The following is a 54,714-nucleotide window of genomic DNA, read 5'->3' as shown; positions in this document are numbered from 1 at the left end:
GTCGCGATCGGGAATCTCCGACGAGCACAGCCGGAACACGTCGCCCGTGCACAGCCGCCGCTGGTCGTCCTCCGTGAAGGCATGGCCCGCGCGCGGGCTGGCGACCATCGCCAGCGCAAGCCCTGCCATCGCCACATTCCAATTCCGCATCCTGAACAGATGAGTTCGCATCGCCGTCCCCAATTCGCCCGCTGTTTGTCCGGTTCACCCGCTGCTTTCGCTGATGTCGCGAAGCAGTTGCCGCCGCAGAATCAAATGATGACACGTCGCGGCGCGCCTTCAACAAGCGCTCTCGTTCCTGCACCACAATTTTGCGGCCTGTTGCATCTTCGACTCCTTTTGCGCTGCCGGAACCCGTGAGACGCCGCCAAATTGTCATTAGGCGAACGCAATCCGGCCCAGCCGCGCTCACACTCTCACGGCGTAGTGGCGGCGTCCTGATGGTGCTTCGGACCATCACGTGTCCCGAGTTCAGGTGTGGGAGTCAGGTTCATGGCGTACACGATGGTGGCTGAGCGGGAGCAGCAGACAATCCGCAAGCAGCGCGAAAGCGCCCTCATCGTTCTCGCCAACGCACAGGTGATGGAGGCGGAAGGCTGGCAGGTCGTCATCACCGACGAGGACGGCAACAGCATGCCGCTCGCCGAGTTCGAAGCTGGCATCTCGCAGAAATTTTCGTCCTGGTACAAGGCCAAGCAGCGGCCGGTGGTGCCCACCACCATTCCCGCCCCCAACCTGTTCTCGACGCCGGCCAATGACGACGCCGGGCCGGAGGCCGTCGTGGCCGCCGAACTCGCCGCCGAGCAGGTCGAGACGGCCGAGGTCCAGGAGGCTCCTGTCCAGGAGATCGCCGAGGACGATTTCGAAACGGCCGAGACCGCCAACGCTCCGACGGCCGAGAAGGCCGAGCGCGAGGAGATCGCGCTCGACGCCGCCGAGATGGCCGACTGACGCTGCGGCCGCGCCGCAGCATCAGCGAGAGTCACTCGCCGCCTTCGTAGAACAGCTCCAGCGGCAGCCCGGCCTGGGCCTCGCCGATCCATTCCCGTGCAATGATGTTGGACGGCCCAGCGCGTGCATCGCGGCATGCAGGCGAAGACCATCCCCGGTCGTTTCGCGTGGCGCGGATCGAGCGTGCTTCGGCCTGTCGTCGCTTCCTCGCGCGATCAGCGTGCGCCGGGCGACTAACAAACATGTTCGCCCCGCGGCTCTCGGTCGAACAACGATCATCGGAACGAAGCGACCATCTGCCCGTCGGGCAAATCAAGGCGCATTTCCATCTCGCGGCGTCACCTCCAGGGCCTGAATCGGCAGCAACGGCGGTGCGCGCGGAAACGATTTTCCGCAGGCCCATCAAGCTGATTTGGCCTGTCCAGTCCCGCCGCCAAAAATATTCTGCTTTTCCTAAATCTAATTCAGTGCTTTTGTCGCGCCATCTCCCGCTCGCAGGAGGGGCGGTTCGCGGTCGTCACGGACGTGGAGCGGGAGGAGCGGTGGACGCGATGGCAGCGCAGCGCATCTTTGCGCCGACGAACGCTGACGTCGCGTACGGTCAAGTCGCGTGGTCCTGGCATCCCGACGCTGATGCCCCCACGGTAGCGCGCCCAAAGCGCGTTGTCGTGCACGGTGACCAGAACGCCCGGCGCACCGGGGAGCGCGCGAAGCAGCCGTTAAGATCATCGCGCGGGGAATGCCGGTTGCCCGGCTGAACCTGTGGTGACTGCCGCCTGCTTTTTTTCTGCAGGCGGGCCATGGGTTGCGGCCAGCATCCCGGCATTCCCCGCGCCCTCTGCTGTGCGGAGGGCAAGACGGATGGATCACTCGGGCGCATCAGCGCGGCGAGAACGCGAGGGCGTGCGTGAATGAGACTTCGCAGGACGGTGCTTCAAATCGCTCGGTGTCATTCCGGGGCGCGCGGAGCGCGAGCCTGGAATCCATACGCCGCAGCAGAACTGATGGAGCACGCTGGAGCGACACACCTGGCCGACACGCCCGCTCGTGGTTATGGATGCCGGGCTCGCGCATGCGCGCGCCCCGGCATGACGATGTTGAGAGACCGTGGCGCCACCCACCGCCGTCATGCCCCGCCCCCGGGTCTCGCCTTCGGCGAGCCCGAGGACAGGCTCCGGCGGGACATCCACTACGCCGCGGCCTCTCGATCAATCACGACTGCGGCGGCGTACTGGGTCGCCCGGTCCCGTCTTCGCCCGATGGGCTTCGACGCGGCAACGAGCGCCAGGGCGCGCCGCAGCTTTAGCGGAGGCGGCAAGCCGGGCGATGACACCGAATGTAAAGCAGGCATCAACACGAGCCAGAGGCCGCGGGTGCCCTGGGGGATGATCCAGTCTCACAACAGCTTCGCGCTCACGAACAGCGTTCGCACGGCGTTGGTGGCCTGCACTGTCATGATGGCGTTGTCGGCCGCGGCCTGCAGGGCGGCCATGGCCTGGTCGTGCAGCGACTTGAACTCCATCCACTCGACGGCGTTGAGGCTGGTGAGGAACTGATGGGCCTGCCCGACCGTCGAAATCACGACCGGCTTGCCGTTCACCTTGATGTTGAAGGTAGTACGCAGACGCGTTTCCGAGTTTGCGGGATCAATCATGGGGACCTTCCGGAAGATGCGACGGGCGTCACCGCCGAGGTCGCGCCGAGGCCCAGCAACAAAACGTCACTCGGTCTTTTGCGCGGTCCGCGTCGGGGTGCCAGCCTCGAGCCCGACGACGACAACGAGTCGGTTGAACTCGCCGTCATCATACGCCTTCAGGAAGCGATCGTAATTCTTGATCGAGACGCAGCCGTTCGAATCACCCTCCGGACCCAGCATATAGGGGTGGGTCAGCAATCCGCTCCGGCCGAGCGTCGATCCTTCCACCACGTTCATGCGCAGGGCGCGAACGCCGTGAAACGGTTTTTCGCGCGGCTTCAGGTCATAGGTGGCGGGCGGGGTCGCGCCAACCATGCGCTGATTGACGTGCTCGGGGTCGTCGCGCAGGCTGCCCATGCCGGAATGGGCCTCGAGCCCGATGCCGGACGGCAGATACACCATCTTGGCCTTGATGTCGTACACGGCGGTCTTGTCATAGCCGAGCGCACCGAGATCGATTCCGGATCGGACGATGCCGCTATCCGGACCGAGCGAGGCGAACTTGGTCGGGCTCGGCAACAGGTCGGACAGCTTCTGCAGGATGGAGCGATCGTCGACGCGTCCGACCGCTTCAGGCGCACTGGCCGAAACCAGGCTGGTCGGCAGGTTGGCGACGGACGGGCGCGGGCGCGGCAGCGGCACGCCCGGTGCAGGCATCGTGACGGTATTGCCCTCCGTCAACATCGGCCGCCAATCGCTGTTGCTGGGGTCGCGAGCGCCCGGATCACGCGCTTCCATGCCCTTCACCAGCGCGGCCCGGGCATCGAGCAATTGGCGGTCGATCGCGCCGCGAAGGGCGAAACGGTCGAGCGCGCGAACCGCGTCTTTTTCCGAATAGGCCGTGGCCGAGGCGGAGGCCGGCGCGAAACGTGTTTCGAAGGTCATGGACGGCGCGGCGGCGGCCGGAATCGCCGCGCTCGCAAGCGACGTCTCATCGCTGTTGGCTCCGACCCATGCGGCCGCGCCCGCTGCGACCGCAAGTGCTGCAAGCACGAGTGCGATCGCTTCGGAGCGCCCGAAGCGGCCTTGCGACAACAGAACGTCTACGCTTGCTTCACTGGAAGCCATCACGTCCCCGATATACCCCCCTTTTCGGACCACCCGGGAAAGGTGACCGACCCCAAGGGGTACGATTCGACCCGTCATGACATAGGATGGCAAGAGTGCGGCATAATCTAGACAAACGCCAGTCCGGAGTGATCCGGCGTGAACCGACGCCCAAGCCTCGCACGGGCTGCGCCGCGACCGTCCCAGAAAGCCGATTATATCGATGAATCAGCCGGTTGGAGGAATGTATGAACGCCGAATGGGATGATCTCGGCCGATTTGCCGACGCACAGGATTCGATTTATTCGCGCGTGACCGCCGAACTTGCGGCCGGTGCCAAGCAAAGCCACTGGATGTGGTTCATCTTTCCCCAGGTCGAGGGGCTCGGCAGGTCCGCCATGGCGCAGCGCTACGCGATCCGCTCCCGCGCCGAGGCCGAGGCCTATCTGGCGCATCCCCTGCTCGGCCCGCGACTCGTCGAATGCACCCGACTGGTGCTCGCGGTGCAGGGCAAGTCGCTGCGCGACATTCTGGGTGTTCCGGACGATGCCAAATTCCGCTCCTGCATGACGCTGTTCGATTCGATCAGCCCGAACGGGATCTTCGCGCAGGCGCTCGATCGCTATTGCGACGGTGCGCGCGACCCGGCGACGCTCGCGTTTCTGCAGCACAGCACCGCATGAGCACACGGTTACCGCAGATGCGCATCTCGGCCTCATAGGGCTGACACGGTAATGAACCAACTCTGCCCCGCGGCCGGATTTCGGGTGCCGAGCCCGAACAGGAAACTTGATCGCGCCAAGATTTGCGGGTCCCATCCGCCGCGTTGTTTGTCCCAAGGAGACACACTCATGAAGAAGTTTTTCCTGATTGCCGCGCTCGCGACCTTCGCCGCCGGATCTGCCTTCGCCCAAGACACCTGTGAGACCAAGGCCGTGGGCAAGGACGGCAAGGCGCTCGCCGGCGCCGCCAAGACCTCGTTCATGAAGAAGTGCATGGCCGAGACCTGCGAAACCAAGGCGGTCGGCTCCGACGGCAAGAAGCTCGCCGGCGCGGCCAAGACCAGCTTCATGAAGAAGTGCGAGGCCGGCGGCTGACGCGCTGGCGGCTGACGACACTGGCGCCCCGCCATGATGCTTGGCGGGGCAAGGCCATGCCGGCGGGCTCCATCAGTGCGAAGCGTATCGGCAAGCGACGACGCGGGCGGCGAGCGCCTCGATGTCGAACGGCTTGGTCAGCAGGGCGCAGCACGCCGCCATAGCGCTCGACCCAGCCCTCGGCCGGCACCATCTCGCGGACTTTCTGCCCGATCACGTTCGGATGCCCGCATGCAGGGCGTAGGCCGGATTGGCTTCAACGTGGGCGTAATCGCTCAGCGGGCCCTGCGGACCGTCGAAGAACTCGATGGGCGAGATGGTGGAGAGCTGAGGAGGACCGGCACACTGTTGAACCGAGGGGAACCCGCAGGACACCACTGCATGTCGCCCGCCCTGGCGGGCCCATGCGAGATCAACATGCTCACCGCATCCGCCCTGCTCTGGACCCGTGTCGCCGCCGGCATCTTCGGCTTTCTCGCCCTCAATTCCGGCTACGGACTCTGGCTTCAGCGCAAGAAGACCAGCGGCGGCCGCGCCTGGCCGGTCGTCGAGGGGGAGATCGTGGCCTCGGCGGTGTCTGTCGCGACGACGCATCGGTCGGCAGATGACACCGATGCCAAGCCTGACATCCGCTACCGCTACGAGGTGTCGGGCAAGAGCTACGAAGGTCGCCGCATCCGTTTCGGCAGCCCGAGCCGCGTCACGCGCCTGCAAGCCGACGAGCTCACCGGCAAATATCCGCAAGGCGCGAAGGTCCGCGTTTTTTACGATCCGAAACGCCCCTCGCAATCGGTGCTCGAGCCTACCAATGCCAGCGGGACGGCGGCGCTTGTGGCGCTGTTCGTCGTGCTGTCGGCCGTGACCGCCGTTTTGGTGGCGCATTCGCTCGCCGGCAAGGTGCTCACGACCGAGGCTGGCGTGCCGCTGTTCGCCTTCCTGATGCCGTTCGCCCTGTTCGGCTTCGGAGCCGTCGCACTCGCCTCCTACTGGAAGCTGCGGCAGGAGCGCCTGGCGAGCCGCTCCTGGCCGACTGCGCCGGGACGCATCACGCGCTCCGGCGTGACGATGGAGATCACACGACGTGAGGACGATCGCGGACGAGAAACGGAAGAGGAGCGCTTCCGGGTCACGATCGAATACAGCTACACGGTGGATGGTCGCTCTTTCCACAGCACGCATTGGAATTGGGGCTGGACCGCGCTGCATTCCGACAGGTCGAGCGCTGAAGCCGTCGCCGCCAAATACCCGGTCAACACCGACGTCACCGTCTACTACGATCCGCTACAACCCGAGACGGCCGTGCTCGATCCCACAAACAAGAGCGGCGTCGCGGCGCCGCTCTGGGCCGGCATCTTCCTGATCGCGATCGGCGCGCTGTTCCTGTTCGTCTTCACCCACGTCCAGATGAGCTAGCCGGGGATGATGCGAACAAAGCGCAAGCAGAGCACGAACGACGAGTATGGCCGCGTCGTCAGCTGCGCAGGCCTGGCGCTTCGTGGCCGCTGCGGGCGACATACTCGGTATAGCCGCCGCCATACTGATGGAGACCGTCAGGGGTCAGCTCGAGCACGCGGTTGGAGAGCGCGGCGAGGAAATGACGATCGTGCGAGACGAACAGCATGGTGCCCTCGAAGTTCGACAGGGCCGCGATCAGCATCTCCTTGGTCGCCATGTCCAGATGGTTGGTCGGCTCGTCCAGCACCAGGAAGTTCGGCGGATCGTAGAGCATCTTGGCCATCACGAGCCGCGCCTTCTCGCCCCCCGACAGCACCCGGCATCTTTTCTCGACGTCGTCGCCGGAGAAGCCGAAGCAGCCCGCCAGTGCCCGCAACGAGCCTTGACCGGCTTGCGGGAACGAATGCTCGAGCGACTCGAACACGGTCTCGTCGCCGTCCAGCAGGTCCATCGCATGCTGCGCGAAGTAGCCCATCTTGACGCTGCCGCCGATCGTCACCGAACCGTCATCGGGCTCCGCGCTACCGGCGACGAGCTTCAACAGGGTCGACTTGCCAGCGCCATTGACGCCCATCACGCACCAGCGCTCGCGGCGCCGGATCATGAAGTCCAGCCCGTCGTAGATGCGGCGGCTGCCGTAGCTCTTGGACACGCTCTTCAGCGCTACCACATCCTCGCCCGAGCGCGGCGCGGGCAGAAAGTCGAACGCCACGGTCTGGCGCCGCTTCGGCGGCTCGACCCGCTCGATCTTGTCGAGCTTCTTGACCCGGCTCTGCACCTGCGCCGCGTGCGAGGCCCGCGCCTTGAAACGCTCGATGAACTTGATCTCCTTGGCGAGCATCGCCTGCTGGCGCTCATATTGCGCCTGCTGCTGCTTCTCGTTCAACGCCCGCTGCTGCTCATAGAAATCGTAGTCGCCGGAATAGGTCGTGAGCTGGCCGGCGTCGATCTCGATCACCTTGTTGATGATGCGGTTGATGAATTCGCGGTCGTGCGAGGTCATCAGCAGCGCGCCCTCATAGCCCTTGAGGAAATGCTCCAGCCAGATCAGGCTCTCGAGATCGAGATGGTTGGACGGCTCGTCGAGCAGCATCACGTCGGGACGCATCAGGAGGATGCGCGCCAGCGCGACGCGCATCTTCCAGCCGCCGGACAACAGGCCGACGTCCTTGTCCATCATCTCCTCGGAGAAGCCGAGGCCGGCCAGCGCCTCGCGGGCGCGGCTGTCGAGCGCGTAGCCGTCGAGCTCCTCGAACCGCGCCAGCACCTCGCCATAGCGCGCGATGATGTCGTCCATCTCGTCGGCGCGGTCCGGATCGGCCATGGCGGCCTCGAGCTCCTTGAGCTCGGCGGCGACCGACGACACCGGCCCGGCGCCGTCCATCACCTCCGCCACCGCGCTGCGGCCGGACATCTCACCGACATCCTGGTTGAAATAACCGATCGAGACGCCGCGATCGATCGAGACCTGCCCCTCGTCGGGCTGCTCGCGGCCTGAGATCATCCGGAACAGCGTCGTCTTGCCGGCCCCGTTGGGGCCGACCAAGCCGATCTTTTCACCGCGCTGGAGCGCGGCGGAGGCTTCGATGAAGAGAATCTGGTGGCCGACTTGCTTGCTGACGTTATCGAGGCGGATCATGAGGGCTCAGGCGGTGGACAGGTTGCCGCCGCTCTTAGTCGATGCGCGGCGCCGGTGGAAGGCGCAATTTGGGCGCCCTCCCCGCACCGTCCGCCCCGCGCCGGTCAGCGGCCTGGAGGCCGAAAATCCTGGTTGCCGAACGGTTTGTCGGTCGGGATGCGGATCGCGACGTAGCCCCGATCCATGGTCGCGTGGCAGGCGTTGCATCCCGACGTCAGCTCGGTCACGGCGGAAGCGAAACGCTTGCCATCCTTGGCGGCGATGGCGTCCGAGATCGACTGGATCGGCTGGCCGAGCGTGGTGACATTGTTCACCGGCAGGCCCGAATAGAAGACCGCGGCGTCGGTCAGGCTCTGCCTCAACTGGGCGAGCTCATAGGACGCGAGATCCCAATTCTTGGACTGTCCCGCGAACCAGAGCTTCGCGTGTCTGACCTGAATCAGATTCATGATGTCGCCGAGCCGCGGCAGATATTGTTCTGCACTGGACTGCGACTGCCCTGCAGCCAGGGAGATGGCCGAACAGGCGATCAGAACGCCTGAAACCCACTTGCGATAGCTCATTCCATGCCCCGCTTCCAAACAAACCGCTACGGAAAGACATACCGCTGCGATCGAAACCGGACTTGCGATTGATCAAGGCCGAGTCGGCCTCCGATCGTTCGAGCCCGCCAAACGAATGATCCGCCGAAGCGGCTGCTCCGGCGGATCATCATATCAGCCCCCGGCCCCGGGGTATTGTGGTCGGCGTCTTAGGCTGCGGCTTTCGCGCCGGTCGGAACCATCGCGATCGTCTTCAGGACCTGAGACGCGATCTGGTAGGGGTCGCCCTGGGAGTTCGGACGGCGGTCCTCCAGATAGCCCTTGTAGGCATTGTTCACGAAGGAATGCGGCACCCGGATCGAGGCGCCACGGTCGGCCACACCCCAGCTGAAGGTGTCGATCGAAGCGGTCTCGTGCTTGCCGGTCAGGCGCATGTGGTTGTCCGGACCATACACGGCGATGTGGTCGGCGCGAGCTTCCTTGAAGGCGTCCATCAGCTTCTCGAAATACTCCTTGCCGCCGACTTCGCGCATGTACTTGGTCGAGAAGTTGCAGTGCATGCCCGAGCCGTTCCAGTCGGTGTCGCCGAGCGGCTTGCAGTGGAACTCGATGTCGATGCCATACTTTTCGGTCAGGCGCAGCATCAGGTAGCGGGCCATCCACATCTGGTCAGCAGCCGTGCGCGAGCCCTTGCCGAACACCTGGAATTCCCACTGGCCCTTCGCCACCTCGGCGTTGATGCCTTCGTGGTTGATGCCGGCCGCGAGGCAGAGGTCGAGATGCTCTTCGACGATCTTGCGGGCGACGTCGCCGACGTTCTTGAAGCCGACGCCCGTGTAGTACGGGCCCTGCGGCGCCGGATAGCCGTATTCCGGGAAGCCGAGCGGACGGCCGTCCTTGTAGAAGAAGTACTCCTGCTCGAAGCCGAACCACGCGTCTGGATCGTCCAGGATGGTGGCGCGGGCGTTCGACGGATGCGGGGTCTTGCCGTCCGGCATCATCACTTCGCACATCACCAGCACACCGTTGGTGCGGGCGGCGTCGGGATACACGGCGACCGGCTTCAACACGCAGTCGGAGCTATGGCCTTCGGCCTGCATCGTCGACGAGCCGTCGAAGCCCCAAAGAGGCAGCTGTTCCAGGGTCGGAAAAGAGGAAAATTCCTTGATCTGTGTCTTGCCGCGCAAATTCGGCACCGGCTTGTAGCCGTCGAGCCAGATGTACTCGAGCTTGTATTTCGTCATTGAGCCTCTCTGTCTTATCGAAAGGTGGGAGCCCAGCAATCGAAGGCTCCCCGCTTACCCGGCCACGATCGGCCAGCGCACTCTTAAGCATGGAATGTGCCAAGTCCCGCGACGTCCCGTCGCATGGACGAAGACCGATCGGGGCCGAGCTGCCGGCCGGTTTTGCACGTCAGGGGTGCGGCAAAGCAGCGCGACCGGGATTGCACGGAGCGCATGGCGGAGCGGAGAGCTTGTCGAAAACCCGCTTGATTCCTTGGCATTTGCGGCGACGCGCAAGAGAGGCCGAACAAGCCGTCAGCAGTTACGGGACATTTTCGAAAAGAGTTGGAGCTCTGTCCGCAACCTTTGGTCCAGCCCAAGTGTTGGTCAGATGAACATTGCTGCTGGGGGAGCACATGCAGAAATGCCTGCAAAACGCGCAACATGTGATTTCGTTTTGATCATGTTGCATTCCCTCCGGGCAGCACTGATATCGACGCTGGTAACCACAACGGAACGAGTCGGGCGCAACCTGATGTGTGGCCGATGGAAGGAGAATGAGGAATGGGCACCAATGTGGACGAGGGATCCGCAAGGATCTACCAATTTCCGCGCGGAGGGCGAGCGGGTCTTGCACCTCGCCAATCCGGATCGCCGCCTGAGCGGCCGATCGCGCCGTCGATCCAGCCGACGATCTACAGCGCGAGCTGGTATCATGACGAGGCGATTCAGGAAGCCAAGCCGGTGTGGGACCGCTGATGTCAGACTGTACCGTGACGCCAGCACGCCTTTGCTGAAGGGTCGGACCGACAAGGTTCCGGCCCTTTTTTCTTGCGCCGCTGTCTGCATGTCTCTCGCCGCTGCTGACGGCCGCCGGCGGGCTCGACGTGCCGGGGTCAAACAGGCCGCCGTCGTGACCCGTTTCATGGTCTTCCCTATCCTGTCGAAGGCTACGCATACGCGTCGCGTCGATGAAACGGCGTTTCACATCGAAGCCCGCATCCCCTAGAATGGGTTGATGTCTGCCCATCCGCTCCGCCATCTCGGCCTTCACGGTGCCAGCAATTTCAGAGATCTCGGCGGATATCCCAGCAGGGACGGCCGGCACGTGCGATGGCGGCAGCTGTTTCGGTCGAACCATCTCGGACAGCTGACCGAGCCCGACGTCGCGGTCCTGCGGGAGCTTGGCGTTCGGACGGCGTTCGATTTCCGCGGTCGCAACGAGCGCGCTGCCGGTCTCTGCACCATCGCCGAGATCACCGTGCATTCCGTGCCGATCGAGCCGAGCGTGGTGCCGGCGCTGCGGGCTCTGGCGACACGAGGACAGCTCACAACCGACCATGCCTTGGAGCTGATGCGCGAGTCCTACCGCAACTACGTCCGCAGCTACACGCCGCGCTTCCGCGCGCTATTCCAGCATGTTCTCAATGAGGACGCCCCGTTGGTGATCCATTGCACGGCCGGCAAGGATCGCACCGGTGTGGCCTGCGCGCTGGTCTTGCACGCGCTCGAGGTTCCGGATGACGCCATCTTGGAAGATTACCTGCTCACGAACCAGCTCTATCGTCGCGAGACTGCAGCTCACCCGGATCTTCCCGCTGATGTCGTCCAGACGATCGGGACAGTCCAGGCCTCGTTCCTGGCAGCTGCGTTCGACGCCATGCGTGATGATTTCGGCGACGTCGACACCTACCTGCGCGACGGTCTCGGCATCGACGGCGCGGCACGGAAGACGCTACAGGAGCGCTATCTCACGCTGTGAGCCTGGGCGGCCCGAATACGCTTGAGCGATCAGGCCGCTTCGATATCGGCTGTCTCGGCGGCTTCCATCGCGTCGAGATCGGCAATCACCTCCTCGAATGCGGAAATCGCCTGTTGAACCGCCGCGATCTGCATCAATTCCCAGCCGGTCACCGGACCTGCACGGTTCTGCAAGGCGACCACCAGATCCCGCCGCTGCTCCTTCAGCTGTACCAGCGGCAAACCATGGTCCGGCAGATGTCTCATCATGTCAAAGCTCCAACGCCCCTCAAGCGGCATAGCGACAGGCTAGCGGGCCGCGCTGGCAATCCACTTACGAAAGTCCGGCTAATTTTATCGATCAGGCCAGCGCGCCGGCGCCGTCATGATGGCGCTGGCCAAAACGTCGCTGATCTTCGCGGTGGCGGCTTCGCTCACATGCAAGCGGTCGCCGTGCCCGTCGTCGAGCGCCGACAACGGAATCTGGCCGGCCTCATGCCAGCTCTTCATCAGATTCCAGCGCCTGAAGACATTGACGTCGGCCGCAGACGTGACCTTCTCGATGCGACGCTGAATGTCCTCGGCACGCGCCAGCCTGCTGGGCACCGTCACGATGGCAGCCGTATATTGCAGGTCCATCACGATGGCATCGATGGCCAGCCCCGCCAGCCATCGAAGGCCGACGCGCAGCGCCGCCTCGACGTCATCGGGACTGTAGACCTCGGGCCTGTAGGCGGCGTTGGTGCCGACCTGCCAGATGACGAGCGAGGGCTGCTCCGCAATCACGTCGCATTCGAAACGCGAGAGCTCCTCCGGGGATTCCTGTCCGCCCACACCCCGATTGAGGACGTCGATCAGGCAGCCGAAATTGGTCTTGCGCAGCGACTGCTCGATCCGGGCCGGAAAAGCGACAATTCCGTTGGTGCCGGCGGTGGAAGATGAGCCAAGCGCCACGATCCGGGTCTTGCGCTGCGCATCCAGACTCTGCCTGAACCGTCTGATCGGACGAGGAAAACCGGTGGAAACGTCGGGAAATTCGAGAGAGCCTGTCGCGGTCATGGTCACCTCTGACGAACCACGCTTTCTGATTGCAATTGCATGCCCCGGCCGCCCGGCCATTGCAACTCATCGGCAGGGCCATAGTATAACGAGCGGCGCTGTGGGGCGCGTCAACGGAGACCAGGGACGGAATGAACGGAGCAGTGATTGTCATTACGGGTGCGCAAGGGGCGCTCGGACGCAGCGTGGCCGATCTCGCGCTCGCACGGGGCGCGCATGTGGCCGGGATCGATCATGCCCAGGCCGAAATCCCGGCGAGTGACGACCGCATCGAGCTCGGAGGCGTCGATCTCTCCGACCCCGAGCAGGCAAAGGTCGCGATCGACTCCGTCGCCGCCCACTTCGGCACTCTGGATGCGCTGATCAACATCGCCGGCGCGTTCGCGTTCGAGACGACTGCCGACGGCGACGATTCCGTCTGGGAGACGATGCATGCGCGAAACCTGATGACCGCGCTGCACGCATCGCGCGCGGCGATTCCGCATCTCGTCCGCTCCAGCACGGGCCGCATCGTCAACATCGGCGCCATGGGCGCGCTCCAGGCCAGTGCCGGCATGGGCCCGTATGCGGCCTCCAAGTCGGGAGTGCATCGCCTGACGGAAGCACTCGCGGCCGAATGGAAGGGCAAGATCACCGTCAACGCCGTCCTGCCGTCGACGATCGATACGCCGGCCAACCGCGCCAGCATGCCCAAGGCCGATTTCGACAAATGGGTGACGCCGCAGGAACTCGCGGAGGTCATTCTGTTTCTAGCCAGCGACGCCGCGAGCGGCGTGACCGGCGCGCTGCTACCGGTTGTCGGCCGGGTGTAGCGAAGCCAGCCGTTCACCCCGACTTGGCGCTGACATCACCGGACTCGGCGGGCTAGACTCGCGCGCGCTCTGAGTCGCACACATCGGACGGCCCCTTGGAAACCGCGCTCTACCTTCCCGTCAAACGCTTCCTCGAAAACCTCGGCTTCTCGGTCAAAGGGGAAATCGGCGGTTGCGACGTGGTGGCGCTCAAGGGCGACGACCCGCCGGTGGTCGTCGTCTGCGAGCTGAAGCAGGTCTTCAACCTGGAACTGCTGCTGCAGGCAGTCGATCGGGCCGGTGCCTGTGACGAGGTGTGGGTTGCGGCGAACCTGTCGGCACGCGGCAAGGGCCGCGAAAGCGACTCCCGCTACCGCAATCTGTGCCGCCGGCTCGGCTTCGGCATGCTGGCCGTGACCTCAGCCGGAGACATCGAAGTGCTGGTGCAGCCGCCCACTACGGCGCCGCGCAAGAACCCCAAGAAACGTTCGCGTCTCGTGATCGAGCATCAGCGGCGCAAGGGCGACCCCGTCGCTGGCGGCTCGACCCGTGCTCCCATCATGACGGCCTATCGGCAGCAGGCGCTGGCCTGCGCCTCGGCGCTGTCGGGCGGGCCGAAACGCGTCCGCGACCTCCGAACGGACATTCCGGATGCGCCGAAGATCTTGCAGCGTAACGTCTATGGTTGGTTCGACCGCGCCGAGCGCGGCGTCTACGTCCTCACGAAAGCCGGGCTCGCGGCCTTGCGCCGCTGGCCCCAGGATATCCACATGACGCAGGCAGCGTTGCCCAATCGCGACATGGTGAACGCATAGCTGGGCTGCCCCGCGGAATATATATTGCAATGCAACAATTCTGCTTCTAGGTATCCCGGACGATTCACGAGGCCCCCATGAGCGAAGATTGGAACACCAAGTACGGTCCGCGTCGCGTCAGGCGTGATCCCCCGACACTGGAAGAAGCGATCTTCGCTGCGTCAGGCATCACCGACGACGTGCAGGCTCAGGCCGAGATCGCGTCGGCGCTGATGGGTCTGCCGCTCGAGCAGGTGCTCCCCGAGGTGAAGAAGGCAGTCCGCGTTGCCGCGCGCACCAACACGCGCGTCATCACGGCCGACCAGGGCACGCAGCAGCGTGCCGTCGTGGTCGAGCGCCGCACCGTGCGCCGCTTCAATTTCGACAAGCGCACCGGCACCTGAACGCCGCCCTCCGGGGCGCATCGGCAATGCAATCAAACGAAAAGGCGCGGCAGCGGTGATCGCTGTCGCGCCTTTGTCGTCGCAGCAACGGCTCGGATCAGGCGGCGCGCTTGTCGCCGTACATCCGGGTCACGAGCTTCCAGCAGGCGCGATTGAGGGTGAAGAACGCGCGCGCTGCCGCGATCGGCGCATCGATCACGAGCTTCGCCAGCTCATCCTGGGGCTGCTCGGTCAGATCGATCGTGCCGGTCGATTCGCCGTGACGGAACGCCAGATGCGCACCGAACTTGGCAGCCAGCGCCCGCATCGCATGGTTCTGCGATCCCGTCGTGACGCGGAGCTTGCGATAGCCCTTCCACCGCGCCTCCGAGATCACGCGCTGGAACAGCAGGCTGCCGACCCCGCGACGACGCACGCAAGCCTCCACGCTGAACGCAATCTCCGGAAGCCCGTCCTCGGACTGCTCCGGCGGATGCAGCTCGGCGGCGCCGCGCACCATGCCATTTTCCATGTAGGCGACGACGATCGTGCCATCGGCCGCACAGCGGGCCGCATAGCGTTCGATGAAACTGTCATCGAGGAAGCCGTTGAATCGATCGTGCCGGCTTTCCGCATCGAGCCGCAACAGATGATCGCGCAGCAACGGCAGTTCTTCGTGCTGGCTGAGGGTCCGCACATAGCCGAAGCCCGGCCGGGGACGAAAAGTATCTACCTGTGACACTGCCTGAGACTCCTCTCGAGAGCCCTCGCACACAGACGTCTTTCCCTAGACAGGAGCTATATTGTGCATCGCAACATTCATTGCAAGCCCCGCGCTCTACGGAGAGAACATGCGGCCATGCAAGGATCGCGTGAGTTAACGATTCGTTTGTGTACGAATCATCACAGCACGAGCTGAGTCTGGGTCACGAGTGCGACCAGCCTGCCGTCGTCGGTCTCGATCCGGGTTTGCCACACCTGGGTGCGGCGGCCGCGATGCACGGGCGTGGCGGTTGCCGTCACCACCGTCCCCTCCTTGGCGCCGCCGATGAAGTTGGTCTTGCTCTCGATCGTCGTGGTGCCCTTGGCGTCCTGCGGCAGGTTGATCACGGTTGCGGCCGCGCCGACCGAATCCGCCAGCGCCATGACGGCGCCGCCATGGATGGTGTGATGCAGAGTGCAGAGATCCGGCCGCACCTGCATTTGCGCCACGACGCGATCGGCGCTGGCCTCGGTGAAGGTCACACCCTTCAATTCCGCGAACGGCATCTTCATCGCATTGATCTTGTCGAGTGGCGTCATGCCTTCCCTCCCCCGTTGATCGGACGACCCGTCTTCGCGGGTCAGCGCCGCATCTGGATGCGCCGGGCTTCGAACCCGAAGCAATGACCTGAGAGGTCATTGCTTCGGTCCGATCGTGCCGCCGCTCAGACCTTCTCGATCCCGCACCACTCCGCGATGAACAGCGCCATGGTCTTGGTCACCTGGCGCAGCGAGTCGAGCTCGACATATTCGTTGAAGCCGTGCATGGCGGCGCCGGTCGCGCCGAAGCAGAGGCTGGGGATGTTGTAGTTGAGCCCGTAGAAGCGGGTATCCGTGAGCGCCGTGAAGACGAGATCCTGGACCTCGCCGCCGTAGACGGCGGTGAAGGCCTTGCCGAACGCCGCCTCCGGCTCGGCCGAATTGGTCAACTCGTAGCCTTCGGACAGGAAGCCCGACCACTCGACGACCGGCGGATTGTTGGAGAGAAAACGATGATCACGCGAAGCCGCGGCGACGCAGGCGAGGATCTCGTTCTGGCAATCCTTGACCGACCAGCCCGGCAGGATGGCGATGCGGCAATCGACGTCGCACCAGGCCGGCACGCTCGAGGCCCAGTCGCCGCCTTTGATGATGCCCGGATTGAAGTTGATCGGATGCGTGAGCGTCCTGAAATGACGATCGCTCTTGGCGCGCTCGTTCCAGTCCGCCTCGAGCTTCTCCAGCGCATGGATCAGATGATAGCTCGCCTGGATCGCATTGGCGCCGACGCCGGCCTCGAACACATGCGCCGGAAAGCCGCGCACCTTCAGGCGGAACCAGATCACGCCCACCTGAGAACGCACCATCTTGCCGCTGGTCGGCTCCGGGATGAAGCAGGCATCCGCGCGGTAGCCGCGCTGCAGGGTCGACAGCGCGCCGACGCCGGTGCTCTCCTCCTCGATGACGGATTGGATGTGAATTCGCGCCGTCGGCTTGAAGCCGGCAGCCTTGATGGCATCGAGCGCATAGAGCGCGCCGATGGTACCGGACTTCATGTCGCAGGCGCCGCGGCCATACATCCGACCGTCGCGGATCACCGGCGAGAACGGCGGCGTCTCCCACATGTCGAGCGGACCGGCCGGCACCACGTCGCAATGGCCCTGCAGGATCAGCGATCGCCCGGCCGACGTCGCCGGCCGGTAGGTTCCGACCACGCTGCGTGCTCTCGAGAAGTCGTGCTCGATCGGGCCGTAGCCGCGCATCTCCTTGAGATCGTCGAGATCGATGTGCCAGTCGTCGACCTCGTAGCCGCGCGCGCGCAGGAGATCGCTGAACATGTCCTGGCACGGCCCTTCGGCGCCGCGGGTCGAGGGGATGGCGACGAAGTCGCTCGTGGTCGCAAGCTGCCGGTCGAAGTCGGCATCGACGGCGTCGACGATGCGCTGCGTAATGTCCTGGGTGATCATGCCTGTCGAGGTTCCAATTGCCGATGACTGCAGCAAATCACAATCTCATGCAGAGTTGCACCGGATTCGCCGCTGCTTTCAGAATCGCAAGGCCGCCCGTACATTCGCGCATACGAAAATGACCGCAACATACTTTGGAATTTAACATGTCGGATCACCGCAATATCCTTTATTTCCTCCTCGGCATTCTCAGCGCGGCGATCATCGTGCTCGGCTACAATTTCTATCAGGCCAAGAAGCAGCCGGAGGGTGTCCAGATCAATATCGGGCCAAACGGACTGAAGATCGAAGGAAAGTGATGCGTTCTCAAATCTCCTCGTTCGCGAATGTCGCAGCGCGCCCTCTCGGCGTCCTCGGTGTCCTGCTTTTGGTTGCCGCACCCGCGCAGGCGCAATATGTCGGGCGCGAGCAGGACATCACCGATCTCCGGCTCGGCCAGCGGGTGCTGGTCGATGACGGCACCTGCCCCGCCGGCCAGGTGAAGGAGGTCTCCGGCTCCAAGATGGCTGAAACCGGTATTGTCCGCACCACGAAATGCGTGCCGCGCTTCGGGCCGAAGAAGAAGTAGCTGACCTCGTTCGATGCGGCTCTCGCCGCCGACCTCCGGCGCGTGACCTTCCGCACAGTCCCACAGCCGCGCATCGACGATGCTCCTGCCCGTGGACAAGCGGGGACGCAGCATGTCGATGTCAGCGGTGCAGGATCACGGCTTCTTCGAAGCGGCCGACCGGCCGCAGCCGGTCAAGGCCGATTTCAGCCGTTACGCCCTGCTCGGCTATCTGTCGATCGCGCTGGTGTTCGGCGGCTTCGGCGTGTGGGCGGCCTATGCGCCGCTCGATCGCGCGGCGATCGCACCGGGCACCGTGTCCGTCTCCGGCGATCACAAGGTGGTTCAGCACCGTGAGGGCGGAATCATCAGGGAGATCCTGGCCAAGGAAACTCACGCCGTGCATCGCGGCGACCTGCTGTTTCGGCTGCAGCCGACCGAGGCCCAGGCCAACACCGACCTCCTTCGCAAGCAGATGGACGCGTCGCTGGCCGAGGAGGCGCGCCTGCTCGCCGAGCGCGGAAATGCGCGGATGATCACGTTTCCCGACACGTTGCTCAACCGCCAGAACGTGCCGGAGGCGGCGCTTGCCATCGCCGACCAGCAGCGGCTGTTCGTCGAGCGCCGCAATGGCCTGATCAGCCAGATCAACATCCTCAACTCGCAGATCGCCCAGCAGCAGCAGGAGTTCGCCGGCCGTGACCGCCAGCGCGCCGCGCTCTCCGCGCAGCTCGCGAGCTTCGAGACGCAGATGAACAATGTGCGCCCGGCGGTCGCCGCAGGCTATTATCCGCGCAACAAGTTCCTCGAGCTGGAACGCGAGCGCGCCCGCGTCGAAGGCGATCTCGGCCAGGCGCAGGCCGACGTCGCGCGGCTGACGCAGACGGCCGCGCAGACGCGCCTGCAGATCGATCAGACGCTGCAGAAGTATCTGACCGAAGTCGGCCAGCAGCTCGACGGCACCCGGGCCAAGCTGTCGGACCTGCGCGAGAAGCTGGTCATCGCCGAGGACGTGCTGCGCCGGGTCGACATCCGCGCCGAGCGCGACGGCATCGTCATGAACATGAAAGTCCACACCGTCGGCGCCGTCGTGAAGCCCGGTGATACGCTCGCCGAGATCGTTCCGGTCGGCGAAGGCGTCGACGTGATGGCGCACGTCTCGCCGCGCGACATCGAGAGCGTCGCCATCGGCCAGAGGGCCGAGGTGCGCTTCTCCAATTTCTCCTCGCGCACGACGCCGACGATCTTCGGCAAGGTCTCGAGCGTCTCGGCGGACGCGATGTCGGACGAGGCGACCAAGCAGAGCTACTATTCGGCGCGCGTCGTGATCGACTATTCGACCATCCCGCCCGAGATCGCCGAGAAGATCCTGCCGGGCATGCAGGCCGACGTCATCATCTCCACGGGAGAGCGCACCGTGCTCGAATATCTGGTCGGCCCGCTGCTCAACACGCTCGCCAAGACGTTCCGTGAGAAATGAGCCGAGAACACCTATGCCGACGGCACCGGTGGCGCGCCCGCGACGACAGCAAGGTCGCGCGCACGCCGCACGCCGATGATGTCCAGCTCGCCGCCCTGTTCCGGATCGGCAAGCCTCTCACGTATCGCTCCATCCAGATCAGCAAGGCCGCCTGCTGCCGCCACGCCACCGGACATCGCGAGCTGCCAACCTCTGGTGTCGGCCAATTCAGCTAGAAGCGCCGGCCACTCCGTCCCGAGCCCGAGCACAGCCACCTGCGACGTGCGTCCAAGGGTCAGTTGCCCGACAACGATGTCGCCAAGGTGAGCACCAATCGCCAGCTCGACGGGCCGACCGATCTCCGCGGCGATCTTTTCGTTGACGCGGTCCATGACCACGTCCATGGCGCCGATCGCCTGCAGCGCATCGCGGCAGCCTTGTTCTGCTCCCTGCTCCTCGCCGAAGACGGCGAGCACGCCATTGCCGAGGAAACGATCGATGCGCCCGGAATGGGCTTCGATCGCCCTGCCAATGGCGCCAAAGATCTCGTTCATCATGAACCCGAGGTCGGATGGCAGCCGGTCGCGCGCAATGGCCGCAAGCGGACGGACGCGGACGTGGACCAGGCATACCGCACGGCGCTCGGCGGTAAGGTGGTCGACGAGGGGCGCCCTCTCCGCTTGATCGCCGCCGAGGAGACGCGTGATCGTCAGCGGCGCCGCCGGACGGATCTGGCAGGCCAGGCGCACATTCGCCGGTGCCGCCAAGTCGGCGAGCATGACGCGCTCCGCGTGGCCGGGCGGTGCCAGCGTCTCCGCACCTTCATCAACGCGGACGCGACAAAGACCGCAGCGGGCACGGCCGCCGCAGTCGGATCGCTGCGAAAGATCGTTGCTGCCGATGATCTCCAGCAGCGTCGGACCGACCGCGGCCCGCACCGTCGCACCACCCGTGAAAGCAATGGCGATCTTCGGCGCCGCGAGGGACGCGACGTGACGGAACACGATGAGCGTCACGCCTGCAACGAGCAGCGCGACGACCGCGATCTGCGCCGAAACCTGCAGCAGGGCGATCCACTTTCCGTCGAGTTCGCTCGGCCAATGGGTGACCTGGCGCATCTGCTCGGCCATACCGGGATTGCCGAGCAACGTGGCGACGGCGCGTCCGGACACCACGAACCCCATCAGCGCCGCCATCGGCACCGCGACGGCGAGAACAACCAGCAGCGGCTGGACGAGGCGGTACCAGCTCCGGAATTTCAGCCAATGATGCAGGCCGACGCAGCCGTGGATCCAGACCAGCAGCAGCAGCGCGGTCTGAATCCAGGCCGCCTTGGGCCACAGCAACGCCAGCGCATAGAGGTAGCCATCCTGAACGCCGAACAGCGCATGAGCCATGTGGGTCTCGATGACATGCGGCAGCAACAGCAGCGGGATCGCAAATCCGGTGGCGATCTGAACAAACTCCCACGAGGACAGCCGCCACGTGCCGCGCTGAACCGTCTTGGCGAACGCCAGCACGACATGCGCGAGCAATGCCGCCGACAGCACGATCATTCCCGGCCACGATCGGGTGACGACCAGTCGCCATTCCTGCACCTCGTCCATCGCCTCGAGGCTGAACAGACCCACCGCATGGTTGAAAAAATGCGTCGCGGCGAACGCAAACAGGACGAGGCCGGACATGAGCCGGATGTTCTGGGACGTTACGGCAGGCATGAGCTCACTGTGATTCAGGCAAGCTGCGAAATCTGAGCACGACTGAACCATCCGGTAGCGGCTGCCACCGGCCAACTCAAGCGCCGGCAGATCAGCCTCGAGCTATGTGAGGTCAGTCACGGTCGACGACGGGTGCCCCAGGCGAAGCTCCCCAGCACCATCGCAAGGGGATCCGACATGACGAGCACCACCCGAAGCCCGCTGGGAACCGCGCTCCGCGCCTGCTTTCCCGCGCTCACCGCGACCTTCGTGCTCAGCCTCTTCATCAATGCGAGCATGCTCGCCTCGCCCCTCTATTCCATGCAGGTCTACGACCGCGTCCTCACCAGCCGCAATCTCGGCACGCTGGTCATGCTGACGCTCATCGTCGGTGTCTTCCTGGTGCTGTATGGCGTCCTCGAATTCGCCCGTTCCGGCGTTTTGGCCCGGGCCGGCGTGCAGTTCGAAGGCACGCTGCGCCACCCGCTGTTCGAGACGATGATGAAGGCGGAGCTGTCGCCGCGGCATCGCTTCGGCCAGCAGATCATCCGTGACGCCGAGACCATCCGCGACTGCATCTCCAGCGGCACCGCCGCCATCGCCTGCGATCTGCCGTGGACGCCGGTGTTCGTCGCGCTGTGCTTTCTGCAGCATGCCTATCTCGGCATCCTCTCGCTGCTCGGCGCGATCGTGCTGTTCTCGCTGGCGCTGCTCACCGAATTCTACACGCGCGCCAGCGTCGAGCGCACCAACGCGCTGGCCAACGAGGCCTCGCGTTTCGTCGCGGCGGCGCTGCGCAATGGCGAGGTCGTGCGCGGCCTCGGCATGGGCGACATCGTCATGGACCGCTGGAGCTGCCGGCAGTCGGCGATGGTCGATGCCCACAGCACCCTCGTCGAGCGTGGCGCCGCGATGCATTCCGTCACCAAGTTCGCGCGCATGGCGGTGCAGACCTCGCTGCTGTGCATCGGCGCCTGGCTCGCGATCGAGCAGCAGATCTCGCCCGGCGCGATGATGGCGACGTCGATCATCATGGGCCGCGCGCTGGCCCCGGTCGAGCAGGTCGTCGGGCAGTGGAAGCGCATCATCGCATTCCGCTCGGCCTACCGCAGGCTGGAGGAGCTGTTCCAGGCCTTGCCGGTCACGGCCGCCCCGACCGCGCTGCCGACGCCGCGCGGCGACATCGACGTCGAGAACGCCGTGGTGTGGCCGCCGGCGGCCGGCCGCCCCTCGGTCAAGGGCGTCAGCTTTTCGCTCAAGGCCGGCGAGAGTCTCGCGATCGTCGGCGCCTCCGCCAGCGGCAAGTCGAGCATGGCGCGCGCCATGGCCGGCGTCTGGCCGCTGCGCGAAGGCGTGATCCGCATCGACGGCGCCGCCTACAGCCAATGGGACCCAAACCGGCTCGGCAAGCATATCGGCTACCTGCCGCAGGACATCGAACTGTTCTCGGGGACCGTCGCCGACAACATCGCCCGGCTTGCGAAGGTCGACGAGGCCGCCGTTGTCGCTGCCGCCAAGGCCGCCGGCGCGCATGAGGTGATCCTGCGCCTGCCCAACGGCTACGACACGCCGATTGGTGAAGGCGGCGTGGCATTGTCCGGCGGCATGCGACAGCGCGTCGGCCTCGCCCGCGCGCTCTACGGCAATCCGCGGCTCCTGATCCTCGACGAGCCGAACTCGAACCTCGACGAGGACGGCGAGCGGGCGCTGGCGCAGGCCATGGCCCAGGCGAAGGCCGCCGGCCGAACCGTGATCGTCGTCACGCACCGCCCGCAGCTTCTGGCGCATGTTGACCGCATCATGGTGATGGCCTTCGGCAAGACGCTGGCATTCGGCCCACGCGACGAGGTCATCGCCAAGATGCGCGGCCAGCGTGTCGTCGTCGCCCACGACCGGGCGACGGCCAGCGCCGCGGCCTGAACGAACCCAGTGCAGATCTCACACCGCAAGGAGCCGGCCATGATCAAGTTCACATCGTCTACGAGGACCCTGCAGCTGGCCTTCGCGACCGCCGTCCTGTTGCCGATCTCGGCTTCGGCGGAGACGCCGATGACCGCGCGGCAGATGCTGGCCCACGCGCAAACTCAAGCCCTCAATGTCCCCAGCGATATCAGGAAGCCCGAGCTGGACCGCAGCGAAAAGATCACCAGCGAGGCCGCCTCCGCAGGCAATGCGGCCATCGCCGCCCCGCTTCCGGTGATCGAACCGCCGGCGCCGATCTCGCCGCCAGCCCCGGCGCTCACCGCACTGGCTGCGCCCGTCCCGGCGCCTGAGGCAGCTTCGTCGCAGACGCGTACCAACTCGCTCACGGCCGCCGCCCCCGTTGCTGAAGCTGCCAAGACGTCGAATCCAATGCTCGCGACACCGCCCGTGGCCGCCACCACCGAAACACGCCCGATGGCACCGGCCGCGACGCCGCCCGTCACGGCCGCAGCTTCACCGGCCCTCGTCCCCGCGACCGCTCCCGTTGCCGCGCCGCCCCAGTCCGGCCTGCCGGCCGCGGCGGCCACCCAGACCACGGGGACGCAACCGGCCGCCTCGTCGTCCGCCGAAAAGCCCGCTCCTGCGGGACATCAGCCAACCCGCGCAAGCGCGGCAGCGGCCCGCCCTGCGCCCAAGCCTACTGCGAGATCGTCGAGACACAGCGACGAGGATGCCATCAGTACCCGGATCTCGCGCATCATGCGCCGGCCGGACGTGCAGTCATTGATGTCGCAATATGGCCTGGACTGACGACGAGCACCGCGGACGATGGACGCTGATCGACATCGGTTCAGGCAGCCAATCAGTTGGCCGGATCGAACATGCACTGCAGCGCGGGCTTCGCGATCTTGGTGAACGTGGGACCGATCTCCGCTCGCTTCGGCGCGGGCACCCAATCGGTCTCGATGGTCGGCACGCCGGTCTCACTGATCCCGCGCAGCAGCGCCTCGCGCAAGTCGGCATCCTCCACCATCGCGGCCGCATGGTCATGCAGGCAGGAGCAGACAGCTTCAGGATGCGTCCACCGGTCGAGCATATGAGGCGCACACTGCCGTACGAACTCGCCGCGCAGATCTGGCAATCGGGTCGTCGTCCGCGCCTCGACGAAGGACCAGAAGAGGCACGGCAGCACGGCAAGCGCCGCAGCATCCAGTCGAAAACGCATGGTGGACCGCTGGTGTTTGTTTTTCGTCATGTCATCCACGCAGGCCGCGACGACACGATTCGCATGCCGCGCACGCTTTCATACCCGCTTCACGTTTCAAGCGGCCTGCGGCACGGGCACAAAATGGTTTCATGGGCCCGCCGCTCCGTTTCATCGCAACCCACCCGACGACACAAAATACAATCAAAACGAGAGTGATCTAAAGCGCCACCTGCTTGGCCGAGCCAGCGCGATCCGGGGCGACCGTCAATCTGCCGATGGAGACCTTCTTAACGACCTAGCGTTAACCGTGGCCGGCAGGGAGAACCTCCCAGATCGCTACGGCGACCCAGCAGCGCGGCGCGTTGGGGGACGACGTTGCTCCCTCAGGGTCACCATGGACAGGCGCTTGCACACACCCAAGCCGAAGGTATCTCGCCGCAGCTCGCTGGCTACGCCGATGGCGCAGCAGCGAACCGAGGGCAATGCCGGCTCGACGCCACAGAGCCTGGTCCGGCTGATCGGCTGCCACGATCCTGCCAAGCACAAATTGCCCAGCGAGGTTTTCGGCAGCCGATCGTCCCTTGGCAGGTCCCTTATTGAATGAAATCACCGCACTTCTGGACTGCGCCGTCATCGGATTTGCCCCAAGGCATGATCGGGACGGAGGAGGTCGAGTTCTTCGGTGAGCCCTCGATCAGCCTGTCCGAGTAAACCATGTAGACCAACACGTTGCGCTTGGCGTCGCAGCCACGAACGATCTGCATCTTCTTGAAGAACAGCGACCGCCGCTGCCGGAACATGTCGTCGGCCTGTTCGAGCTTGCGCTTGAACCTGATCGGGCCGATCTGCCGGCATGCGAGCGAGATGTCGGAGACCTCCTCGGCCAGGCCCAGCCAACCGACATAGCCGCCCTTCTGCGGCACCGTGAAGTGGCAGGCAACGCCCTCGACCTCTGGATCATCAACGCCATAGGTCGCGAGCTTGTCATTCGGGCTGAGCAATTTGAACACGGTCGACCGACGGAAGATCAGATCCGGCTCGTCCGCGGCGTATGCTGAGATCACAGGCGAGGACAATCCGATAAGCAGCAGGCAAGCGAGGGTTTTCAGCCACAGATCAAACCGTTTGGTGGCTCTGAACGACATGTCGGTCTCCGTTATACCGCCGATGCTCGGCATACCGCCCATGTAGGGACACAAATGCCTGCAAGGAAGGCGCTCCAGCCCGTGACCTTCCACTACCCGTTTAACGGGATGTGAGGCTTTTCTGCTACGATTGGAACGAAATCACGCAGGGCAGAAGCCCCAAGCTGGTGAACGCAGACTCCGTCTGCGACACTAAAGACCAGATGGTTCTTGAGGATTTGCCGGAATGCTCTGCGTTCGTGCAGCCGCCAGGGGGCGGTTCTATTGTGCAGCAATCGTTTCAGTTCCGCTTGCCATAGCAGCGACCTCACAGGCTGACGCAGCGTCATATTACTACTGGAACGACGCTCAGCCCGTCACCATTGCTCCGACCATACGCCCGGCCATGCCGCGCAAGCCCAAGGCGCGCCACCTCGACAAGCTGACAAAGACCGAGAAGGAGGCTGCCAAGCCGCAAGGACCGGTCACGATCGCGGTGTCGATCAACAAGCAGCAGCTCAAGGTCTACGACGCAAACGGTCTGTTCGCGGAAGCACCGGTCTCGACCGGCATGAAGGGACATTCCACGCCGTTGGGCGTGTTCAGCGTCATTCAGAAGCAGAAATTCCATCGCTCCAACATCTATAGCGGCGCCCCGATGCCGTTCATGCAGCGCATCACCTGGTCGGGCGTCGCGCTCCATGCGGGCGTGCTGCCCGGCTACCCAGCCTCGCATGGCTGCATCCGCATGCCGGCAAGCTTTGCAACCCGCTTCTATGGCTGGACGCGCATGGGATCCCGGGTCCTGGTCACGCCGAGCGAAGTGGCTCCTGCGAGTTTCTCGCATCCGATGCTCGCTGCCCTGAAGGCACCGCAGCCGAGCGCATCGGTGCAACCCGACGCGACTGCGCCGGCAGCGATCAAGTCGGACAAGGGCGCCGCCGTCACCACCGCGATCACAGTCGCGACGACGGATCTGCGCGCCACGATCGGTCATGCCGAGAGCCCGCGCTCCGGCGAAGGATCGCCCGCCGCGTCGCGCCAGGTGCGGACCGCCGATGCCAGCAACGCCAACGGACTCCCTCCGATGGTCTCGGACGCTTCCCCAAGCGCCGAACCATCGCGCTCGCTCCCGATGGAGGTTCAAAGCGATACTGCCGATCTGAAGCCCAGTGTCGCCGAGATCAAGATTGAGCCCGCGACCGCCGACGCAGAGGCAAGGTCTGCCCCCGGCGACGTGGCTCCGGCGAGCGAGCCCACGAATGTTGCGCAGGTGGCCGCTCCGGCTCTCGAGAAGCCGGCTGAGGCATCGGCGAATGCCGAAGCCACCGGTTCGACCGAACTCAAGCCTGCTGAATCCAAGTCGGTAGAGTCCAAGCCTGCCGACGCCCCGATCGCGGAGCAGCCTGCGTCGCCGCCCACACCGGCGGCAGAGGCACCGGCGAAGCCGGTCGATCCCAACGATCTCGCCAGGGATCAGTCGCGTGTTGCCGCACCGGACAAGCCGATTGCGCCCAAGCCCGAATTGAAGCGCAACAGCCAGATCGCGATCTTCATCAGCCGCAAGGATTCGAAGCTGTACGTGCGGCAGAACTTCGCTCCGGTGTTCAACACCCCGATCACCATCGCACCGGGCGACAAGCCGCTCGGCACCCACGTGTTCACCGCGACGGCTGACAAGGCCGATCCGGCGACGATGCGCTGGTCCGTCGTCTCGCTGCCCTCCTCGGCGCGGAGCACCGCGGCGAACGATGGCACTGCCAGGGCGGTCCGGCGGGGTAAGAAGTCCGCGGGCGCCGATGCCGAGCCGAAACAGGTTGTTCAGCTGAGCAGCGCGGCCGAGGCGCTCGATCGCATCACCATTCCCGCCGATGTCATGGCGTGGCTCGGCGAAGCCCTGTCGACCGGAAGTTCGCTGATCGTGTCCGATCAAGGCATCAATCAGGGCGAAACCGGCGAGGGCACCGAGTTCATCCTTTCGCTGCGCTGACGACCGACGACGTCCCTCTTTCCGCCCCACGGCAGGGGTATCCCCGTGCCGGAACGCAGTCTGATCCAGCGCAACGTGGCGGCCGTTGAAGCAGCGGCCGGTCGAGCGCGGGCACATTCATGCTGACGGGGCTGGCTCTGCTCAGGGAGATTCACATGATCGATCGCAGGATGGTTGTTCTCGGCATTGGCGCCTCGTTGTCGGGTGCGACGCTCACGTCGCAGGCTGCTCGTGCCGACAATGCAGCGAGCAAGATGACCGCCTATCGCTTCTCCTTCCCGGCGCTGGCCGGTGAGCCGATTCGGCTCGCCGATTTCGCGGGCAAACCGGTGCTGGTCGTCAACACGGCCTCCCAGTGCGGCTACACCCCGCAGTACACCGGGCTCCAGAAGCTGTGGAGCGAGTTCCATGAGCGCGGGCTGACGATCATCGCCGTGCCGTCCAACGACTTCAACCAGGAGCCTGGGATCGCCGGCGACATCGCCGAGCAGGCCAACAAAGACTATGGCGTGACCTTCCCGATGACCGCAAAAGCGGTGGTCACCGGTTCCAACGCCCACCCATTCTACCGCTGGGCCGCCGAGGCGCGGCCCAAGGAGACGCCGCGCTGGAACTTTCACAAATATCTGATCGGCCGTGACGGCTACATCGCCGACGTGTTTGCCTCCTCGGTTGAGCCGACGGATACGCGGGTCAAGACCGCAGTTGCCCGGCTGCTGGCGAACGGCTGAGCAACACTCGGCAGGAATGCGGCGGAAGCTGGCAACTTCCCCGTGTTTTTGCCTTGTTTCCTTTTGGCGCCACTCCGGCTGCTGGGCTAATATCCCGGCCGGATGACGGAGCGACTCTCGACGCTGGCGCTCCCGTTGCAACAACCCCGAGGAAACACGATGCGGATTGCAGCAGGATTGGTGTTCGCAAGCTCTTTGGCGGCTTCGCTGTTGACGTCTGGCGCGGCCTGGTCCCAGGCGCAGCGCACGGCGGCGGCGCCGACCCCGGCCGCTGCTGCTCCCGCACCGGCCCCTGTTCCCGCCGTCGCCGCCCAGACGCAGCCGCCGCGCGCGCCCTGCATGAACCCCGATGCGCTCGGCGTCGGCCGCACCGTCGAGATCGATACGACCGGAGGTCCGGGATTCGGCTTCGAGCACTTCAAGGACCTCGACTTCCTGAAGGATCACGAGGTCGTGCTGACCTTCGATGACGGTCCGTGGCCGGAGAACACGCCCAGCGTGCTCAAGGCGCTTGCCGACCAGTGCACCACCGGCATCTTCTTCATCATCGGCAAGCATGCGACCTATTATCCGGAGATCCTGAAGCAGGTCTACAATGCCGGCCATACGGTCGGCACGCACACCTGGTCGCATGCGACGCTGACCAACAAGAAGCTGACCGAGGATCAGCGCAAGGAAGAGATCGAACTCGGCATCAGCGCCGTGAAGTGGGCGCTCGGCGGCAATTCCCCGGCGCCGTTCTTCCGCTTCCCGGCATTGCAGCATCCGCCGGAGATCGTGACCTATCTCGGCACCCGCAACATCGGCATCTTCTCCTGCGATCTCGACTCGTTCGACTTCAAGGCGCGCAATGCCCAGGCGGTGATCGACGTCACCTTCAAGAAGCTCGACAAGCTCGGCAAGGGCATCATCCTGATGCACGACTTCCACAAGCATACCGCCGAGGCCCTGCCCGAGATGCTGCGCCGCCTCAAGGCCGGCGGCTACAAGGTGGTCGCGATGCGCGCCAAGGCGCCGGTGCAGTCGCTGCCGCAATATGACGAGCAGCTCGCCAAGGTCGCGAAGCTTCCGACGGTGAGCCAAAGGCCGGTGTCGAGCGTTGTGACGACAGTGTCCGAATGAGACGGGATTCCTTTCGTCAGTGACCAAGCTTCGTATCGAAGGTTACGTGATCGTGTCGGCCGACGGGATGTTGGCCGACGCGAGCAATGCGATGCCGCCCGCCCTGAAATTTCCCGGCGACGCCGCATTCTTTTCCCAGGCTCTCGATGGCGCCGATCTGATCGTCCACGGCCGCAACTCCTATGAGGACCAGCCGAACTCGCCGAAGCGCCGGCGCATCGTCGTGACCGGGAAGGTGGCGGGACTGGCGCCGGATCCGGAAAAGCCGCTCTCCACCCTTTGGAATCCGGCGGGGGCCTCCTTCGAAGCCGCCTGTGAAGCCGCGGGCGTCAGCTCTGGCACGGTGGCGGTGATCGGCGGTCCCGTCGTGTTCGAGATGTTCATGGACCGCTACGACACCTTCTTCCTGTCAATGGCCCCCCACGTCTCCCTGCCCGGCGGCGCACCGTGCTTTCCCGGCGTCGGTCCCGACCGTTCGCCGCAGCAGGTGCTGACGGCCCACGGCTACACGCCCGCCAATCAGCTGATGCTCGATCCTGCCCACGACGTCAGCGTGACCGCCTGGAAACGCACCGCTTAGAGCTCCCTCTAGATGTCTCCATACGCGCTCTGCTCGGGCGCTTTCGGACCCTTGCCATAGCCGAAGATCATGAACAGCGCGCCGATGATCGACAGGTTCTTCAGCGCGTCGATCAGGGTCTTGGCGTTGTCGGGCGGGGCCTGGTTCCAGAAGTCATGGAAGTAGAAGATGGTCGCGCCGACGAACACGATCATCAGAGCCGCGAAGAAACGTCCGAGAAGGTTGAGCGCGATCATCACGCCGGCGAGCACCTCGAACGCGCCGGCCGCGATCGCCAGGATCTGCGGCATCGGCATCTTGGCAGCGGCCTCGAGCTGCGCCGCATAGGGCGCGAGCATCGTGGGAATCGTGACCTTGGCGGCGATGAGATCGGCGGTGGCGGGAATGCCGAACAGCTTGGTCGCGCCCGTGTAGATGAAGATCACGGCGAACAGAACGCGCCCGAATGTAATGAAACCCGGCATTCTCGCCCTCACGGATCAACTTCAAACGATGTGTCGCCGGCCCACCGGGCCGGATATGTGACGTCGCGAACGCTTTTCAACAATAAAGGCGGGCGGAATACGACCGAAACCGGACGAATTCCGCCACACTTCGATCACGCCAGCAGCGTCACGCGAACAGCGTCGGCTGCGCCCTCCCCGCCCGTTCCTGGGCTTCGACCGCGGCCACCGCTGTCATGTTGAGAATGCCGCGCGCCGTCACCGACGGCGTCAGGATATGCGCGGGCCGCGCCGGACCGATCAGGATCGGCCCCACCGGCACCGCATCCGCCAGCACCTTGATCATCTGATAGGCGACGTTGGCGGCGTCGAGATTCGGCATGATCAGGACGTTGGCCGAGCCTTCGAGATCCGAATGCGGCAAAATCGCCTTGCGCGCGGTCGCCGACAGCGCGGTGTCGCCCTGCATCTCGCCGTCGGCCTCGAGGTCGGGACGATGCTGCTTCAGCAATGCCGTCGCCTGCCGCATCTTGCGCGACGAATCCGTGTCGTAGCCGCCGAAATCCGAGTGCGAGACGAAGGCGATCTTCGGCTTGATGTTGAAACGCGTGACGTGGTTGGCCGCCAGCGAGGCCATCTCTGCGAGTTCCTCGGCGGTGGGATCCGGCCGCACCTGGGTGTCGCCGATGAAATAGGCGCCCTTGCTGGTGATGGTGAGCGCCAGCGCCGCGTAGTCGCTGACCCCCGGCATGAAGCCGATGATCTCACGGACGTGGCGCAGATGGCTCATATAGCGTCCCTCGACGCCGCAGATCATCGCATCCGCCTCGCCCCTGACGACAGCGAGCGCCGCAATCACGGTGGCATTCGTGCGCACCACCGTGCGCGCCGCATCCGGCGTCACGCCGCGCCGTCCCGCGACCTCGATATAGCTCTGCACATAGGAGCGGTAGCGCGGATCGTCCTCGGGGTTGATCAGGTCGAAATCACGCCCGGCCTTGATCGACAGGCCGAAGCGCTTGATGCGGGCCTCGACCACGGAAGGACGGCCGACCAGGATCGGCCTCGCCAGCTTCTCCTCCAGTACCACCTGGGTGGCGCGCAACACGCGCTCGTCCTCGCCCTCGGCATAGATCACGCGGACCGGCTGCGTCTTTGCCTTGGCGAACACCGGCTTCATCACCAGGCCGGAGCGGAACGCGAAACGCTCCAGCAGCGCAGTGTACTCGTCGAAATTGGTGATCGGCCGCGTGGCGACGCCGGACTCCATCGCCGCCCTCGCCACCGCCGGCGCAATGCGCAGGATCAGGCGCGGATCGAATGGCGAGGGGATCAACGAGCCCGGACCAAAGCCCTGGGTCTCGCCGGTATCGAAGCCGCGGGACACCGCGTCCGACGGCGGGTCCTGGGCGAGCTGCGCGATCGCATCGACCGCGGCCTGCTTCATCGCCTCGTTGATCGCGGTGGCGCCGACGTCGAGCGCGCCGCGGAAGATGAACGGGAAGCAGAGCACGTTGTTGACTTGGTTCGGGAAGTCCGAACGCCCCGTGCAGATCATCGCGTCCGGCCGTGCCGCGCGCGCCTCCTCCGGCATGATCTCGGGGTTGGGATTGGCGAGCGCCATGATCAGCGGCTTCTCGGCCATCTGCTTGAGCAGCTCCGGCTTCAGCACGCCGCCGGCGGACAGCCCGAGGAAGATGTCCGCGCCGCCGATCACCTCGGCCAGGGTCCGCTTGTCGGTCTTCTGCGCATAGACCGCCTTCCAGGGATCCATCAGCGTGTTGCGGCCCTCATGGACGACACCGTCGATGTCGCAGACCCAGATGTTCTTGCACTGCGCGCCCATCGACACCAGCAGGTTGAGGCAGGCGATGGCAGCGGCGCCCGCGCCGGAGGTCACGATCTTGACCTCGGAGAGCTGCTTGCCCGCCAGGGACAGCGCATTCTTGATCGCGGCGCCGACGATGATCGCGGTGCCGTGCTGGTCGTCATGGAAGACCGGGATCTTCATGCGCTCCTTGAGCCGCGCCTCGATCTCGAAGCATTCCGGTCCCTTGATGTCCTCGAGGTTGATGCCGCCGAAGGTCGGCTCCAGCGCCGCGACCGTCTCGACCACCCGGTCGATCGTGTCGGCCGCAATCTCGATGTCGAACACGTCGATCCCGGCGAATTTCTTGAACAGGACCGCCTTGCCCTCCATCACCGGCTTGGAGGCCAGCGGGCCAATATTGCCGAGCCCGAGCACGGCGGTCCCGTTGGAGACGACGGCCACCAGGTTGGCCCGCGCGGTCAGTGAGGCGGCCTCGGCCGGGTTGCCGGCGATCTCGGTGCACGCAGCGGCAACGCCGGGAGAATAGGCCAGCGCCAGGTCGCGCTGGTTGGCGAGCGGCTTGGTGGCCTGGATCTCCAGCTTGCCGGGCCGCGGCAGGCGGTGATAGGCCAGGGCTGCGGAACGAAGATCTTCAGAATAGGACGACGACATACGTGCTCCAGCGTTTCCGACCCGGATTTTTGGTCTCTTGAGTCTCGGTCAGACGTCGGTTTTTCCGGCCGGTGGAAGCGCATGTGATGCACGTTGGGCGGCTTTCATGCAACATCCGAAACCATGCTCGCCGGCATCCCGGGCCAGCGATTCCCCAGTTCGCAGAAGCACATCCCTACTCCATCGATTTCATTGAGACCATCACCACTTGCTGCCTAAGCCTTGGGCGGAGCACATCAAATGACCCGTATCCTGATCGGAATTGTCACGGCCGTCGCGCTGGCCGTCGCCGCCTTCGTCGGCGTGCCCTGGTACGCCCAGGGCCGCGCCGAGCGCGAGGTCGAGGCAAGCTTTGCCCAGATCCGACAGAGCGGCGCCACGGCAACCCATGGCAAGGTCGCGTTCGACCTGTGGAGCCGCAAGTTGACAATCGCCGATGTCAAGCTCGAGTCGGCCACGCAGCCGCCGGCCAGCGTCACGTTCGGCACCATCACCGCGACCGGGCTGAGCCAGCATGATTCCGAGCATGTCACGGCCGCCAGCATCGAGATCAGCGACATCGCCATGGCCGGCCAGATCGCCGGCCCCTCGCCGCTCCGCCTGAACTACAAGCTGCCGCAACTGGTGGTGAGGGATTACGCCGGCCCCGCGCGGCTCGCCGCGATCCCGGCCGGTGCGGGTGCGCTCGAGACCGCCCGCGCCCTCGCCCAACAGCTCGCCACCATCAGCGCCACCTCGGCCACGGTGCCGCGGGTCACCGGCACCATGGAAGGCGGCCCCTCGGTCGGGCCGACCGAGTTCGGCTATTCCGGGCTGGTGGTGGACGACATCAAGGACGGTCGAATCGGCAACTACAAGATCCAGGAGGTCACCTTCAGCACGGCGGCGCAACCGCCGAACGGCAAGGTCGAGACGGTGCGCGGCCGCATGCTCGACATCGTGACCAAGGACATCGACGTCAACGCCATCGCCGGCCTGTTCGCGGCCGAGTCCACCAAGGACGATCGTGCCATTCGCCTGAGCGGCTCCGCCGGGATGGGCCTCTACGAGATCACGTCCGATCTCGGCATGCGCATCCACATCGACAGCCTGACGATGGACGAGTTCGGCGTGCGGCCGTCGCGCATCCAGCTTCCGGCGCTGGTCGCCGCCCTGACGCCGACCTCGCCGCGAACGAGCGCCATGACGCCCGACCTCATCGACAAGGTCGCCAGCATCTATGATGGCGTCCTGTTCAAGAACGTCGAGGTCAAAGGCCTGGCGGTCGAGACGCCCGACGGCCCGGTCAAGGTCGCGCTGACGCGGTTCGACCTCGACGACGGCAAGGGCGACGTCGCGTTCGAGGGCTTCGACGGACGGACCCCGAACGGCCCCGTCAAGCTCGGCCGCTTCGCGGTCAAGCGCTTCGACATGGGCGGCCTGCTGCGCCACACCGCCAAATTCGCCGTCCCCGGGGCCAAGCCCGGTGCGGCCGAAGCCATGGCGCTGTTCAAGCTGATCGGCGGCATCGAGCTGAAGGGGCTGACGACCTCCTACAAGGCGAGCACCAAGCCGGTCCAGATCGACAATTTCAGCCTCGACTGGGGCCAGTTCGTCGGTCCCATCCCGACCCAGGCGCACCTGGTGGCCAAGATGGCCGGTCCGCTGGATGCGTCCAATCCGGCCTTGCTGCCGCTCCTCATCGCCGGCATCGACACCGCCGCGTTCGACGCCGATCTCGGCCTCGGCTGGACCGAGAGCTCGGGCGCGTTCGCGCTCCAGCCGTTCAAGCTCGAGGTCAGCAACCTCATCGCGGCCTCCGCCAATGTCTCGCTGTCGCAGGTGCCGCGCGACGTCTTCACCATCGACCTGCAGCAGGCGACCACCGCGGCGGCGCAGATCGAAGCCAGCGGACTGGAATTGACCTTGCACGATCTCGGCGCGGTCGACCTGCTCGTCGCCAACTACGCGCGCGGTCATGCGATCACGCGCGATGCCGCGCGCAAGGCGCTGGTCGATAGCATCAAGGCGATCGGCGCCCAGGTCGCGGCCGACAACATCGATGTCGCCGGTGCGGTCGACGCCATCGGCCGTTTCGTCCAGACCCCGCGCCAGACCCTCACGCTGAAGCTCTCGCCGCGCGCCAAGGTCCCGGCCCTGCAGCTCGCCCAGCTCATCGCCATCGACCCACCAAGCGCGCTGGCGCAATTCAAGATCGAGGCCCAGACCACGCCGTGATGTCTTTCCTGATCTAGAGAGAGAGAGAGAGAAGAGAGTCCGCCCTCCTCTCCTCCGTCATTCCGGGGCGCGCACAGCGCGAGCCCGGAATCCATACTCCCGACAATGATTGGCGAAGGAGTCGACGGTGCAGGCATCTCGATCCTTCTCGCACGGTCGTGGTTATGGATTCCGGGCTCGCGCTGCGCGCGCCCGGAATGACTCGCTGAGGGAGCGTGCTCGTAACCGCCGATGCTGCGCACTGGGACTCGCGCTACGCCATCGATGAACACGGCAAGTCCCCTTCACCCCAAGACGCGCGTCCTCAATCCCGCGGCGCGATCGCCCGAGTTTGTCCGGTCGTTCGGCCCTCTCATCCGAAGAGGGCGCAGGGAATGCCGGGTGCTGGCCGCAACCCATGGCCCGCCTGCGGAAAAAATGCAGGCGGCAGGTACCACAGGTGCTGCCGATCATCCGGCATTCCCTGCGCGATGGGCTTTTCGGCTGCTTCGCGCTCTCCTCGGGGACCGGCTTGTTTGCCCCCGTCATCCGCGCGATGCCCGAAGGCATCGACGCGAACTTGACACCAGCATCGGGGTGTCAGGACCACGCGACTTGACCGTCTGCACCGTGCCGTTCGTCGACGCGCACTATCAGCACGTTGCGAACACGGTGCAGCCACCGCCTCCCCGCCTCACGCCTCGTGACGACCGCGAACCGTCCCTCTTCATCGAGGCGGGATGGCCGGAAATGTGAAGGTGATTTGCCCGACGGTGCAAGGGGCAAAGCTGCGGCAAACTAACACGACGGGCAATTAGCGCATGGCGGAGTTGCCGGGATTGCCTGTCGGGCAGAGTGCAACGTAGCTACTGCGATCATGTGAGAACCGTGAGAGATGTCGACGCGTATCGCAAGATGTAGGGCTTATGGGCCGGCCTCCCCGCCGAATGCCGTGATCCAAAGAACGCAACATAACAATCGTAGCCGCCGATCTCTTCCTCCAGCCAACAGTGCACCGACGACGCCATATTCCGGGACACCATCCTCGACACCATCATAACGGACCGCCGTTCCCGGCAACAGATATCTGTCAGGAGTAGATTGATTGCTGGACATGCGAACTTGTTCTTCCCCAATGCCGTCGTCCAGGCGAACCCGGCCGGGCTTGCACCAAACGGGCTCCATACTCACGGGATTTGTTTGGAGGGCGCGCACTCGTCGCTCAAACCTTTCCTCACAAACCCGCTGAGGTGATGGGTCCTGGGTCGGCACCGCGCTGTCGCGCGGCACGGCTTGCACAGCACGACAGCGGAGGCAGGCCCCTACAGCCGTCTCTCGAAAAACGCCGCCCCCTGTCTGAGTCCGCTTTGCCACGTCCGAAGGATTGCCCTACACATCTCCTCACCCAACAAAGAAATCCGATGCCCGACGTCCCGACCTTCCTTCTATTCCTCTCCGCCGCCCTCGTCATCGCGCTCACGCCCGGCCCCGGTATCTTCTACATCGTGGCGCGCACGCTGGCCGGCGGGCGAAGCGAGGGACTGGCCTCTAGCGTCGGCCTCGGGCTCGGTGGCCTCGTGCACGTGGTCGCCGGTGCGCTCGGGCTGTCGGCGCTGGTGATGGCGAGCGCGGAGGCGTTCACGGTGCTGAAGATCGCGGGCGCGTTCTATCTGATCTGGCTCGGCATGAAGACGTGGCGGGAGGCTCGGGCCGCCCAGCCGGCCGACGTGACGACGACAGGCAGCCGGCGCGCGTTTCGCGAGGGCATCATCGTCGAGGCGCTCAATCCGAAGACGGCGGCGTTCTTCCTCGCCTTCATCCCGCAATTCGTCGATCCCGCCGGCGACGTCGCCGCGCAGTTCGTCGTGCTTGGGCTGATCTCGGTGACGCTCAACACCAGCGTCGACCTGGTCGTGACGTTCTGGGCCGCCAAGGCGCGGCATCGTCTCGCCCGGCGGCCAAGCCTCGTGACGCGGATGCGGCAGGCGTCTGGCGCCGTCATGTGCAGCCTTGGCGGCGCGCTGTTGTTGGCGCGGCGCACGAGCTGACGACCAGACTGGCGCCAAGTCGTCACGTTCATACGCACATTTGCGCGGCGTGCCGGCAGCGCCATGCCGGCGCACACGAGCCGATGCTGCTTTGCGACCACCCCCGCTGAGCTAGTCGCGATAGCGGCAGAACTCGTCGCCATTTTCGTATTCGTAGCAGATCTTGACGCGCCGGTAGGGCCGTTCGCTATCGAAACTGCGCGCGCGACGATCCATATCGTCATCATCGCGTTGCATTCGCGCGTTTCGACCCGTGGTGCGATGGTCCATGTCCTGGTCCATCATGCGGCCCATGCGGTGCTGGCGCATCCGATCCATGTCCATGCGATCCATGCCCATCCGGTCGTCGTCGCGCTGTTGTGTCGTCCAGTCGCGGTTCACCCGCGTGTCCTCGGCCCTCTGGCGCTCGCGTTCACGGGCCTGGTCCGACTGCTGGGGCGTGCGTTCCGGCTGCACGGGAACGGCCTGGGTCTGGCTGGTTCCCGGCGTGCTGTCGGCCTGCTGGGCCCATGCGCCTGCGGGGAGGAGACAAGAGGATAGTAACACGACGGTCGCTGCTGCTGGAACGCGCATGGTTCATCCTCCAAGGGAATGCTGTCTAACCGCGCGGGTCAGCGTTGGTTCAAACGACATCGCCTGTTTTGGTGCTGCGCCGCACAGATGACAGATGACAGCCGGACGCGGAAGCGATCTGGGGGTGCCGAGCCGGGACGGTCGCCGGCTGCTCTCTGGCGTCAGCCCGAGATCAGGTCGTGGTTGATTCCACGCCGGCGCCAATATCGCGCACGCAGCCGCGGTGCGATCTGCCAGGAGACAATGGCTGACAGCACCACGCTCAGGGCAATCATGACCGGCATTGCGAGCATCGCGTGATTGCTGAGCGGCGTGAGAAGAATCGTCAGAACTCCCGCACCGAACAGCACGGCCTGAACCATCATGAAGACCATCGCCGAAATCTGTGTTCGCATGGACATTGCGGTCGCTCACGGTTGTTGCGCCTGCAAGTCAATGAAGCATCCGTCGAACAGTTCCGGCATGATCTCGAGGTCGGATCCGGGTCGCCCGGCCGCCCGCAAGCCGGCCGGGGGACGTTGTTTGCACTGCGGCGTTGACGGGGGGACGACAAGTTCGGCTGCGTCCCCCCCGCCCGTCATTCCAGCTCGATCGCCTGGTAGGTGCCGGTCTCGTCGAGTGCGGTGCCCCAGATCTTGTGCGAGGCCTGGTGCTCAGCGCGTCCGAACGACAGCTTGCTGCCAAGGCCGAGGTCGATGCTCTGCATCGACTCCAGCGTGTCGACCAGCCGCTCGGTCTCGAGCGGCGTCGTCTGCTTCAGGGCCTGGATCAGGATGCTTGCCGAGATGAAGCCTTCGAGCGAGGTGTAATCCGGCGCTTCGCCGGGGAAGTACTTTTCCAGCGCGGTCTTATAGTCGAGCACCAGGCTCGAATAGCCGGCGACCGAGGGAACGCCCTGCGTGACGATGACGCCGTTGGTGTATTTCGAGCCGAGCAGCTTCAGCTCGGCGGCGAGCGACGACGATCCGACCGCCGAGATGTTGGCATAGATCAGCCCTGGAACCGCCTCGTGGGTCTTCTCGATGAATTTCGCCGCCGCGCGGTCGGTCGCGATCATGATCACGGCCTTGATCGGCGGCTTGGTCTGCGCCTTCAGCTTGCCGACGGCCTCGTCGACGTCGAGCGTGCCGCGCGGGAAACCATAGCGGATGATCGGATCGGTGATGCCGTTCGCGCGGAACGCCTTGGCGACACCGTTGGCGCCGTCGTCGCCATAGGCGTCGTTCTGCGCGAATACGGCGATCTGCCTCGCCGGGATGCGCTTGACCTTCATCAGATAGCGCACGATCGCGGCGGTCTCTTCGGCGTAGCTCGCACGATAGTTGAAGACGTAGCGGTCGGGCGGATCGCGGCGGACGACGGCGGAGCCGCTGTAGGGCGCAAAGAACAGCGCCCGGCGCTCCAGCGCGTAGGGAATCGCCACCGCGTTGTTGGCAGTGCCCATGTTGCCGATATAGCCGAACACCTGATCCTTCTCGTACAGCTGTGTCATGGCGCCGAGCGTCCGCGTGGGATCATAGCCATCGTCGGCAGCGATCAGCCTCAGCTTGCGGCCGTTGATGCCACCGGCATCATTGGCGCGGGCGAACGCGGTCTCGATGCCGAGTTTCATCTGGCGCGCGGACTCCTTGCGGACTCCGGAGAACGGGATGACGGTGCCGAACCGGATCTCGGTGTCGCTGACGCCGTGCGGAAGCGGAGGCGGCAGGTTGGCCGTGGGCTGCGTCGACGCGGCCGCGGTCGACGGCGCCAGCGCGAAGGACAGCGAGGGAGCCGCCGACTGCTGCTGGCTGAGTGACCGCTCAAGCTCTGCCAACTGGCGCTCTGCGGTCTGACAGTTCACCTGCGAGGACGCGACCCGGCCGCGACCCTCGGCGATATAGCTGTTGAAGGTGCGGATGAGCCCATCGCGCTCGCCGCCGTTCGAAGAGCCCTGGCGGATCACTTCGCTGAATTGATCGATGATGGTCTGGACGCGCCCCTGGGCGATCTCACGGCACGTCGCGGCCTGGCCGACGACCGGTCCGACGCGGGCGGCGAGATCACGAACGACATCGGGGGAAATGGGGACAGCAGAGGCGGCAGGGACGAAGAGGCAAGTTCCGAGCAGGAGCGCACACCAGCGAACGGTCATTTTGAACTATCCGTCTTCTTGTGATTGGTTGGCTATGTTCACTACATGAGTCAGACAGGCTTCCTATTAAGGACAGGTTGCATGACACCGCAACCGCCATTCGACTGATCGGTGCCGGCTGGAACTCATAGCGGCCCACACCGCTCGATCGCGTTACGCGCCTCGTCGCGCAAGGTGCCGAACTAACAAGCGGCACGAACGATTAGTTCTCAGAATCAACGGTTTGCCGTAGGGGCACGATGACCGCTCTGGCCGGCCGCTCGACCACGTCAGCGCGATGCTCCCGATGCGTCCGGCGCTGCCTGGACGCGACCGGAGACCCGGATGAAGTTGTTCGCAGTCTTAACCAGCATTAACGCGAGAACATCAAATGCAGAGCGACGCCTTTAAGGCCGGGTCATCTTGCGCCGCAGTCTCGAGTCACCGGCGACGACATGCCGCAGCTCAGCATCCGATAACGACGAGGTGAGACTGAATTGACGGGAGAAGCGTCCTGACCCGCCGGCCCATCGCTGGCTCGCTGCCGATTTTGGCGATAGCAGCAGATCGCAGCTCATAACAGTGGGAAGAGGTTCGTGATGCCATGGAAGAATACGACGATGGAGTTCGGTGCGATCGCCAAGCTCTTCCACTGGACCGGCGCCGCGGCCTTCATCGCGGCCTATGCCGTCGTGTACTATGTCATCTGGTTCATGGACGACACTTCCCCGGAAGCATTGCCCGTGCTCAACGTCCATTGGGTGCTGGGCATGATCGTCGGCCTGTCCGTCCTGCCTCGCCTGCTGTGGCGGCTCGTCAACGTTCAGCCCGATCAGCCGCATGCATCAGATGCCGAGGCGTGGCTCGCGCACGCAGCGCATTGGGGATTGTACGTGCTGCTGATCCTGATGCCGCTGACCGGCTATATCGGCACCGATGCCGCCACCGACTTCGGAGCGTTCGCGCTGCCGAACTTCCGTGAGACGGCGCTGTTCGGCTGGATCGAGACGCGCTGGGGGATCACCTGGGAGGCGTTCGAGCCGCCGGTCGACGCAATCCACCATGTCGTCGGCAAATGGATCGCGTGGATCGTGGTGGCCCTTCACGTCGCGGCCGCGCTGTTTCATCACGTCGTCCGCCGCGACGGCGTCCTGACACGGATGCTGCCGGGCCGTTCGGCCGCGTGAACGATGCGCGACCCGTGACGACCGCTCTGCGATCCCCACACGATCGTCATTGCGAGGAGCCGCAGGCGACGAAGCAATCCAGAGTCCTCGTGCCACCCTGGATTGCTTCGCTGCGCTCGCAATGACAAAGATTCGTGCATCACCCTCAGTCCGCCGAACTACTTGTTCGGCAAGTTGGTCCTGATGTGCAGCTCGCGGAGTTGCTTCGTGCTGGCCTCCGACGGCGCGCCCATCAGCAGGTCCATGGCCTGCTGGTTCATCGGGAACAGCGAGATCTCGCGCAGGTTCGTGGTGCCACAGAGCAGCATCACGATGCGGTCGACGCCGGCGGCCATGCCGCCATGCGGCGGGGCGCCATACTGGAAGGCGCGGTACATGCCGCCGAAGCGGTCGACCACCTCCTGCTCGCCGTAACCTGCGATCTCGAACGCCTTCACCATCGCCGCCGGCTTGTGGTTGCGGATGCCGCCGGAGGCGATCTCGTAGCCGTTGCAGGTGATGTCGTACTGGAACGCCTTGATGGTCAGCGGATCCTGCGTCTGCAGCGCCTCCAGGCCGCCCTGCGGCATGGAGAACGGGTTGTGCGAGAAGTCGACCTTCTTGTCGTCCTCGTTGTACTCGTACATCGGGAAGTCGACGATCCAGGCCAGCTTGAACTGATCCTTGTCGGACAGGTTCAGCTCATCGGCGACCTTGTTGCGGGCGAGGCCTGCGAACTTCCAGAACTTGTCGGGATCGCCGGCGACGAAGAAGGCGGCGTCGCCCTCCTTGGTGCCGAGCTGGCTGCGAATCGCAGCCGTGCGCTCCGGACCGATGTTGTTCGCCAGGGGACCTGCGCCCTCGCCGCCCTCGCGCCACATGATGTAGCCGAGGCCGGGCTGGCCCTCGCCCTGCGCCCACGAGTTCATGCGGTCGCAGAACGCGCGGCTGCCGCCGGATGGCGCCGGGATCGCCCAGACCTGGTTCTTGGGGTCCTCGAGCATGCGCGCGAACACCTTGAAGCCGGAGCCGCGGAAGTGCTCGGAGACGTCGGCCATCTCGATCGGGTTGCGCAGGTCGGGCTTGTCGGAGCCGTATTTGCGGATCGCCTCGGCGAACGGGATGCGCGGCCAGCCCTTGGTCACCGGCTTGCCCTTGGCGAAATCCTCGAACACGCCGGTGATGACCGGCTCCATCGCCGCGAACACATCCTCCTGCTCGACGAAGCTCATCTCGACGTCGAGCTGGTAGAACTCGCCGGGCAGGCGGTCGGCGCGCGGGTCCTCGTCGCGGAAGCACGGCGCGATCTGGAAGTAGCGGTCGAAGCCCGACATCATCAGCAGCTGCTTGTACTGCTGCGGCGCCTGCGGCAGCGCGTAGAACTTGCCGGGATGGATGCGCGACGGCACCAGGAAGTCGCGCGCGCCCTCCGGCGACGACGCGGTCAGGATCGGGGTCTGGAATTCGAAGAAGCCCTGCTCCTTCATGCGCCGGCGCATCGAATCGATGATCGCGCCGCGCGTCATGATGTTCTGGTGCAGCTTCTCGCGGCGCAGATCGAGGAAGCGGTATTTCAGCCGGATGTCCTCCGGGTACTCCTGCTCGCCGAACACCGGCAGCGGCAGCTCGTCCGCGGGGCCGAGCACCTCGATGTCGGAGACGTAGAGCTCGATCTTGCCGGTCGGCAGATCGTCATTGTCGGTGCTCTTGTTGTCGGCGCCGGCCGGGCGGCGGCGCACTTTGCCCTCCATGCGCACGACCCATTCCGAGCGCAGCTTCTCGGCCAGGCTGAACGCCGGCGAGTCCGGATCGACGACGCATTGGGTGATGCCGTAATGGTCGCGCAGGTCGACGAACAGCACGCCGCCATGGTCGCGGATGCGATGGCACCAGCCGGACAGCCGGACCGTCTCTCCGATGTTGCTCTCGCGGAGCGCGCCGCAGGTGTGGGTCCGGTAGCGATGCATGGTCGTCCTGAATGGTCGTCGTGAGGAGAAGGAAATCGGCGCAGCCCTTAAAGGCGCGCTCCGAATGCGCGCAGGGTTTAGCCGAGCCGCCCCGGCGCGGCAACCGCAGGAACGGGCCTTTTCGGCTTCGCGCCGGAAAAGGCCGCCCGCCCTGGGCCTCACTGCAACGTCGGCGCCGATGCCGAATTGAGCTGGCGCTGAAACGCTCATCCGATGGCCGTTTGGGCTCGAAAAACGGCCGCCCCGCGCCTATCTTGGAGCCATGACCGTGCATTTCCCCTTCCAGAACTCCTACGCCACGCTGCCGGACAATTTCTTTGCCCGGGTGGCGCCGACCCCCGTCGCAGCGCCTCGTCTGATCAAGCTGAACCGGCCTCTCGCCGCGGAGCTGGGGCTGAACCCGGCCGAGCTGGAGACGCCGGAGGGCGCCGAGATCCTGGCCGGCAAGACCGTGCCCGAGGGCGCCGAGCCGATCGCGATGGCCTATGCCGGCCACCAGTTCGGGCATTTCGTGCCGCAGCTCGGCGACGGCCGGGCGGTCCTGCTCGGCGAGGTCGTCGACCGCAACGGCGTCCGCCGCGACATCCAGCTGAAGGGCTCCGGCCCGACGCCATTTTCGCGCCGCGGCGATGGCCGCGCGGCGCTGGGGCCGGTCTTGCGCGAATACATCGTCAGCGAGGCGATGGCGGCCCTGGGCATTCCGACGACGCGCTCGCTGGCTGCGGTCGTGACCGGCGAGCAGGTCTATCGCGGCACCGCCCTGCCCGGCGCGGTTCTGACCCGTGTCGCCACCAGCCACATCCGGGTCGGCACGTTCCAGTATTTCGCCGCGCGCCAGGACACTGACGCCGTGCGCCGGCTCGCCGACCACGTCATCCACCGGCACTATCCGGATCTCGCCGGTACCGAGCGCCCCTACCACGCCCTGCTGGTTGCCGTGATCGCCCGCCAGGCCAAGCTGATCGCCGAGTGGCTGCTGGTCGGCTTCATCCATGGCGTCATGAACACCGACAATACCTCGGTGTCCGGCGAAACCATCGACTACGGCCCCTGCGCCTTCATGGACACCTACGATCCCAAGCAGGTGTTCTCCTCGATCGACGAGTTCGGCCGCTACGCCTTCGCGAACCAGCCGCGCATCGCGATGTGGAACCTGACCCGGCTTGCCGAGTGCCTGTTGCCGCTATTCGGCGACGACAAGGACCAGGCGATCAAGGAGGCCGAGGCTGCGCTCGACGGCTTCGCCACCCAGTTTACGGACGCGCACCAGGCGGGCCTGCGCCGCAAGCTCGGCCTGGCCACGCAGCGCGAGGGCGACCAGCCGCTGGCGCAGGCATTGTTCGACGCGATGGCGGCGGCCCGAGCCGATTTCACGCTGACGTTCCGCCGTCTCAGCGACGCCGCCGGCAGCGGCGATCTCAGCGAGGTCCGCGTCCTGTTCGAGGATCCCACCGGCTTCGACGAGTGGGCCCAGCGCTGGCGCCAGCGCCTGGCGGAGGAACCGCAGACGGCGGCGGAGCGGAGCGCGGCCATGCGCAAGGTCAATCCCGCCTTCATCCCGCGCAACCACCGCATCGAGGCGGTGATCACGGCAGCGGTCGAGAACGACGACTACGCGCCGTTCGAGGAGCTGCATGCGGTGCTGGCCCGGCCCTATGACGACCAGCCGGACCGGGCTGATTATGCCGATCCGCCGCAGCCGGAGGAGCAGGTGTTGCAGACCTTCTGCGGCACCTGACACGCGGTCTTAACCTCGCGTCCACCATCGCCCTGACAGCGCCCGGGCCCTTAAGAAACGATCAACGCAGCCCCGACAAGTTGAACCAACAAGTCGGGGAGGTCTGAGACGTGGACGCGCTGGTGTTCGAATTCATGGGTCTGGCGATGATCGCCTTGTGCCTGATCGTGCTCGCGGTGCCCTCGGCGCGCCGGCCTGCGGGCCGCGTCCGGCATCGCTGACCGGCGCCGGACGCGCCCTATCATCAACCATAGAGCGATCAGCTCGCGTCGCGGTGCTTGCGTTCGGGGCGGATTGGGCCGACAAGCGGACACGAATTCGTCCCGTACCCTTTGCCGACACCCTTGACTTGTCAGCGTTTTCGGACGACGGCGTAAGAGCCTCGTCATGGATCGTTCATGGACTTGATCACCACCACCGCGGACCTCGCAGCCGCCTGCGCCCGCCTCGCCCGCCACCCGGTCGTCACCGTCGATACCGAGTTCCTGCGGGAAACCACCTACTATCCCCTGCTCTGCGTCGTGCAGATGGCGAGCCCGGACGAGGCCGTGGTGATCGATGCGCTGGCCGAGGGCCTCGATCTCAAAGCCTTCTTCGAGCTGATGGCGAACGAGAAGGTCCTCAAGGTCTTCCACGCCGCCCGCCAGGACATCGAGATCATCTGGCACCGCGCCGGCATCGTGCCGCATCCGATCTTCGACACCCAGGTCGCCGCGATGGTGCTGGGGTATGGCGACAGCATCGCCTATGACCAACTGGTCGAACGCATCACCGGCCATCGCCCCGACAAGACCCACCGCTTCACCGACTGGTCGCGCCGGCCGCTGACCAAGGAGCAGGCGCACTACGCCGAGGCCGACGTCACCCATCTGCGCGACGTGTTCGCCGCGCTCGATGCCGATCTGAAGAAGCGCGGGCGCAGTGACTGGGTCAGCGAGGAGATGGAGATCCTGACCTCGCCGAAGACCTACGACTTCCACCCCGAGCGCGCCTGGGAGCGGCTGAAGACCCGCGTCCGCAAGCCGAAGGAATTGGCCGTGTTGATCGAGGTCGCGGCCTGGCGCGAGCAGGAGGCGCAGAGCCGCGACGTGCCGCGCAGCCGCGTGATGAAGGACGACGCGGTCGGCGACATCGCCACCCATGCCCCGACAACGATCGAGAAGCTCGGCAATCTGCGCTCGCTGCCCAAGGGCTTCGAGCGCTCCAAATGGGGCTCCGACATCGTTGCCGCCGTGCAGCGCGGCCTGGCGCGCGATCTCGCCGCCCTGCCCAAGCTGGAAAAGCCGCGCAACAACTCCAACGGTGCTGCGATCGTCGAGCTGCTCAAGGTCCTGCTGCGCATGACCTCGGAACGCCACGCCGTGGCGAGCAAGGTCATCGCCACCGTCGACGATCTCGAGCAGATCGCCGCCGATGACAATGCCGACGTTGCTGCGCTGCAGGGCTGGCGCCGCGAGCTGTTCGGCGAGGCCGCGCTCGCGCTAAAGCACGGCAAGCTCGCACTCGCCATCGAGAAGGGCCGCGTCGTCCGGGTCGACCGGGCCTGATCGGCGTCGCAGCGGCTCTGGCCGGCTGCGTCTTCCCGAGTCTGCCAAGTTGATTGCAGCAGGCGGCACGGGTGGTCATGATGCCGCCCATCATTCGGCGCTGGTCTGCCCCCTCAACTCCGCCTCGATTGTCTGGGACACCTCAACCAGAGCCATCGAAAGGATGTAGGCGCTGGTCGGCAGATTGAGCTGGCGCGCCTTTGCGATGGCTGCCCGGAGGCTGCTCGCCAGCTCTTTGAGCTCTTCCTCTCGGGTCATGTCGTGGTCTCGGTCCTGGAGCTGCCGCGTGAGCAAAGACGATTGCGAACCGCCGGAACAGAGGCTGCTGCGGCTGCTCAGCGAGAATCCGGTCGACCTGCACGTCGTCGAGGCCCTTCGCCTCGTCGTCGCGTTCAACAAGATCAGCGATCCGGCCGATCGCCGTATGATTATCGATCTGGCCGAACGACTCGCCTCAGGATGATACCGCCAATAGCCGCCGCGGTCACACCGCGAGCCGGCCGCCGGCGCCGATAAGCTCGGCGCTGTCGAGGACGCCGGCAAAATTGCCGATCACCTTGGTTACAACCAGCTTGTACAACGCGGCGTCGCCGGCGCAGGCCTGCCGGCAGGCGACGGCGTCTCCGATCACCTGATAGCGGTGACTGCGGTGAAAGCCGTCCACCACCGTCGAGAGGATCGTCTCGTCCAGCGAGAAGCCGAGCAGCACGCAGCGCATGCTGCGCATGTTCGCCATGTACTCGGCGAACCGGGCCGAGCTATAGGCCGAGGGCAGTGGATGCTCGAACGCGAGCTCCCCCGGCGTTGGCTTGAAGTCCGGAAGCCAGTTCGTCAGGTTGGAGGCCGGGTTGAACCAGGCTGCCTGTGCGATCCGCTTGAGATGGACGACCGGCCACAGGTTGTCGCGCCAGAGCGCGATCAACTGCCGGCACAGCGCCATGACGACGTCGCCATCGGCGATCAGATGCCTGCGTCCCTCGGCGAGATATTCGCACTGCAGATCGGCGCAGACGAGAACAGGCGGATCCGCCTCGGTGGCACCGAACAGATCTCGGCCCGTCATCACGGTCTCGCTGCGGCGAAGTCGTGCAAGGGCGACGATGCCGGCCGGCCGGCCGAGAGATCGAGCACACCCGGCCGATCCCAGTCGCCTTCCGGACGAATGATCATGTAGGGATCGCTGTCGAGCGTGATCGCATCGTCGCACGGCTCGAGGTCCAGCACCATCTCCGTGTAGGAGAAGTCGGAGAATGTAAGCTTGCGATTATGGCCGAGCGGCTTGGCGCCGAAATGCGCCCAGAAATCGACGAGACGATCCTGCGCGTGGCCATAGGCCTTCTTGAAGCCCTTTCGCCTGCAATAGTCGAGAGCCTCGCGAACCAGCTTGAACGACAGCCGCGAACGCCGGTACTGATGGCGCACCGCCAGCCGCTCGACCTTGGCGAAGTCGCCGAAGAAGCGCACGCGTACGCATCCCGCCGGCTCCTTGCCGACGAAACCGAGGAAGTGGGCTGCAACCAGATCGTTGCCGTCGAACTCCTCCTCCATGGGACAATCCTGCTCGGTCAGGTAGACCGCCGAGCGGATCGCGGTAACGAGCATGAGGTCATTCGGATCGCGCGCGATGCGCACCGTGATCGCGCGGGGATTTGTCTTTGCCGCCCTGGCCGAACTAATGCTGTGCATCCGCAATGCTCCCTTGTTCGAAACCCTTCATCGACTGGATCGAAGGCGCGATCATCTCGGGCATCCGGTTCCACGGCCGCTGATACCACCAGAGATCGGGCTGAAAGCTCGGCACCGGCGTGAAGCCGAGCGCGCCGAGAAACGCGCGCCCTTCCGGACTCGATGGTTGCGCATAGTAATCGGCGGCGCGAAATCTCGCGCCTTGCAGCGCCTGCGCGACATTGCCGAGACCGATCGCTCCTCGCCCTTGCGCGACGAGCGCCCAGACATAGATGGCGGCTACGTCTTCGTCCGGCCGCGCCAGAAATCTGCGCGGCGGATCATTCAAATTGAACTCATCCAGGAGCAACGCATCGAGGCCTGAGCAGTTGAGATAGAGGAAGGCGATGCCGCCGAGCAGGTTCCTGCCGCGGTAGAGCGCGAAGATCGAGTCCGGATCGTGCCGCAAGAACTCCGCAAGCTCGTGTTCTGAGGCACGAACGCCCGGTATTTCCCGGCGTGCGAGCGCCGTGAGCTCGCCGAGCCGATCGGGCGTGACCGCCTGAGCCGCGACCCGATCCGTCCGCGGCAGCGCGTCGAGCTGATGTCGCAGCGTGAATTCTGTGCTTCCGCGGTGAGGGTTCTGCATCTATGTTTCCAGCTTGGCTTTGATGACGTCATCATACTTGTCGGAGCTGGAGTGTATGCGGCAACATTTGCATCGGGGTGCTGCATCCACGCAGCGCAGGAAGTCTGACGAAACGCTTAACCCCTCATGGGAGGATTTGAGAGCATTTCTGCTCTGTACGCGTCACCGCAGCTTCCGAAACGCGGCGGATGTTCTCGGACTGACCGGCACAACCCTGATGCGCAAGATCGACCGGCTCGAGGAAGAGCTCGGATGCAAGCTCTTCATCCGTGATCAATCCGGCTTGTCGCTCAGCGACGAGGGACGATCGTTGCTGTTCGACGTCGAGCAGATGGAGCGGCTGAGCTTCAACATCTTCCGGCGCGCTTCGCTGTCGACCGACACTCAGGGGTCGGTGCGCGTCGCCGTGACCGAAGGCCCCGGCAATTTCTGGATCCTGCCGCGACTGATCGATTTCCAGAAGACCTATCGCAGGATCACCGTCGATCTGAGCTGCGCGATGCAGCAGGCCGACGTGTCGCGGCTGGAGGCTGACATCTCGATCCAGTTCGAACGGCCGACCAACCCTGACGTGATCGTTGCAAAGCTCGGCCGTCTGCACATCTACGGCTTCGTGTCGGAAGCCTATCGCGACGCGCATGGACTGCCGACATCGCTGGCGGAGCTCAAGGATCATCGCATCATCAAGCAGCACGGCGTGCAGCTCGACGAGACCGGCTATGCGCGCATCCTCGGCTTGGAGTCCCTCGAAGGCATCGTCGGCATCTCAACCAATTCGAGCGTTGCCGTGCTTTACGCGGTCGAGCGCGGCGCCGGCATCGGCTTTCTGCCGACCTCGGCGGTCGCGCTCGGGGCGCCGCTCGTTCCTGTCGATCTCGGCATCAACTACCACATGGATCTGTGGCTGACCTATCACAAGGAGTTTCGCAACTCCGACCGGCACAAGGTCGTCATCGACTGGTTGAAGCGCATCTTCGATCCGAAGGTCCATGCCTGCTTCCGGGACGAGTTCATCCATCCGCTGAATCTCGTGCCGCTGATGGCGCCCGCGCGGGATGTCGTCGGCTTCAACGGCTACGTCGCGCCGAAACCCGTATGAGGAGCTACCATTTGAACTCGACGCCGAGCGTGCCCTGATGCGATTGCAGCAGCGAGCGAAGCTTCGCATCGTAGTTGAGATAGAGGCGTGCCGTTCGATTCAGGGATAGCGACAGTGCCGCGCCGGCGTCGGCGCCGTAGCGGCCCTCGCCAAGGCCCTGCAGCGTGATGCTCTGCGGACCGAGGCTGACGGTCACCGCGCCGAGATTCTGGCTGAAATTGTCGACCAGCTTGCCATAGGCCGAGACGTCGAGGATCTTGCCGTCGACGATGAAGTAGCGGCCGAACTCGGCGCCGACGAGAACGCGGGCGCGCTCCAGCGAGGTACCGCTGACCGACAGCGGATCGAGCCCGCCCGCCTCCTGGAATGCCGCCGTCGTGGCGCGCGTGTATTCGAAGGCAAGCTTCGGAACGATCCGGCTCTCACCGATGCTCCAGTAGTAGTCAAGCTCGCTCAGCACGCCCGTGATGTGGGCGCCGTAGACCGACGTCGCCGTACCGAGGCTGGTGTCGCGCCGCGCACTGATCCCGCCGAAGCCATGGACGACCGCGATCGCCCAGGTCCAGGGTCCCTGGTCGACCGAGGCGTTGAACCCGAACTGTGTGAGATCGAGCGTCGCCGCTTGCAGCGCCAACGGCACATCGACCCAGGTCCGGCTCTGGTCGACGGATAGTCCGACATTCACGCCCGGCACGAGACGCATGCCGATACCGGCGACGCCGCCCCAAGTCGTCCTCTTGTCGCCGGCGAAGTCGCCTTGCGCATTGCTGCGGACGGTTACGCCATACATCTCGCCCCAGGTCCGGAACCGAGGCTGTTCCGAAGCCTCCGGCGCGCCGCCGCCGCCGGGATTGCTCCGCGGCAGCCGGGTGACGCCCTGTGTGGCCTGAGTACCGAGGCGTTCGAGGAAGCTCGAGCCGAGATCGAGCACGGTTCGGCCGGCCGAGCGTTCGGAACTGATCGCGCCCGGTGCAGGACTGGGCAGCGGGCTCGGCGTTGGTGTCGGGCTTGCGGCGATGCTCGGCATGCTGGCCTGCGCGGCGCACGGCGAAGAAGCGGCGGCCAAACCGAGCCCGCCGATGAGCAGCATCGCCCCGCATGCGCCGCTGCGCATTCGCCAACCCAGCCTGGCCTGAGACGCCCCGCGCATCGATGCCCCGTTCGCCGCCCGCTCAAATTCGCTTCAATATTGCAGCGATGTTCTGCCCGCAGTTCCCGATCGCGGTCAATGAGGATTGCCATGCCGCGGCTGCCCTGCAAGGATTTGTGGTTCCAGCGCCACAAGCCACGCAGTCGCAGCAGCCGGCGACGCGACGCCGCGACGCGTTCTCATCAGTCCGCCAAACTTGATATCGGCGGAAAATCGTGTTGCAATCTCCCGTACAATCGGATTGGCCGTTCGACTGTGCGTTTCGCGACTTCGGAAATTGAGCAGATCCCGGGAAGCCCGTTTGTGGCGTGGCACGCGCGAGCGTGGCCGCGTCTTATTTTTTTCGTCTAGACGAGGAGACAGCGATGCCGACCTACAAGGGCAGCGTGAAGTGGTTCAACCCGACCAAGGGATATGGCTTCATCAAACCGGCTGGCGGAGACAAGGACGTGTTCGTCCACATCTCGGCGGTGGAGCGTGCTGGACTGACCACGCTCAACGAGAACCAGACGATCGAATATGATCTGGTGGAGAGCCGCGGCAAGACGTCGGCAGAGAACCTGAAGCTCTCGTGAGCATCGTCCCGGCGGAGGGCGCCACAGCGCGGGTCCGTAAACCAACTCACGAGCTCCGCGTCACGCGCGCTCGCCGCGGATGATCAGACTTCGTCAGCCTTGATGTGCCCCGGCCCCGCCGGGGATTTTTTTCGTCCGGCGACAGCTACCGGACGACGGGCCAGATCAGCGCGTGATCGCCCTGCTCCACGGACGACGTCCGGCAGAGATCGCCTTCGAGCCGCACTAGGCCCTTGGCCAGCAGCTTCAGCGCCTCAGGATAGATGCGATGCTCGACGCCGAGAATGCGCGTCGACAGCGTGTCCGGCGTATCGTCGTCCCTGACCACCACCGCGCCCTGCATCACGATCGGACCAGCATCCGTCTCCGGAATGACGAAATGCACGGTGGCGCCTGACAGCTTGACGCCGGCACGCAGCGCCTGGCCATGCGGATCAAGGCCGGGGAACGACGGCAGCAGCGACGGATGAATGTTCAGCATCCTGCCATACCAGCGCTGCACGAACTCCGCCGTGAACAGGCGCATGAATCCGGCCAGGCAGATGATCTCGATGCCGCGTGCATCGAGCGCCTGCTGCAGTCTGGCTTCGAACCCTGCGCGGTCCTTGCCGAACGGCTTGCTCTCGATGATTTCGATCGCGACGCCGCTTTCCTGCGCTTTCTGCAGTCCGGCCGCATCGGCTCGGTTGGAGATCACGATGGCGACCTCGGCCGGAAAATCCGGCTGCGACGCCGCGTGGATCAGCGCGGCCATGTTCGACCCACGGCCCGAGATCAGGATGGCGACGCGGCGCTTCATCGGCTCACCCGTCTCACAGAGCCAGATCGAGGGCGCCGGTGTAGATCACCCGCTCGTCGCCTGTCGCAGCAACGACCTCGCCGAGCCGTGCGACGTGCTCGCCATTCGCGGTGAACACCTCGATGACGGCATCGACGGCCTCGGCCTTGACGATCGCGATCATGCCGATCCCGCAATTGAAGGTGCGCAAGAGCTCGCGCTCTGCAATGCCACCCTGCTCCGCCAGCCATTTGAAGACCGGCGGCACCGGCAGGCCCGTCAGGTCAATCGAGACGCCGAGATGCTTCGGCAGCACGCGCGGAATGTTGTCGGTGAAGCCGCCGCCCGTGATGTGTGCGAGCCCCTTGACCGCACCGGTCTCGCGGATGGCGCGAAGGCACGATTTCACATAGAGCCGGGTCGGCGTCAGCAGCGCCGCGCCGAGGGTCAGGACCGGCGCGAACGGGGCCGGCGCATCGAAGCCGAGGCCGGACTGGGCGACGATCTTGCGCACCAGCGAATAGCCGTTGGAGTGGACGCCGGAGGATGCGAGCCCCAGCACCACGTCACCGGCCGCGATGTCGGGAGACGGCAGCAGCGTCCCACGTTCCGCCGCGCCGACCGCGAAACCGGCAAGATCGTAGTCGCCGTCCTTGTAGAGGCCCGGCATTTCCGCGGTCTCGCCGCCGATCAGCGCGCAGCCGGATTCCCGGCAGCCTTCGGCGACACCGGCGACGATCGAAGCCGTCGCCTCCGGGTCGAGCTTGCCGCAGGCAAAGTAGTCGAGGAAGAACAGCGGCTCGGCGCCCTGCACGACGAGATCGTTGACCGACATGGCGACCAGGTCGATGCCGATGCCGCCATGCAGCCCGGTCTCGATCGCGATCTTCACCTTGGTGCCGACGCCGTCGGTCGCCGCGACCAGCACCGGATCCTTGAATCCGGCGGCCTTGAGGTCGAACAAGCCGCCAAAGCCGCCGATCTCGGCATCCGCGCCGGCGCGGGCGGTTGCGCGCACCATGGGCTTGATCAGATCGACCAGACGGTTTCCGGCATCGATATCGACGCCCGAATCTGCATAAGTGAGCCCGTTCTTGCGCTCGGTCATGGTAAAAACCCCTAATCTGGCCGCTGGTTACGTCGGAATCCGGCCGCGCGCAATGGCTCGCAAGGGGCTCGTCCCCATACTATCTAGGAACGGACCGGTTCGCCCTGTTTCGGAATCGGATTGTCTTTTGATCGAGTCGTCGTCGGGACCCGCTGCGTGACCATTCCCCACAGTATCCCCAATCTGATCACGCTGGGTCGAATCCTGCTGGTTCCGATCGTCGTCTGGGCCATTGCGGCCGGCCAGATGGAGATCGCATTTCTGGTCTTCGTGGTCGCGGGGGTGAGCGACGCCGTGGACGGCTTCCTGGCCAAGCGCTTCAACCTGCGGTCCGAGTTGGGAGCGCTGCTCGATCCTCTCGCCGACAAGGCGCTGCTGGTCTCGATCTTCGTCACGCTTGGCATCTGGGGCGCGATCCCGCGCTGGATCGTGATCCTGGTGGTCTCGCGCGACATCATGATCGTCTCGGCGGTGATCGTGTCCTGGCTGTTCGACCGGCCGGTCGCGATGAAGCCATTGATGGTGTCCAAGCTGAACACGGTCGCCCAGGTGGGATTCGCGGCGCTCGTGCTGGCCTCGCTCAGCTTCGGCTTCGAGCCCCAGCCCTACGATGTGGTGCTGATGGTGCTGGTCACCGTCTTTACCCTCGTGTCGGTCGGGCTGTATCTCGTCGACTGGGTGCGCCACATGAGCACCATCGAGGTCCGGTGATCCTCCGCGGAGAGCCCGTCCCGACCTCACGCACCACACGATACGGAGCAATTCGATCTTGGCCGGCCATATCCCCCCTCGTCAGCTGGCCTTCGCGCTGCCGCATGCGGAGAGCCTGACGCGGGACAATTTCTTCGAAGGTCCAGGCAACGCGGCCGGGCTCGCTCTGGTCGACGCCTGGCCGGAATGGCCGGCGCGGACCATGTTCCTGGTCGGCCCCGACGGCTCTGGCAAGAGTCACCTCGCCGCGATCTGGGCCGAGCGGGCTGGCGCCCGATCCCTGTCCGCGCATGCCCTCGAGGCGAGCGTGGTCCCTGGGGCACTCGCCACCGGCGCGCTGGTGCTGGAGGATCTGACGGCAACCGATCTCGACGAGCGGGCGCTGTTTCACCTGCTGAACCTGGCCCGCCAGGACGAGGCTTTCGTGCTGATCACGGCGCGCGAGGCCCCGGCGGCCCTGCCCATCGCCCTGGCCGATCTGAGGTCGCGGCTGCGCGCCGTCCCGGTCGTCACGCTGCTGCCGCCCGACGACCAGCTGTTCCGCGCCTTGATCGTCAAGCTGGCCGCGGACCGGCAACTGGCGATCGACGAGACCGTGGTCAGCTATCTCGCAAGCCACATCGAACGGTCCTACGCGGCCGCCCGCCAGACCATCGCGCTGCTGGACAACGAGTCCCTGCGGCTCGGACGGCCGGTCACCCGGGCGCTGGCGGCGGAGCTGCTCCGCCCGCTGTGACCCGCGGCCATCTTGACGGCGGACGGGGACGGAACCCCAATGGTGCCGGCAACGTCATCCCCTGGTTACCCAGATTGGGCTACGGTCGACCGTTCGCGACTGGTTCGCGACTGGATGGATATGGATCGAATTCCGATGGATACCGAGCAAGTTACTGAAATCTCAGAGAAAGAACCGGTCGCCGCGCCGTCCATCGAGATTGCCTCGAGCCCCGAGCGATTCATCAATCGGGAATTGTCCTGGCTTCACTTCAACCGCCGCGTTCTGGAGGAATCGGTCAATCCGCGGCATCCCGCCCTGGAGCGGGTGCGCTTTCTGTCGATTTCCGCCAACAACCTTGATGAATTCTTCATGGTGCGCGTCGCCGGCATCCGCGCCCAGGTCCGCGAGGGCATCGCCGAGCGCAGCCCCGACGGGCTGACGCCGACCGAGCAGCTGAAGCTGATCAACGAGACGGTGTCGCAG

Annotated in this window: 56 protein-coding genes (2 of these 56 cut by a window edge); 29 read left to right on the top strand and 27 right to left on the bottom strand. The window is 65.2% G+C overall.

Annotation, left to right across the window (positions count from 1 at the left end; translation table 11 throughout):
• On the bottom strand, positions 1 to 129 hold the 5' portion of the coding sequence (locus ACQR03_RS04665) for a hypothetical protein (RefSeq protein WP_315712310.1). The gene continues 108 nt to the left of window position 1, outside the view; only the first 129 of its 237 coding nucleotides appear in the window; the start codon lies at positions 127 to 129; the stop codon falls past the left edge of the window.
• Positions 130 to 492: 363 nt separating this feature from the next.
• Here ACQR03_RS04665 and ACQR03_RS04660 point away from each other — a divergent pair, with 363 nt between their 5' ends.
• Positions 493 to 951: a hypothetical protein gene (locus ACQR03_RS04660; RefSeq protein ID WP_315751744.1), complete on the top strand. Its 459-nt coding sequence runs from the start codon at positions 493 to 495 to the stop codon at positions 949 to 951.
• Positions 952 to 2,347: 1,396 nt separating this feature from the next.
• Here the strand turns inward: ACQR03_RS04660 and ACQR03_RS04655 are convergent.
• Positions 2,348 to 2,605 carry a hypothetical protein gene (locus ACQR03_RS04655; RefSeq protein ID WP_315712312.1) on the bottom strand — a complete coding sequence of 86 codons (258 nt, stop codon included), beginning with the start codon at positions 2,603 to 2,605 and terminating at the stop codon, positions 2,348 to 2,350.
• 66 nt (positions 2,606 to 2,671) lie between these two features.
• Positions 2,672 to 3,715 carry a DUF2778 domain-containing protein gene (locus tag ACQR03_RS04650; protein ID WP_315712643.1) on the bottom strand — a complete coding sequence of 348 codons (1,044 nt, stop codon included), beginning with the start codon at positions 3,713 to 3,715 and terminating at the stop codon, positions 2,672 to 2,674.
• 227 nt (positions 3,716 to 3,942) lie between these two features.
• On the opposite strand from ACQR03_RS04650, the gene ACQR03_RS04645 reads away from it, so the two are divergent.
• The 3 genes from ACQR03_RS04645 (at position 3,943) to ACQR03_RS04635 (ending at position 6,204) form a co-directional block, all read left to right on the top strand.
• Positions 3,943 to 4,377, top strand: a complete 435-nt coding sequence (locus ACQR03_RS04645) for a DUF1810 domain-containing protein (RefSeq protein WP_315751747.1) — start codon at positions 3,943 to 3,945, stop codon at positions 4,375 to 4,377.
• Between the two features lie 168 nt (positions 4,378 to 4,545).
• Positions 4,546 to 4,791, top strand: coding sequence for a hypothetical protein (locus ACQR03_RS04640; RefSeq protein WP_315751748.1), 246 nt, complete (start codon positions 4,546 to 4,548; stop codon positions 4,789 to 4,791).
• Between the two features lie 417 nt (positions 4,792 to 5,208).
• Positions 5,209 to 6,204 (top strand): DUF3592 domain-containing protein, encoded by a 996-nt coding sequence (locus tag ACQR03_RS04635; protein ID WP_315751749.1) that lies wholly within the window; start codon positions 5,209 to 5,211, stop codon positions 6,202 to 6,204.
• A 58-nt stretch (positions 6,205 to 6,262) separates the two neighbouring features.
• On the opposite strand, the gene ACQR03_RS04630 is transcribed toward ACQR03_RS04635, so the two are convergent.
• From ACQR03_RS04630 to ACQR03_RS04620, 3 genes are all read right to left on the bottom strand, one after another.
• Entirely contained in the window at positions 6,263 to 7,885 is a 1,623-nt protein-coding gene (locus ACQR03_RS04630) for an ABC-F family ATP-binding cassette domain-containing protein (RefSeq protein ID WP_315751750.1), read from the bottom strand.
• Between the two features lie 104 nt (positions 7,886 to 7,989).
• Positions 7,990 to 8,448, bottom strand: a complete 459-nt coding sequence (locus ACQR03_RS04625; RefSeq protein WP_315751751.1) for a hypothetical protein — start codon at positions 8,446 to 8,448, stop codon at positions 7,990 to 7,992.
• A gap of 188 nt (positions 8,449 to 8,636) precedes the next feature.
• The gene (locus ACQR03_RS04620; RefSeq protein ID WP_315712320.1) at positions 8,637 to 9,671 is read right to left on the bottom strand and encodes a glutamine synthetase beta-grasp domain-containing protein; all 1,035 of its coding nucleotides are present in this window, start codon (positions 9,669 to 9,671) and stop codon (positions 8,637 to 8,639) included.
• A 543-nt stretch (positions 9,672 to 10,214) separates the two neighbouring features.
• On the opposite strand from ACQR03_RS04620, the gene ACQR03_RS04615 reads away from it, so the two are divergent.
• Together ACQR03_RS04615 and ACQR03_RS04610 are read left to right on the top strand one after the other, a co-directional pair.
• Positions 10,215 to 10,409: a DUF2735 domain-containing protein gene (locus ACQR03_RS04615; protein WP_316172343.1), complete on the top strand. Its 195-nt coding sequence runs from the start codon at positions 10,215 to 10,217 to the stop codon at positions 10,407 to 10,409.
• A 259-nt stretch (positions 10,410 to 10,668) separates the two neighbouring features.
• Positions 10,669 to 11,412, top strand: a complete 744-nt coding sequence (locus ACQR03_RS04610; RefSeq protein ID WP_315749999.1) for a tyrosine-protein phosphatase — start codon at positions 10,669 to 10,671, stop codon at positions 11,410 to 11,412.
• Between the two features lie 29 nt (positions 11,413 to 11,441).
• On the opposite strand, the gene ACQR03_RS04605 is transcribed toward ACQR03_RS04610, so the two are convergent.
• Positions 11,442 to 11,657 carry a hypothetical protein gene (locus ACQR03_RS04605; protein ID WP_315780518.1) on the bottom strand — a complete coding sequence of 72 codons (216 nt, stop codon included), beginning with the start codon at positions 11,655 to 11,657 and terminating at the stop codon, positions 11,442 to 11,444.
• 87 nt (positions 11,658 to 11,744) lie between these two features.
• Positions 11,745 to 12,509: an SGNH/GDSL hydrolase family protein gene (locus tag ACQR03_RS04600; RefSeq protein ID WP_434840985.1), complete on the bottom strand. Its 765-nt coding sequence runs from the start codon at positions 12,507 to 12,509 to the stop codon at positions 11,745 to 11,747.
• A gap of 71 nt (positions 12,510 to 12,580) precedes the next feature.
• Here ACQR03_RS04600 and ACQR03_RS04595 point away from each other — a divergent pair, with 71 nt between their 5' ends.
• The 3 genes from ACQR03_RS04595 to ACQR03_RS04585 all read left to right on the top strand — a co-directional run bounded on the left by ACQR03_RS04595 (position 12,581) and on the right by ACQR03_RS04585 (position 14,438).
• Positions 12,581 to 13,261 (top strand): SDR family oxidoreductase, encoded by a 681-nt coding sequence (locus ACQR03_RS04595; RefSeq protein ID WP_315749997.1) that lies wholly within the window; start codon positions 12,581 to 12,583, stop codon positions 13,259 to 13,261.
• Positions 13,262 to 13,356: 95 nt separating this feature from the next.
• Positions 13,357 to 14,055 (top strand): DUF2161 domain-containing phosphodiesterase, encoded by a 699-nt coding sequence (locus ACQR03_RS04590; RefSeq protein WP_315826817.1) that lies wholly within the window; start codon positions 13,357 to 13,359, stop codon positions 14,053 to 14,055.
• A 77-nt stretch (positions 14,056 to 14,132) separates the two neighbouring features.
• Positions 14,133 to 14,438, top strand: a complete 306-nt coding sequence (locus tag ACQR03_RS04585) for a hypothetical protein (RefSeq protein ID WP_172109527.1) — start codon at positions 14,133 to 14,135, stop codon at positions 14,436 to 14,438.
• 97 nt (positions 14,439 to 14,535) lie between these two features.
• Here ACQR03_RS04585 and ACQR03_RS04580 read toward each other — a convergent pair whose 3' ends face one another.
• The 3 genes from ACQR03_RS04580 to ACQR03_RS04570 all read right to left on the bottom strand — a co-directional run bounded on the left by ACQR03_RS04580 (position 14,536) and on the right by ACQR03_RS04570 (position 17,125).
• Positions 14,536 to 15,192 (bottom strand): GNAT family N-acetyltransferase, encoded by a 657-nt coding sequence (locus ACQR03_RS04580; RefSeq protein ID WP_409977870.1) that lies wholly within the window; start codon positions 15,190 to 15,192, stop codon positions 14,536 to 14,538.
• 128 nt (positions 15,193 to 15,320) lie between these two features.
• Positions 15,321 to 15,719 carry a PaaI family thioesterase gene (locus ACQR03_RS04575; protein WP_315712326.1) on the bottom strand — a complete coding sequence of 133 codons (399 nt, stop codon included), beginning with the start codon at positions 15,717 to 15,719 and terminating at the stop codon, positions 15,321 to 15,323.
• A 125-nt stretch (positions 15,720 to 15,844) separates the two neighbouring features.
• Complete coding sequence (locus ACQR03_RS04570; protein ID WP_315712327.1) at positions 15,845 to 17,125, bottom strand: ArgE/DapE family deacylase; 1,281 nt, start codon at positions 17,123 to 17,125, stop codon at positions 15,845 to 15,847.
• Positions 17,126 to 17,271: 146 nt separating this feature from the next.
• Here ACQR03_RS04570 and ACQR03_RS04565 point away from each other — a divergent pair, with 146 nt between their 5' ends.
• The 3 genes from ACQR03_RS04565 (at position 17,272) to ACQR03_RS04555 (ending at position 19,152) form a co-directional block, all read left to right on the top strand.
• Positions 17,272 to 17,424 carry a hypothetical protein gene (locus tag ACQR03_RS04565; RefSeq protein ID WP_315712328.1) on the top strand — a complete coding sequence of 51 codons (153 nt, stop codon included), beginning with the start codon at positions 17,272 to 17,274 and terminating at the stop codon, positions 17,422 to 17,424.
• The gene (locus ACQR03_RS04560) at positions 17,424 to 17,693 is read left to right on the top strand and encodes a DUF6719 family protein (protein WP_315712330.1); all 270 of its coding nucleotides are present in this window, start codon (positions 17,424 to 17,426) and stop codon (positions 17,691 to 17,693) included. The genes ACQR03_RS04565 and ACQR03_RS04560 overlap by 1 nt, the downstream gene beginning before the upstream one ends.
• A gap of 112 nt (positions 17,694 to 17,805) precedes the next feature.
• On the top strand, positions 17,806 to 19,152 hold the full coding sequence (locus tag ACQR03_RS04555; RefSeq protein WP_315712331.1) for an HlyD family type I secretion periplasmic adaptor subunit: 1,347 nt from the start codon (positions 17,806 to 17,808) through the stop codon (positions 19,150 to 19,152).
• Positions 19,153 to 19,163: 11 nt separating this feature from the next.
• Here ACQR03_RS04555 and ACQR03_RS04550 read toward each other — a convergent pair whose 3' ends face one another.
• A complete protein-coding gene (locus tag ACQR03_RS04550) occupies positions 19,164 to 20,816 on the bottom strand; it encodes a 2Fe-2S iron-sulfur cluster-binding protein (RefSeq protein WP_316172345.1) in 1,653 nt (550 codons plus the stop codon).
• Between the two features lie 210 nt (positions 20,817 to 21,026).
• On the opposite strand from ACQR03_RS04550, the gene ACQR03_RS04545 reads away from it, so the two are divergent.
• Together ACQR03_RS04545 and ACQR03_RS04540 are read left to right on the top strand one after the other, a co-directional pair.
• Positions 21,027 to 22,748 (top strand): type I secretion system permease/ATPase, encoded by a 1,722-nt coding sequence (locus ACQR03_RS04545; RefSeq protein WP_315749991.1) that lies wholly within the window; start codon positions 21,027 to 21,029, stop codon positions 22,746 to 22,748.
• A 39-nt stretch (positions 22,749 to 22,787) separates the two neighbouring features.
• Entirely contained in the window at positions 22,788 to 23,561 is a 774-nt protein-coding gene (locus tag ACQR03_RS04540; protein WP_315749989.1) for a hypothetical protein, read from the top strand.
• 52 nt (positions 23,562 to 23,613) lie between these two features.
• Here the strand turns inward: ACQR03_RS04540 and ACQR03_RS04535 are convergent, their stop codons facing one another.
• Positions 23,614 to 23,976, bottom strand: a complete 363-nt coding sequence (locus tag ACQR03_RS04535) for a hypothetical protein (RefSeq protein WP_316170525.1) — start codon at positions 23,974 to 23,976, stop codon at positions 23,614 to 23,616.
• Positions 23,977 to 24,551: 575 nt separating this feature from the next.
• On the bottom strand, positions 24,552 to 25,103 hold the full coding sequence (locus ACQR03_RS04530; protein WP_315826939.1) for a CreA family protein: 552 nt from the start codon (positions 25,101 to 25,103) through the stop codon (positions 24,552 to 24,554).
• Between the two features lie 226 nt (positions 25,104 to 25,329).
• Here ACQR03_RS04530 and ACQR03_RS04525 point away from each other — a divergent pair, with 226 nt between their 5' ends.
• The 4 genes from ACQR03_RS04525 to ACQR03_RS04510 all read left to right on the top strand — a co-directional run bounded on the left by ACQR03_RS04525 (position 25,330) and on the right by ACQR03_RS04510 (position 29,505).
• Positions 25,330 to 27,072, top strand: coding sequence for a L,D-transpeptidase (locus ACQR03_RS04525; protein WP_315749987.1), 1,743 nt, complete (start codon positions 25,330 to 25,332; stop codon positions 27,070 to 27,072).
• A 155-nt stretch (positions 27,073 to 27,227) separates the two neighbouring features.
• Positions 27,228 to 27,803 (top strand): glutathione peroxidase, encoded by a 576-nt coding sequence (locus tag ACQR03_RS04520; protein WP_315712337.1) that lies wholly within the window; start codon positions 27,228 to 27,230, stop codon positions 27,801 to 27,803.
• Positions 27,804 to 27,962: 159 nt separating this feature from the next.
• Positions 27,963 to 28,925 carry a polysaccharide deacetylase family protein gene (locus tag ACQR03_RS04515; RefSeq protein ID WP_315712338.1) on the top strand — a complete coding sequence of 321 codons (963 nt, stop codon included), beginning with the start codon at positions 27,963 to 27,965 and terminating at the stop codon, positions 28,923 to 28,925.
• Between the two features lie 19 nt (positions 28,926 to 28,944).
• Complete coding sequence (locus ACQR03_RS04510) at positions 28,945 to 29,505, top strand: dihydrofolate reductase family protein (protein WP_315749985.1); 561 nt, start codon at positions 28,945 to 28,947, stop codon at positions 29,503 to 29,505.
• A gap of 8 nt (positions 29,506 to 29,513) precedes the next feature.
• Here ACQR03_RS04510 and ACQR03_RS04505 read toward each other — a convergent pair whose 3' ends face one another.
• Together ACQR03_RS04505 and ACQR03_RS04500 are read right to left on the bottom strand one after the other, a co-directional pair.
• Positions 29,514 to 29,969 (bottom strand): DoxX family protein, encoded by a 456-nt coding sequence (locus tag ACQR03_RS04505; protein WP_315712340.1) that lies wholly within the window; start codon positions 29,967 to 29,969, stop codon positions 29,514 to 29,516.
• Between the two features lie 148 nt (positions 29,970 to 30,117).
• Complete coding sequence (locus ACQR03_RS04500) at positions 30,118 to 32,430, bottom strand: NADP-dependent malic enzyme (protein WP_316184896.1); 2,313 nt, start codon at positions 32,428 to 32,430, stop codon at positions 30,118 to 30,120.
• 240 nt (positions 32,431 to 32,670) lie between these two features.
• Between ACQR03_RS04500 and ACQR03_RS04495 the strand changes: the two genes are divergently transcribed.
• Positions 32,671 to 34,647, top strand: coding sequence for a hypothetical protein (locus ACQR03_RS04495; RefSeq protein ID WP_316225405.1), 1,977 nt, complete (start codon positions 32,671 to 32,673; stop codon positions 34,645 to 34,647).
• Between the two features lie 1,400 nt (positions 34,648 to 36,047).
• On the top strand, positions 36,048 to 36,674 hold the full coding sequence (locus ACQR03_RS04490; RefSeq protein WP_315749981.1) for a LysE family translocator: 627 nt from the start codon (positions 36,048 to 36,050) through the stop codon (positions 36,672 to 36,674).
• Between the two features lie 111 nt (positions 36,675 to 36,785).
• Here the strand turns inward: ACQR03_RS04490 and ACQR03_RS04485 are convergent, their stop codons facing one another.
• The 3 genes from ACQR03_RS04485 to ACQR03_RS04475 all read right to left on the bottom strand — a co-directional run bounded on the left by ACQR03_RS04485 (position 36,786) and on the right by ACQR03_RS04475 (position 39,381).
• Positions 36,786 to 37,247 (bottom strand): hypothetical protein, encoded by a 462-nt coding sequence (locus ACQR03_RS04485; protein ID WP_434840984.1) that lies wholly within the window; start codon positions 37,245 to 37,247, stop codon positions 36,786 to 36,788.
• 161 nt (positions 37,248 to 37,408) lie between these two features.
• Positions 37,409 to 37,621, bottom strand: a complete 213-nt coding sequence (locus tag ACQR03_RS04480) for a hypothetical protein (RefSeq protein WP_315712348.1) — start codon at positions 37,619 to 37,621, stop codon at positions 37,409 to 37,411.
• Positions 37,622 to 37,824: 203 nt separating this feature from the next.
• Entirely contained in the window at positions 37,825 to 39,381 is a 1,557-nt protein-coding gene (locus ACQR03_RS04475; RefSeq protein WP_434840983.1) for an ABC transporter substrate-binding protein, read from the bottom strand.
• 578 nt (positions 39,382 to 39,959) lie between these two features.
• Between ACQR03_RS04475 and ACQR03_RS04470 the strand changes: the two genes are divergently transcribed.
• Entirely contained in the window at positions 39,960 to 40,547 is a 588-nt protein-coding gene (locus tag ACQR03_RS04470; RefSeq protein WP_316184888.1) for a cytochrome b, read from the top strand.
• Between the two features lie 158 nt (positions 40,548 to 40,705).
• Here the strand turns inward: ACQR03_RS04470 and aspS are convergent, their stop codons facing one another.
• Positions 40,706 to 42,493, bottom strand: a complete 1,788-nt coding sequence (gene aspS, locus ACQR03_RS04465; RefSeq protein ID WP_315712352.1) for an aspartate--tRNA ligase — start codon at positions 42,491 to 42,493, stop codon at positions 40,706 to 40,708.
• 262 nt (positions 42,494 to 42,755) lie between these two features.
• On the opposite strand from aspS, the gene ACQR03_RS04460 reads away from it, so the two are divergent.
• Complete coding sequence (locus tag ACQR03_RS04460) at positions 42,756 to 44,231, top strand: protein adenylyltransferase SelO (RefSeq protein WP_315826805.1); 1,476 nt, start codon at positions 42,756 to 42,758, stop codon at positions 44,229 to 44,231.
• A 398-nt stretch (positions 44,232 to 44,629) separates the two neighbouring features.
• A complete protein-coding gene (gene rnd, locus ACQR03_RS04455; protein WP_315712355.1) occupies positions 44,630 to 45,778 on the top strand; it encodes a ribonuclease D in 1,149 nt (382 codons plus the stop codon).
• 90 nt (positions 45,779 to 45,868) lie between these two features.
• Here rnd and ACQR03_RS04450 read toward each other — a convergent pair whose 3' ends face one another.
• On the bottom strand, positions 45,869 to 46,036 hold the full coding sequence (locus tag ACQR03_RS04450; RefSeq protein ID WP_315712357.1) for a hypothetical protein: 168 nt from the start codon (positions 46,034 to 46,036) through the stop codon (positions 45,869 to 45,871).
• Positions 46,037 to 46,064: 28 nt separating this feature from the next.
• Between ACQR03_RS04450 and ACQR03_RS04445 the strand changes: the two genes are divergently transcribed.
• Entirely contained in the window at positions 46,065 to 46,241 is a 177-nt protein-coding gene (locus ACQR03_RS04445) for a hypothetical protein (RefSeq protein WP_315712358.1), read from the top strand.
• A gap of 21 nt (positions 46,242 to 46,262) precedes the next feature.
• Here the strand turns inward: ACQR03_RS04445 and ACQR03_RS04440 are convergent, their stop codons facing one another.
• From ACQR03_RS04440 to ACQR03_RS04430, 3 genes are read right to left on the bottom strand one after another with little or no spacing between them, the layout of a single operon-like run.
• Positions 46,263 to 46,841, bottom strand: coding sequence for an isochorismatase family protein (locus tag ACQR03_RS04440; RefSeq protein WP_315712360.1), 579 nt, complete (start codon positions 46,839 to 46,841; stop codon positions 46,263 to 46,265).
• The gene (locus ACQR03_RS04435; protein WP_315826804.1) at positions 46,841 to 47,464 is read right to left on the bottom strand and encodes a GNAT family N-acetyltransferase; all 624 of its coding nucleotides are present in this window, start codon (positions 47,462 to 47,464) and stop codon (positions 46,841 to 46,843) included. The genes ACQR03_RS04440 and ACQR03_RS04435 overlap by 1 nt, the downstream gene beginning before the upstream one ends.
• On the bottom strand, positions 47,451 to 48,092 hold the full coding sequence (locus ACQR03_RS04430) for a hypothetical protein (protein ID WP_315749974.1): 642 nt from the start codon (positions 48,090 to 48,092) through the stop codon (positions 47,451 to 47,453). Before ACQR03_RS04430 ends, ACQR03_RS04435 begins: the two co-directional genes overlap by 14 nt.
• Before the next feature lie 55 nt (positions 48,093 to 48,147).
• Here ACQR03_RS04430 and ACQR03_RS04425 point away from each other — a divergent pair, with 55 nt between their 5' ends.
• The gene (locus ACQR03_RS04425; protein ID WP_315749972.1) at positions 48,148 to 49,191 is read left to right on the top strand and encodes a LysR family transcriptional regulator; all 1,044 of its coding nucleotides are present in this window, start codon (positions 48,148 to 48,150) and stop codon (positions 49,189 to 49,191) included.
• 4 nt (positions 49,192 to 49,195) lie between these two features.
• Here ACQR03_RS04425 and ACQR03_RS04420 read toward each other — a convergent pair whose 3' ends face one another.
• Positions 49,196 to 50,218 carry an autotransporter outer membrane beta-barrel domain-containing protein gene (locus tag ACQR03_RS04420; protein WP_315749970.1) on the bottom strand — a complete coding sequence of 341 codons (1,023 nt, stop codon included), beginning with the start codon at positions 50,216 to 50,218 and terminating at the stop codon, positions 49,196 to 49,198.
• A 488-nt stretch (positions 50,219 to 50,706) separates the two neighbouring features.
• Between ACQR03_RS04420 and ACQR03_RS04415 the strand changes: the two genes are divergently transcribed.
• A complete protein-coding gene (locus ACQR03_RS04415) occupies positions 50,707 to 50,916 on the top strand; it encodes a cold-shock protein (protein WP_315712366.1) in 210 nt (69 codons plus the stop codon).
• A gap of 145 nt (positions 50,917 to 51,061) precedes the next feature.
• On the opposite strand, the gene purN is transcribed toward ACQR03_RS04415, so the two are convergent.
• Both purN and purM read right to left on the bottom strand, forming a co-directional pair.
• Positions 51,062 to 51,715 carry a phosphoribosylglycinamide formyltransferase gene (gene purN, locus ACQR03_RS04410; RefSeq protein ID WP_315712367.1) on the bottom strand — a complete coding sequence of 218 codons (654 nt, stop codon included), beginning with the start codon at positions 51,713 to 51,715 and terminating at the stop codon, positions 51,062 to 51,064.
• Between the two features lie 13 nt (positions 51,716 to 51,728).
• Positions 51,729 to 52,802, bottom strand: a complete 1,074-nt coding sequence (purM, locus tag ACQR03_RS04405) for a phosphoribosylformylglycinamidine cyclo-ligase (RefSeq protein WP_315749968.1) — start codon at positions 52,800 to 52,802, stop codon at positions 51,729 to 51,731.
• 156 nt (positions 52,803 to 52,958) lie between these two features.
• Between purM and ACQR03_RS04400 the strand changes: the two genes are divergently transcribed.
• The 3 genes from ACQR03_RS04400 to ACQR03_RS04390 form a co-directional block, all read left to right on the top strand.
• Positions 52,959 to 53,513: a CDP-alcohol phosphatidyltransferase family protein gene (locus tag ACQR03_RS04400; RefSeq protein ID WP_315712371.1), complete on the top strand. Its 555-nt coding sequence runs from the start codon at positions 52,959 to 52,961 to the stop codon at positions 53,511 to 53,513.
• A gap of 58 nt (positions 53,514 to 53,571) precedes the next feature.
• Positions 53,572 to 54,249 carry a DnaA ATPase domain-containing protein gene (locus tag ACQR03_RS04395; RefSeq protein ID WP_315749966.1) on the top strand — a complete coding sequence of 226 codons (678 nt, stop codon included), beginning with the start codon at positions 53,572 to 53,574 and terminating at the stop codon, positions 54,247 to 54,249.
• Positions 54,250 to 54,384: 135 nt separating this feature from the next.
• Positions 54,385 to 54,714: the start of an RNA degradosome polyphosphate kinase gene (locus ACQR03_RS04390; protein ID WP_316170417.1), read on the top strand. Its footprint extends 1,866 nt past the window's final position; 330 of the gene's 2,196 nt are visible here — the first part of the coding sequence; the start codon lies at positions 54,385 to 54,387; the stop codon falls past the right edge of the window.

The sequence above is a fragment of the Bradyrhizobium sp. HKCCYLS3070 genome (assembly GCF_051167575.1).
In the GTDB taxonomy this organism is placed as follows: domain Bacteria; phylum Pseudomonadota; class Alphaproteobacteria; order Rhizobiales; family Xanthobacteraceae; genus Bradyrhizobium.
The sequence above is the reverse complement of the archived record's forward strand: the minus strand, read 5'-3'. Positions and strand labels throughout refer to the sequence as shown.

Bases quoted from the DNA above. Each gene is read 5' to 3' on its own strand.
- ACQR03_RS04660 (WP_315751744.1), top strand. From the start codon at position 493: ATGGCGTACACGATGGTGGCTGAGCGGGAGCAGCAGACAATCCGCAAG.
- ACQR03_RS04655 (WP_315712312.1), bottom strand. From the start codon at position 2,605: ATGATTGATCCCGCAAACTCGGAAACGCGTCTGCGTACTACCTTCAAC.
- ACQR03_RS04650 (WP_315712643.1), bottom strand. From the start codon at position 3,715: ATGGCTTCCAGTGAAGCAAGCGTAGACGTTCTGTTGTCGCAAGGCCGC.
- ACQR03_RS04645 (WP_315751747.1), top strand. From the start codon at position 3,943: ATGAACGCCGAATGGGATGATCTCGGCCGATTTGCCGACGCACAGGAT.
- ACQR03_RS04640 (WP_315751748.1), top strand. From the start codon at position 4,546: ATGAAGAAGTTTTTCCTGATTGCCGCGCTCGCGACCTTCGCCGCCGGA.
- ACQR03_RS04635 (WP_315751749.1), top strand. From the start codon at position 5,209: ATGCTCACCGCATCCGCCCTGCTCTGGACCCGTGTCGCCGCCGGCATC.
- ACQR03_RS04630 (WP_315751750.1), bottom strand. From the start codon at position 7,885: ATGATCCGCCTCGATAACGTCAGCAAGCAAGTCGGCCACCAGATTCTC.
- ACQR03_RS04625 (WP_315751751.1), bottom strand. From the start codon at position 8,448: ATGAGCTATCGCAAGTGGGTTTCAGGCGTTCTGATCGCCTGTTCGGCC.
- ACQR03_RS04620 (WP_315712320.1), bottom strand. From the start codon at position 9,671: ATGACGAAATACAAGCTCGAGTACATCTGGCTCGACGGCTACAAGCCG.
- ACQR03_RS04615 (WP_316172343.1), top strand. From the start codon at position 10,215: ATGGGCACCAATGTGGACGAGGGATCCGCAAGGATCTACCAATTTCCG.
- ACQR03_RS04610 (WP_315749999.1), top strand. From the start codon at position 10,669: ATGTCTGCCCATCCGCTCCGCCATCTCGGCCTTCACGGTGCCAGCAAT.
- ACQR03_RS04605 (WP_315780518.1), bottom strand. From the start codon at position 11,657: ATGAGACATCTGCCGGACCATGGTTTGCCGCTGGTACAGCTGAAGGAG.
- ACQR03_RS04600 (WP_434840985.1), bottom strand. From the start codon at position 12,509: ATGGCCGGGCGGCCGGGGCATGCAATTGCAATCAGAAAGCGTGGTTCG.
- ACQR03_RS04595 (WP_315749997.1), top strand. From the start codon at position 12,581: ATGAACGGAGCAGTGATTGTCATTACGGGTGCGCAAGGGGCGCTCGGA.
- ACQR03_RS04585 (WP_172109527.1), top strand. From the start codon at position 14,133: ATGAGCGAAGATTGGAACACCAAGTACGGTCCGCGTCGCGTCAGGCGT.
- ACQR03_RS04575 (WP_315712326.1), bottom strand. From the start codon at position 15,719: ATGACGCCACTCGACAAGATCAATGCGATGAAGATGCCGTTCGCGGAA.
- ACQR03_RS04570 (WP_315712327.1), bottom strand. From the start codon at position 17,125: ATGATCACCCAGGACATTACGCAGCGCATCGTCGACGCCGTCGATGCC.
- ACQR03_RS04565 (WP_315712328.1), top strand. From the start codon at position 17,272: ATGTCGGATCACCGCAATATCCTTTATTTCCTCCTCGGCATTCTCAGC.
- ACQR03_RS04560 (WP_315712330.1), top strand. From the start codon at position 17,424: ATGCGTTCTCAAATCTCCTCGTTCGCGAATGTCGCAGCGCGCCCTCTC.
- ACQR03_RS04555 (WP_315712331.1), top strand. From the start codon at position 17,806: ATGTCGATGTCAGCGGTGCAGGATCACGGCTTCTTCGAAGCGGCCGAC.
- ACQR03_RS04550 (WP_316172345.1), bottom strand. From the start codon at position 20,816: ATGTCCGGCCTCGTCCTGTTTGCGTTCGCCGCGACGCATTTTTTCAAC.
- ACQR03_RS04545 (WP_315749991.1), top strand. From the start codon at position 21,027: ATGACGAGCACCACCCGAAGCCCGCTGGGAACCGCGCTCCGCGCCTGC.
- ACQR03_RS04540 (WP_315749989.1), top strand. From the start codon at position 22,788: ATGATCAAGTTCACATCGTCTACGAGGACCCTGCAGCTGGCCTTCGCG.
- ACQR03_RS04535 (WP_316170525.1), bottom strand. From the start codon at position 23,976: ATGCGTTTTCGACTGGATGCTGCGGCGCTTGCCGTGCTGCCGTGCCTC.
- ACQR03_RS04530 (WP_315826939.1), bottom strand. From the start codon at position 25,103: ATGTCGTTCAGAGCCACCAAACGGTTTGATCTGTGGCTGAAAACCCTC.
- ACQR03_RS04525 (WP_315749987.1), top strand. From the start codon at position 25,330: ATGCTCTGCGTTCGTGCAGCCGCCAGGGGGCGGTTCTATTGTGCAGCA.
- ACQR03_RS04520 (WP_315712337.1), top strand. From the start codon at position 27,228: ATGATCGATCGCAGGATGGTTGTTCTCGGCATTGGCGCCTCGTTGTCG.
- ACQR03_RS04515 (WP_315712338.1), top strand. From the start codon at position 27,963: ATGCGGATTGCAGCAGGATTGGTGTTCGCAAGCTCTTTGGCGGCTTCG.
- ACQR03_RS04505 (WP_315712340.1), bottom strand. From the start codon at position 29,969: ATGCCGGGTTTCATTACATTCGGGCGCGTTCTGTTCGCCGTGATCTTC.
- ACQR03_RS04500 (WP_316184896.1), bottom strand. From the start codon at position 32,430: ATGTCGTCGTCCTATTCTGAAGATCTTCGTTCCGCAGCCCTGGCCTAT.
- ACQR03_RS04495 (WP_316225405.1), top strand. From the start codon at position 32,671: ATGACCCGTATCCTGATCGGAATTGTCACGGCCGTCGCGCTGGCCGTC.
- ACQR03_RS04490 (WP_315749981.1), top strand. From the start codon at position 36,048: ATGCCCGACGTCCCGACCTTCCTTCTATTCCTCTCCGCCGCCCTCGTC.
- ACQR03_RS04485 (WP_434840984.1), bottom strand. From the start codon at position 37,247: ATGCGCGTTCCAGCAGCAGCGACCGTCGTGTTACTATCCTCTTGTCTC.
- ACQR03_RS04480 (WP_315712348.1), bottom strand. From the start codon at position 37,621: ATGGTCTTCATGATGGTTCAGGCCGTGCTGTTCGGTGCGGGAGTTCTG.
- ACQR03_RS04475 (WP_434840983.1), bottom strand. From the start codon at position 39,381: ATGACCGTTCGCTGGTGTGCGCTCCTGCTCGGAACTTGCCTCTTCGTC.
- ACQR03_RS04470 (WP_316184888.1), top strand. From the start codon at position 39,960: ATGCCATGGAAGAATACGACGATGGAGTTCGGTGCGATCGCCAAGCTC.
- aspS (WP_315712352.1), bottom strand. From the start codon at position 42,493: ATGCATCGCTACCGGACCCACACCTGCGGCGCGCTCCGCGAGAGCAAC.
- ACQR03_RS04460 (WP_315826805.1), top strand. From the start codon at position 42,756: ATGACCGTGCATTTCCCCTTCCAGAACTCCTACGCCACGCTGCCGGAC.
- rnd (WP_315712355.1), top strand. From the start codon at position 44,630: ATGGACTTGATCACCACCACCGCGGACCTCGCAGCCGCCTGCGCCCGC.
- ACQR03_RS04450 (WP_315712357.1), bottom strand. From the start codon at position 46,036: ATGACCCGAGAGGAAGAGCTCAAAGAGCTGGCGAGCAGCCTCCGGGCA.
- ACQR03_RS04440 (WP_315712360.1), bottom strand. From the start codon at position 46,841: ATGACGGGCCGAGATCTGTTCGGTGCCACCGAGGCGGATCCGCCTGTT.
- ACQR03_RS04435 (WP_315826804.1), bottom strand. From the start codon at position 47,464: ATGCACAGCATTAGTTCGGCCAGGGCGGCAAAGACAAATCCCCGCGCG.
- ACQR03_RS04430 (WP_315749974.1), bottom strand. From the start codon at position 48,092: ATGCAGAACCCTCACCGCGGAAGCACAGAATTCACGCTGCGACATCAG.
- ACQR03_RS04425 (WP_315749972.1), top strand. From the start codon at position 48,148: ATGCGGCAACATTTGCATCGGGGTGCTGCATCCACGCAGCGCAGGAAG.
- ACQR03_RS04420 (WP_315749970.1), bottom strand. From the start codon at position 50,218: ATGCCGAGCATCGCCGCAAGCCCGACACCAACGCCGAGCCCGCTGCCC.
- ACQR03_RS04415 (WP_315712366.1), top strand. From the start codon at position 50,707: ATGCCGACCTACAAGGGCAGCGTGAAGTGGTTCAACCCGACCAAGGGA.
- purN (WP_315712367.1), bottom strand. From the start codon at position 51,715: ATGAAGCGCCGCGTCGCCATCCTGATCTCGGGCCGTGGGTCGAACATG.
- purM (WP_315749968.1), bottom strand. From the start codon at position 52,802: ATGACCGAGCGCAAGAACGGGCTCACTTATGCAGATTCGGGCGTCGAT.